Annotated in this window: 37 protein-coding genes (1 of these 37 only partly in view); 11 read left to right on the forward strand and 26 right to left on the reverse strand. The window is 71.8% G+C overall.

Annotated features, from left to right (window positions below):
- On the reverse strand, window positions 1-645 hold the start of the coding sequence (gene pyk, locus ACFV9W_RS27520) for a pyruvate kinase (protein WP_385765648.1). 792 nt of this gene lie to the left of the window's left edge; 645 of the gene's 1,437 nt are visible here — the first part of the coding sequence; it begins with the start codon at window positions 643-645; its stop codon lies off the left edge, out of view.
- A 131-nt stretch (window positions 646-776) separates the two neighbouring features.
- Window positions 777-1,475, reverse strand: a complete 699-nt coding sequence (locus ACFV9W_RS27525) for an SIMPL domain-containing protein (protein WP_385765651.1) — start codon at window positions 1,473-1,475, stop codon at window positions 777-779.
- A gap of 113 nt (window positions 1,476-1,588) precedes the next feature.
- Here ACFV9W_RS27525 and ACFV9W_RS27530 point away from each other — a divergent pair, with 113 nt between their 5' ends.
- Complete coding sequence (locus tag ACFV9W_RS27530; protein WP_385765654.1) at window positions 1,589-3,397, forward strand: bifunctional metallophosphatase/5'-nucleotidase; 1,809 nt, start codon at window positions 1,589-1,591, stop codon at window positions 3,395-3,397.
- A 19-nt stretch (window positions 3,398-3,416) separates the two neighbouring features.
- Here the strand turns inward: ACFV9W_RS27530 and ACFV9W_RS27535 are convergent, their stop codons facing one another.
- From ACFV9W_RS27535 to ACFV9W_RS27555, 5 genes are all read right to left on the reverse strand, one after another.
- On the reverse strand, window positions 3,417-4,859 hold the full coding sequence (locus ACFV9W_RS27535) for a lysine N(6)-hydroxylase/L-ornithine N(5)-oxygenase family protein (protein WP_385765657.1): 1,443 nt from the start codon (window positions 4,857-4,859) through the stop codon (window positions 3,417-3,419).
- Window positions 4,856-6,313, reverse strand: a complete 1,458-nt coding sequence (locus ACFV9W_RS27540; protein ID WP_385765660.1) for a pyridoxal phosphate-dependent decarboxylase family protein — start codon at window positions 6,311-6,313, stop codon at window positions 4,856-4,858. The genes ACFV9W_RS27535 and ACFV9W_RS27540 overlap by 4 nt, the downstream gene beginning before the upstream one ends.
- A 1,454-nt stretch (window positions 6,314-7,767) precedes the next feature.
- Window positions 7,768-10,257, reverse strand: a complete 2,490-nt coding sequence (gene pepN / locus ACFV9W_RS27545; RefSeq protein ID WP_385765663.1) for an aminopeptidase N — start codon at window positions 10,255-10,257, stop codon at window positions 7,768-7,770.
- Window positions 10,258-10,424: 167 nt separating this feature from the next.
- Window positions 10,425-10,757: a chorismate mutase gene (locus ACFV9W_RS27550; RefSeq protein WP_385765666.1), complete on the reverse strand. Its 333-nt coding sequence runs from the start codon at window positions 10,755-10,757 to the stop codon at window positions 10,425-10,427.
- Window positions 10,758-10,763: 6 nt separating this feature from the next.
- Window positions 10,764-11,630: a helix-turn-helix domain-containing protein gene (locus ACFV9W_RS27555; RefSeq protein ID WP_385765752.1), complete on the reverse strand. Its 867-nt coding sequence runs from the start codon at window positions 11,628-11,630 to the stop codon at window positions 10,764-10,766.
- A 159-nt stretch (window positions 11,631-11,789) separates the two neighbouring features.
- Here ACFV9W_RS27555 and ACFV9W_RS27560 point away from each other — a divergent pair, with 159 nt between their 5' ends.
- Complete coding sequence (locus tag ACFV9W_RS27560; protein WP_385765668.1) at window positions 11,790-13,535, forward strand: beta-galactosidase family protein; 1,746 nt, start codon at window positions 11,790-11,792, stop codon at window positions 13,533-13,535.
- Window positions 13,536-13,580: 45 nt separating this feature from the next.
- On the opposite strand, the gene ACFV9W_RS27565 is transcribed toward ACFV9W_RS27560, so the two are convergent.
- Window positions 13,581-16,664, reverse strand: coding sequence for an endo-alpha-N-acetylgalactosaminidase family protein (locus ACFV9W_RS27565; protein ID WP_385765755.1), 3,084 nt, complete (start codon window positions 16,662-16,664; stop codon window positions 13,581-13,583).
- A 243-nt stretch (window positions 16,665-16,907) separates the two neighbouring features.
- Here ACFV9W_RS27565 and ACFV9W_RS27570 point away from each other — a divergent pair, with 243 nt between their 5' ends.
- Window positions 16,908-17,819: a hypothetical protein gene (locus tag ACFV9W_RS27570; RefSeq protein ID WP_385765671.1), complete on the forward strand. Its 912-nt coding sequence runs from the start codon at window positions 16,908-16,910 to the stop codon at window positions 17,817-17,819.
- A gap of 54 nt (window positions 17,820-17,873) precedes the next feature.
- On the opposite strand, the gene ACFV9W_RS27575 is transcribed toward ACFV9W_RS27570, so the two are convergent.
- Window positions 17,874-18,818: an SDR family oxidoreductase gene (locus ACFV9W_RS27575; RefSeq protein ID WP_385765674.1), complete on the reverse strand. Its 945-nt coding sequence runs from the start codon at window positions 18,816-18,818 to the stop codon at window positions 17,874-17,876.
- A gap of 1 nt (window position 18,819) precedes the next feature.
- Window positions 18,820-19,560, reverse strand: coding sequence for an SDR family oxidoreductase (locus ACFV9W_RS27580; RefSeq protein WP_385765677.1), 741 nt, complete (start codon window positions 19,558-19,560; stop codon window positions 18,820-18,822).
- 131 nt (window positions 19,561-19,691) lie between these two features.
- On the opposite strand from ACFV9W_RS27580, the gene ACFV9W_RS27585 reads away from it, so the two are divergent.
- Genes ACFV9W_RS27585 through ACFV9W_RS27605 form a run of 5 tightly spaced genes read left to right on the forward strand, consistent with a single transcriptional unit; the run spans window position 19,692 to window position 24,154 of the window.
- Complete coding sequence (locus ACFV9W_RS27585; protein WP_385765680.1) at window positions 19,692-20,462, forward strand: enoyl-CoA hydratase family protein; 771 nt, start codon at window positions 19,692-19,694, stop codon at window positions 20,460-20,462.
- Window positions 20,459-21,313, forward strand: coding sequence for a CoA transferase subunit A (locus ACFV9W_RS27590; protein ID WP_385765683.1), 855 nt, complete (start codon window positions 20,459-20,461; stop codon window positions 21,311-21,313). Before ACFV9W_RS27585 ends, ACFV9W_RS27590 begins: the two co-directional genes overlap by 4 nt.
- The gene (locus ACFV9W_RS27595) at window positions 21,310-22,068 is read left to right on the forward strand and encodes a CoA-transferase subunit beta (RefSeq protein ID WP_385765686.1); all 759 of its coding nucleotides are present in this window, start codon (window positions 21,310-21,312) and stop codon (window positions 22,066-22,068) included. The genes ACFV9W_RS27590 and ACFV9W_RS27595 overlap by 4 nt, the downstream gene beginning before the upstream one ends.
- A gap of 41 nt (window positions 22,069-22,109) precedes the next feature.
- Complete coding sequence (locus ACFV9W_RS27600; protein WP_385765758.1) at window positions 22,110-23,159, forward strand: NAD(P)H-dependent flavin oxidoreductase; 1,050 nt, start codon at window positions 22,110-22,112, stop codon at window positions 23,157-23,159.
- A 41-nt stretch (window positions 23,160-23,200) separates the two neighbouring features.
- A complete protein-coding gene (locus ACFV9W_RS27605; protein WP_385765689.1) occupies window positions 23,201-24,154 on the forward strand; it encodes a tyrosine-protein phosphatase in 954 nt (317 codons plus the stop codon).
- A 211-nt stretch (window positions 24,155-24,365) separates the two neighbouring features.
- Here ACFV9W_RS27605 and ACFV9W_RS27610 read toward each other — a convergent pair whose 3' ends face one another.
- From ACFV9W_RS27610 to hsaA, 7 genes are all read right to left on the reverse strand, one after another.
- A complete protein-coding gene (locus ACFV9W_RS27610; protein ID WP_385765692.1) occupies window positions 24,366-25,925 on the reverse strand; it encodes a DEAD/DEAH box helicase in 1,560 nt (519 codons plus the stop codon).
- Window positions 25,926-26,057: 132 nt separating this feature from the next.
- The gene (locus tag ACFV9W_RS27615) at window positions 26,058-26,261 is read right to left on the reverse strand and encodes a cold-shock protein (protein WP_266720703.1); all 204 of its coding nucleotides are present in this window, start codon (window positions 26,259-26,261) and stop codon (window positions 26,058-26,060) included.
- Window positions 26,262-26,434: 173 nt separating this feature from the next.
- Window positions 26,435-27,046 carry a TetR/AcrR family transcriptional regulator gene (locus ACFV9W_RS27620; protein WP_385765695.1) on the reverse strand — a complete coding sequence of 204 codons (612 nt, stop codon included), beginning with the start codon at window positions 27,044-27,046 and terminating at the stop codon, window positions 26,435-26,437.
- Between the two features lie 19 nt (window positions 27,047-27,065).
- Window positions 27,066-27,620, reverse strand: coding sequence for a flavin reductase family protein (locus tag ACFV9W_RS27625; RefSeq protein ID WP_385765698.1), 555 nt, complete (start codon window positions 27,618-27,620; stop codon window positions 27,066-27,068).
- Window positions 27,608-28,522 carry a VOC family protein gene (locus ACFV9W_RS27630; protein ID WP_385765701.1) on the reverse strand — a complete coding sequence of 305 codons (915 nt, stop codon included), beginning with the start codon at window positions 28,520-28,522 and terminating at the stop codon, window positions 27,608-27,610. Before ACFV9W_RS27630 ends, ACFV9W_RS27625 begins: the two co-directional genes overlap by 13 nt.
- Window positions 28,523-28,545: 23 nt before the next feature.
- Entirely contained in the window at window positions 28,546-29,415 is an 870-nt protein-coding gene (gene hsaD / locus ACFV9W_RS27635; RefSeq protein ID WP_385765704.1) for a 4,5:9,10-diseco-3-hydroxy-5,9,17-trioxoandrosta-1(10),2-diene-4-oate hydrolase, read from the reverse strand.
- Window positions 29,412-30,605: a 3-hydroxy-9,10-secoandrosta-1,3,5(10)-triene-9,17-dione monooxygenase oxygenase subunit gene (hsaA, locus tag ACFV9W_RS27640; protein ID WP_385765707.1), complete on the reverse strand. Its 1,194-nt coding sequence runs from the start codon at window positions 30,603-30,605 to the stop codon at window positions 29,412-29,414. The genes hsaD and hsaA overlap by 4 nt, the downstream gene beginning before the upstream one ends.
- 396 nt (window positions 30,606-31,001) lie before the next feature.
- Here hsaA and ACFV9W_RS27645 point away from each other — a divergent pair, with 396 nt between their 5' ends.
- Window positions 31,002-31,892 (forward strand): IclR family transcriptional regulator, encoded by an 891-nt coding sequence (locus ACFV9W_RS27645; RefSeq protein ID WP_385765710.1) that lies wholly within the window; start codon window positions 31,002-31,004, stop codon window positions 31,890-31,892.
- A 15-nt stretch (window positions 31,893-31,907) separates the two neighbouring features.
- Here ACFV9W_RS27645 and ACFV9W_RS27650 read toward each other — a convergent pair whose 3' ends face one another.
- Genes ACFV9W_RS27650 through ACFV9W_RS27680 form a run of 7 tightly spaced genes read right to left on the reverse strand, consistent with a single transcriptional unit; the run spans window position 31,908 to window position 37,888 of the window.
- Window positions 31,908-32,717 carry an SDR family oxidoreductase gene (locus ACFV9W_RS27650; RefSeq protein WP_385765713.1) on the reverse strand — a complete coding sequence of 270 codons (810 nt, stop codon included), beginning with the start codon at window positions 32,715-32,717 and terminating at the stop codon, window positions 31,908-31,910.
- A gap of 45 nt (window positions 32,718-32,762) precedes the next feature.
- A complete protein-coding gene (locus ACFV9W_RS27655; protein WP_385765716.1) occupies window positions 32,763-33,770 on the reverse strand; it encodes a 2Fe-2S iron-sulfur cluster-binding protein in 1,008 nt (335 codons plus the stop codon).
- A complete protein-coding gene (locus tag ACFV9W_RS27660; protein WP_385765719.1) occupies window positions 33,757-33,960 on the reverse strand; it encodes a hypothetical protein in 204 nt (67 codons plus the stop codon). Before ACFV9W_RS27660 ends, ACFV9W_RS27655 begins: the two co-directional genes overlap by 14 nt.
- Window positions 33,957-35,123: a Rieske 2Fe-2S domain-containing protein gene (locus tag ACFV9W_RS27665; protein ID WP_385765722.1), complete on the reverse strand. Its 1,167-nt coding sequence runs from the start codon at window positions 35,121-35,123 to the stop codon at window positions 33,957-33,959. Before ACFV9W_RS27665 ends, ACFV9W_RS27660 begins: the two co-directional genes overlap by 4 nt.
- A gap of 7 nt (window positions 35,124-35,130) precedes the next feature.
- Entirely contained in the window at window positions 35,131-36,177 is a 1,047-nt protein-coding gene (gene dmpG, locus ACFV9W_RS27670) for a 4-hydroxy-2-oxovalerate aldolase (RefSeq protein WP_385765725.1), read from the reverse strand.
- Window positions 36,174-37,082: an acetaldehyde dehydrogenase (acetylating) gene (locus tag ACFV9W_RS27675; protein ID WP_385765728.1), complete on the reverse strand. Its 909-nt coding sequence runs from the start codon at window positions 37,080-37,082 to the stop codon at window positions 36,174-36,176. Before ACFV9W_RS27675 ends, dmpG begins: the two co-directional genes overlap by 4 nt.
- A gap of 17 nt (window positions 37,083-37,099) precedes the next feature.
- Window positions 37,100-37,888, reverse strand: coding sequence for a 2-keto-4-pentenoate hydratase (locus ACFV9W_RS27680; protein WP_385765731.1), 789 nt, complete (start codon window positions 37,886-37,888; stop codon window positions 37,100-37,102).
- 169 nt (window positions 37,889-38,057) lie between these two features.
- Between ACFV9W_RS27680 and ACFV9W_RS27685 the strand changes: the two genes are divergently transcribed.
- Entirely contained in the window at window positions 38,058-39,092 is a 1,035-nt protein-coding gene (locus ACFV9W_RS27685) for an acyl-CoA dehydrogenase family protein (RefSeq protein WP_385765734.1), read from the forward strand.
- Window positions 39,093-39,164: 72 nt separating this feature from the next.
- Window positions 39,165-40,766 (forward strand): flavin-containing monooxygenase, encoded by a 1,602-nt coding sequence (locus tag ACFV9W_RS27690; protein ID WP_385765737.1) that lies wholly within the window; start codon window positions 39,165-39,167, stop codon window positions 40,764-40,766.
- A 25-nt stretch (window positions 40,767-40,791) separates the two neighbouring features.
- On the opposite strand, the gene ACFV9W_RS27695 is transcribed toward ACFV9W_RS27690, so the two are convergent.
- Window positions 40,792-41,727 carry an alpha/beta hydrolase gene (locus ACFV9W_RS27695; protein ID WP_385765740.1) on the reverse strand — a complete coding sequence of 312 codons (936 nt, stop codon included), beginning with the start codon at window positions 41,725-41,727 and terminating at the stop codon, window positions 40,792-40,794.
- The gene (locus tag ACFV9W_RS27700; protein ID WP_385765743.1) at window positions 41,724-42,509 is read right to left on the reverse strand and encodes an SDR family NAD(P)-dependent oxidoreductase; all 786 of its coding nucleotides are present in this window, start codon (window positions 42,507-42,509) and stop codon (window positions 41,724-41,726) included. Before ACFV9W_RS27700 ends, ACFV9W_RS27695 begins: the two co-directional genes overlap by 4 nt.
- Between the last annotated feature and the right edge of the window lie 333 nt (window positions 42,510-42,842).

Genomic DNA, 42,842 nt, shown 5'->3' on the forward strand with positions numbered 1-42,842 from the left:
GACGGGGAGCCGGCGGCCTTCTTCTTGCATGATGCGGTGGACGTCTTCGATGTCGCGGCCGCTGCGGACGAAGGAGAGGGCGATGATGTCGGCGCCGGTGCGCAGGGCCCAGCGGAGGTCTTCCTGGTCCTTGTCGCTGAGGGCGGGGACGGAGACGGCGACGCCGGGGAGGTTGAGGCCCTTGTGGTCGGAGACCATGCCGCCTTCGATGACGCGGGTGCGGACGCGGGGTCCGTCGACTCCGGTGACTTCGAGGGTGACTTTGCCGTCGTCGACGAGGATGCGTTCGCCGGTGGTGACGTCTTCGGCGAGGCCGTCGTAGGTGGTGCCGCAGGTTTGGCGGTCGCCTTGGATGCCGTTTTCGACGGTGATGGTGAAGTCGTCGCCGCGTTCGAGTAGTACGGGTCCTTCGCTGAATCGGCCGAGTCGGATCTTCGGGCCTTGAAGGTCGGCGAGGATTCCGACGCTGCGGCCGGTTTCGTCGGAGGCCTTTCGTACGTGCTGGTAGCGCTCCTCGTGTTCGGCGTAGGTGCCGTGGCTGAGGTTGAAGCGGGCTACGTCCATTCCGGCTTCGACGAGTGCCTTGATCTGCTCGTACGAGTCGGTGGCGGGGCCCAGGGTGCAGACGATCTTTGCTCGGCGCATGCTTTCGACCCTAGACCTTACCGACGGGTAGAGAATTGGTCGGTCATGACTACTCAACAACCTTTACGTGAAGGGCTATTGACAAGGGTTGAATTTGGGCGACACTGCGCTCTGATGAGCGGCTAAGTGGCTCACAGCTCCGGTGGGTGCATCGTAAAGCGGGCGTTGACCTGGGCCCGTACGCGCTGGCGTTGGGGTTCGAGGTCGAGTGCGGGGGCGGGTTCTGCTTCGGCGCCGGCGAAGGTGGCCATGCGCATGGCGCCGGGTGCGGGCATGGCGCGGTCGGTCATGGGGTTGTCGGCGCCGATGTCGGCGATTTCGATGAGGGCGGCGAGGGTGGTGCCGAGGGCTTCGGCGTATTCGCGGGCGCGCCCGACGGCTTCGCGGACGGCTTGTTGGCGGGCTTGGGCGTGGACGGGTGAGGTGGGGCGCAGCGACCACCAGGGGCCGTCGACGCTGGTGAGGTCGAGGTCGGCGAGGCGGGTGGTGAGTTCGCCGAGTGCGGTGAAGTCGGTGAGGTCGGCGGTGATGTGGACGCGGCCGTGGTAGGTGCGGATGCGTTCGCCGCGGCCTCGTTTGGTGAGTTCGGGGGTAATGGAGAGGGCGCCGGTGGCGGTTTTGTCGATGGCGTCGCCGTAGCCCTTGATGAGGTCGAGTACGTGGGTGTTGCGGCGGGTGAGGTCTTCGAGGGCGGTGCGGCGGTCGGTGCCGCGGGCGGCGACGGTGATGCCGATGCGGGCGATTTCGGGTTCGGCTTCGATGTGGGCTTCGCCGCGGACGGCGATGCGGGGGGCTTCGGGGGTGGCGGTGTGGTGGTGGTCGTTGGTCATGGGCCCACCTTGTCATCATCGAAACGAAACCTTGTGAGGCTGTTGCGAGTTGGGGTTGGTGAGCAAGAATCTACGCGCGTCGCTATGGCGTACACGTAGACGAGGAGACGTCGATGTCGTTGGACCGTAGATCCTTTCTCGCCAGTTCGGCCGCGTCGGGTGCCGGGGTGGCTCTGACGGGTGCGGTGGCCGCGCCCGCTTCCGCGGCGGGGGCGAAGCCGAAGGGCCGGCCGAAGAAGCGGTACGCGTTCACCGTGATGGGGACGACGGATCTGCACGGTCATGTCTTCAACTGGGACTACTTCAAGAACGCGGACTACTCGGACGCGGCGGGCAACGCGCAGGGGCTTGCGCGGGTGTCGACGCTGGTGGATCAGGTGCGCGCGGAGAAGGGCCGGGCGAACACCCTGCTCATCGATGCGGGGGACACGATTCAGGGGACCCCGCTGACGTACTACTACGCGAAGGTCGATCCGATCACGGCGGCCGGTGGTCCGGTGCATCCGATGGCGCGGGCGATGAACGCGATCGGGTACGACGCGGTGGCGTTGGGCAATCACGAGTTCAATTACGGCATCGAGACGCTGCGGAAGTTCGAGTCGCAGTGCGAGTTTCCGCTGCTTGGCGCGAACGCGGTGGATGCGAAGACGGAGAAGCCGGCGTTTCCTCCGTACTTCATGAAGCGGCTGCGCACTCCGCACGGCAAGGACGTGAAGGTGGCGGTGCTTGGTCTGACGAATCCGGGGATCGCGATCTGGGACAAGGCGTACGTGCAGGGTGTGTTGAAGTTCCCTGGGCTTGAGGAGCAGGCGGCGAAGTGGGTGCCGAAGCTGCGGTCGATGGGCGCTGACGTGGTGATCGTGTCGGCGCATTCGGGGGCGTCGGGGCAGTCTTCGTACGGGGATCAGGTGCCGTATGTGGAGAACGCGGCGGCGAATGTCGCGAAGCAGGTGCCGGGGGTCGACGCGATTCTGGTCGGCCACGCGCACGTGGAGATCGCACAGCAGCTGGTGACGAACGAGAAGACGGGCAAGACGGTCGTCCTGTCCGAACCGCTCTGTTATGCCGAGCGGTTGACGTTGTTCGACTTCGATCTGGTGTGGGAGAAGGGCCGTTGGACGGTCGAGTCGGTGAAGGCGTCGCTGCGGAACACGAACACGGTGGCGGACGATCCGGAGATCTCGAAGCTGATGAGTGAGCAGCACGAGGTGGTGGTGGCGTATGTCAATCGGGTCGTGGGGACGGCGAAGCAGACGCTGACGACGGTGGACGCCCGCTACAAGGATGCGCCGATCATCGATTTGATCAACAAGGTGCAGTCGGATGTGGTGGCGAAGGCTTTGGAGGGCACGGAGTACGCGAAGCTTCCGGTGCTTTCGCAGGCGTCGCCGTTCTCGCGTACGTCGGAGATTCCTGCGGGTGATGTGACGATCCGGGATCTGTCGAGCTTGTATGTGTACGACAACACGCTGGTGGCGAAGGTGATGACGGGTGCGCAGGTGCGGGCGTACCTGGAGTATTCGGCGGAGTATTTCGTGCGGACGGCGGCGGGCGCTGCGGTGGATGTGGACAAGCTGACGAACGCGGGGAATCGGCCGGACTACAACTACGACTATGTGTCGGGGTTGTCGTACGACATCGACATCGCGCAGGCGGCGGGTTCGCGGATCAGGAATCTGACGTTCGACGGCAAGGCTGTGGATGACGCGGCGCAGTTCGTGTTCGCGGTGAACAACTATCGGGCGAACGGTGGTGGCGCGTTCCCGCATGTGGCGGCGGCGAAGGAGCTGTGGTCGGAGTCGACGGAGATCCGGACGCGGATCGCGGAGTGGGTGACGGCGAAGGGCGTCCTCGACCCGGCTGATTTCGCTTCGGTGGACTGGCGGTTGACGCGGGAGGGGACGCCGGTGTTCGCGTCGTGACTCGTTAGGCGGCCACGGTTCAGTCCTGGAGTTTGACCATGGTGCCGCGCTCTCCGGTCTGTTGTCCGGGCAGGGGGGCGCGGTTTTCGTGTCCGGTGAGGCCGAAGGTGGTGAAGGCGGTGCGCCGGGGTTGCGGGTAGGGGTCTTTTCCGGTCAGGGAGTTGAGGATGGTGGCGCTGCGCCAGGCGGCGAGTCCGAGGTCGGGGGCGCCGACTCCGTGGGTGTGGCGTTCGGCGTTCTGTACGTAGACGGATCCTTGGACGCGGTTGTCGAGGACGAGGCGGAACTGGTCGTCGATGCGGGGGCGTTCGGAGTGGTCGCGGCGCAGGTAGGGGTCGAGGCCGGTGAGCATGCCGCTGAGGGGGCGTTCCTTGTAGCCGGTGGCGAGGACGACGGCGTCGGTGGTGAGGCGGGAGCGGGTGCCCTGTTGGCGGTGTTCGAGGTGGAGTTCGACTTTGGTGGCGGCGACGCGGCCTGCGGTGCGGATGCTGACGCCGGGGGTGAGGGTGGCGTCGGGCCAGCCGCCGTTGAGGGTGCGCTGGTAGAGCTCTTCGTGGATGGCGGCGATGGTGTCGGCGTCGATGCCTTTGTGGAGTTGCCATTGGGCGGGGACGAGGCGGTCGCGTTCGGCTTCGGGGAGGTGGTGGAAGTAGTGGCTGTAGTCGGGGGTGAAGTGTTCGAGGCCGAGTTTGCTGTATTCCATGGGCGCGAACGCTTCGCTGCGGGCGAGCCAGTGGATCTTTTCGTGGCCTGCGGGGCGGGAGCGCAGGAGGTCGAGGAAGATTTCGGCGCCGGACTGGCCGCTGCCGATGACGGTGATGTGGTCGGCGGCGAGCAGGCGGTCGCGGTGGGTGAGGTAGTCGGCGGAGTGGACGACGGGCACGGTGGGTGCGTCGGCGAGTGGTTTGAGGGGTTCGGGGATGTACGGGGCGGTGCCGACGCCGATGGCGACATTCTTGGTGTAGGTGCGGCCGAGGGCTTCGGCTTCGCCTTCGGCGTCGAGTTGGGTGTAGTCGACTTCGAAGAGGGCGCGTTCGGTGTTCCAGCGGACGGCGTCGACCTGGTGGGAGAAGTGGAGTCCGGGGAGGTTTTCGCTGACCCAGCGGCAGTAGGCGTCGTATTCGGCGCGCTGGATGTGGAAGCGCTCGGCGAAGTAGAAGGGGAAGAGGCGTTCGCGGGTCTTGAGGTAGTTGAGGAATGTCCAGTGGCTGGTGGGGTCGGCGAGGGTCACCAGGTCGGCGAGGAAGGGGACTTGGAGGGTGGCGCCTTCGATGAGGAGGCCGGGGTGCCAGTGGAAGTCGGGGCGTTGTTCGTAGAAGGCGGTGTCGAGTTCGGTGAGGGGGTGGGCGAGGGCGGCGAGGGAGAGGTTGAAGGGGCCGATGCCGATGCCGACGAGGTCGCGGGGTTCCTCGGTGGGCGGGGTTGCGGGCTTGGGGGTGGGCCCGGCGGGTGCGGCTGTCATCGGGGCGTGTGTCCTTCCACCAGTTCCAGGAGGGCGGTGAGGTCTTCGGGGGTGGCGTGCGGGTTGAGCAGGGTGGCTTTGAGGTAGAGCTTTCCGTCCATGCGGGCGCGGCCGAGGACGGCGCGGCCTTCGGTGAGCAGGGTGCGGCGGATCGCGGCGAGTTGCTCGTCGGTGGCGCCGGTGGGCCTGAAGAGGACGGTGGTGAGGGTGGGGGTGTCGTAGAGCTCGAAGTTCGGGTGTGTGTCGATGAGTCGCGCGAGGTGGTGGGCGAGGGCGGTGACCTGGTCGACGAGGGCGGCGAGTCCGGTGCGGCCGAGGGCTTTGAAGGTGACGGCCGTTTTGAGGACGTCGGGGCGGCGGGTGGTGCGCAGGGAGCGGCCGAGGAGGTCGGGGAGTCCTGCTTCGGTGTCGTCGTCGGCGTTGAGGTAGTCGGCCTGGTGGGCGAGGGCGGTGGTTTCGGTGGTGTCGCGGACGGCGAGGATGCCGGCGGCGACGGGTTGCCAGCCGAGTTTGTGCAGGTCGAGGGCGACGGTGTGGGCGCGGGCGAGACCGTGGAGTTTGGGGGCTTCGCGGGGGCTGAAGAGGGCGCCTGCGCCGTAGGCGGCGTCGATGTGGAGGCGGGCGCCGTGCCGTTCGCAGATGTCGGCGATCTCGGGGAGCGGGTCGATGAGGCCGGCGTCGGTGGTGCCTGCGGTGGCGGCGACGAGCTTGGGGCCGGGGAGCTCGGTGAGTGCTTCGTCGAGGGCGGCGGGGTCGAGGGTGCCGGCGGGGGCGGGCACGGTGACCGGTTCGGGCAGGCCGAGGAGCCAGGCGGCGCGGGCGAGGCTGTGGTGGGCGTTGGCCCCGACGAGGAGGTGGACGGGTTCGCCGGGGGCGGCGGCCTCTGCGGTTTCCCGGGCGAGGAGGACGGCGAGCTGGTTGGCTTCGGTGCCGCCGGTGGTGACGAGGGCGTCGGGGGTGGGGGGTGCGTGGGTGCGTGGGGTTTGGGCGTGGGGGGCGTCGGTTGCGGGGGCGGTGTGGGCGGCGTGGGGGCCGTAGACCTCGTGGGCGAGGGTGGTGGTGACGAGGGCTTCGAGGGCGGAGGCGGCGGGGGCCTGGTCCCAGGAGTCCATGGAGGGGTTGAGGGCGCTCGCGGCGAGGTCGGCGGCGGTGGCGACGGCCAGCGGCGGGCAGTGCAGGTGGGCTGCGCACAGCGGGTCGGCGGGGTCCGCGGCGCCTTCGGCGAGGGCGGTGACGAGGGTGCGCAGCGCGTCTTCGGGCCCTGTGCCGTGGGTGGGCAGCAACTCGCCTACGTTGTGGTGGAGTTGTGCCGTGACGGCCTCGGGGCCGCCGGCCGGGAGGGGGCCGCCTCGGTGGGCGGCGCCTTTGTGCAGTGCGTCGAGGACTGTGGCGAGCAACGGCCGCAGGGCGTCGGGGCCTTGGGTACCTCCGGCGAGGGGCGGCGAGCTGCGCATACGGGTCCTTTGCGTGGTTGGCGTACGTGATGCATCAGCTTGCCTTTTGCCTGCTGATGCGTCCGCCGTACCGGGGAAGCTGACCCGAAAGTGGTAGGGGTGGGGGTGGGTGGGGGGAATCCTGTGCTAAGCCCCTCCGGGGGGTGCGGGTGGGGTGGGGCCGGTGGTCGGTGGGTGGGCCGCCGGACCGGGTGGGGGTGGTCTTCTGGCTTGGGGACGGATTGGCGATTTTGGGGCGGCGGGTCGGCGTTTGGCCCGTTCCTCGCTCATCTCCCACCCGCCCGCCCCCTCCGGGGCTTCGGGTCGGCCGGGGCTCGACTCCCCTGGGCCGCACCGGGGTTGGGTGCCAGGGACTGCGCCCCGGGCCCTCGCCCTCCTTCGGGCTCGTGCCTCTCGCCCACGAACCGGGCCTGACGGGGTGGGCCTCCGGCCTGGGTGGGTGGGGCACCGCCCGGGGGCCGCCGTGGGGGTGCGTGGCGGTTGGCCCGCTCCTCACTCGTCTCCCACCACCCTCCCCCTCCGGGGGCTTCGGCCCGATCGGAGCTCGACTCTCCTGGCCCGCACCAGGGTTGGCCCCCAGGGGCTGCGCCCCGGCCACCCATCTCCCGTCGGTCTCGTCCTCAGGCGCCGGACGGGCTTGATGGGGCGGCCCGCGCCGCCGCAGGTGCGTGCTTCCCACACTTCGATGGACCAGTGGCCCCCGGGCTCCGGGCTCCGGGCTCCGGGCTCCGGGCTCCGGGCTCCGGGCTCCGGGCTCCGGGCTCCGGGCTCCGGGCTCCGGCGGGGAACGGGAGCACTCGGCGTCCGGCACGCCCGTCTCGCTCGGCGGCCGCAAGCCTTAGGGGCTTCCACCTGGGGCATCGATCCCGGCAGCACCCCAGGTGACGTGGCGGCCAGGCCGACCGGAAGGAGCGGCACCCCGTCGGGCCGACGCCCCCGGAGGGGGCGGGCGGGTGGGAGATGGGCGAGGGTCGTGGGCCTGCGCGGTTGGGGTCGCGCGTGCGTCGGCCCGGGTGCCGGCCCCGGGAGCACCCCGGGTGGCATGGCGGGCACGCCGACCGGACGGACGACACCCCGTCGGGCCGACGCCCCCGGAGGGGGCGGGCGGGTGGGAGATAGGCGGGGCAAGTCGGCAGGTGCACCGGGGCGTCGCGCCAGCGGCGTGCTGGCTGTCGGTGCCGGCAAGGCTCCCGGCTCCCGGCTCCCGGCTCCCGGCTCCCGGCTCCCGGCTCCCGGCTCCCGGCTCCCGGTGACGATAGGCGCCGCCCCGGGGCCGGGCCCCGTAAGCAGGGCGCCGCCCCGCGCCCCTCCCCGTAACCAGGCCCCCCGGGCCCCGCCCCGGTCGGGCCGAAGCCCCCGGTGCCGCCCACCGGACCCAGGGAGCCGAGCCCCCGTCAGGCCGAAGCCCCCGGTGCCGCGCACCGGGCCCAGGGGGCCGAGCCCCGACGCCCGGTCTACGCCCCGCGGACCCGCAACGCGCGGCGGAGGTCGTCGAGTTGGTCGGTGAGTTTGCGGCGCAGGGCCGGGGGTGCTGCCGCCACGTGTTGGTCGCCCGTGTGGAGCGTGTCCGTGTCGATGGCGTAGACGGGGAAGGCGTGGCGGCCGGCGGCTTCGGCGATGGCGGGGCCGCGGCGGGCGGCGAGTTCGGTGGCGTCGGTGAAGTAGCGGGGGACGTAGCCCCGCAGGAGGCCGGCCTGTTCGGGTTGCCAGAAGCCTTGGGCGGTGGCGGTGAAGAGGTAGTTGGAGAGGTCGTCGTCGGGGTTCGTCGTGAACATCGCGGCCCAGGCTTCCGCCTTGGTCTGCGGGTCGGGCAGGGAGGCGCGGCAGCGGGCGGCGCCTTCCTGTCCGGTGGCGCTGGGGTCGTGGGCGAGTTCGGCCTCGATGACGGCTTCGTCGACGGTGCCGAGGACGCTGAGCCGGCCGAGGATGCGCCAGCGCAGTTCGGGGTCGAGTTCGGGTCCGCCGGGGACGGCCCCGGAGTCGTACCAGTCGCGGATGACGTCGGCGTGGCGTGCGGCGTCGATGAGGTGGCGGACGGCGGTGAGGCGCAGGCCGGGGTGGCTGCCGTCCTCGGTGCGGCGGATGAAGTCCTCGCACAGGGCGGTGATGAGGTCGAGGGCCTCGGGTCGGTCGGCGGGGTGGGTGTACCGGTCGGCGACCTGGGTGTGGGCGAAGGCGAGGACGCCCTGGACGAGGGCGAGGTCGCTCTCCTCGGGGAGGTGGGCGGCGACGGCCTCCAGGTAGGTGGCGGGTGCGAGTGCGCCGTCGCGGACCATGTCGCGCAGCGTGTTCCACACGATGGTGCGGGTGAGGGCGTCGGGGATGCCGGCGAGGCCGTGCAGGGCGGCTTCCTCGGATGCGGCGTCGAGGCGGATCTTGGCGTAGGTGAGGTCCTGGTCGTTGGGGACGATCAGGGCGGGGCGGCGGCCGTGGAACGTCAACTCCGGCTCGGTAAGGGGGACTTCTGTTTCGAGGCGTTCCCGTAGGACGAGGCCGTGGGTGTCGGCGGGGGCGTGGTCGTACAGGCCGATCGCGATGCGGTGGGGGCGGTTGCCCTGGCGGTCGACGGTGAGCGTCCAGGTGTCGGCGTGCTCGGTGACGGTCGTGGTGAGGGTGTCGACGCCGGTGGTGCGCAGCCAGGTGTCGGCCCAGGCGTGGACGTCGCGTTCGGTGCCGGAGGCGAGGGATTCGATGAAGTCGGCGAGGGTGGCGTTGCCGAACCTGTGGCGTTTGAAGTGGGTGTTGATGCCGGCGAGGAAGTCCTTTTCGCCGAGCCAGGTGACGAGTTGGCGGAGCGCGGAGGCGCCCTTGGCGTAGGAGATGCCGTCGAAGTTGAGGAGTGCGGAGGCCGTGTCGGGTACGGATTCGGGGGCGACGGGGTGGGTGGAGGGGCGCTGGTCGGCGTCGTATCCCCAGGTTTTGCGGGCGACGCCGAAGTCGATCCACGTGTCGGTGTACCGGGTGGCCTCGGTGAGGGTCTGGTAGCCCATGTATTCGGCGAACGATTCGTTGAGCCAGATGTCGTCCCACCACTTGAGGGTGACGAGGTCGCCGAACCACATGTGGGCCATCTCGTGGGCGATGACCATGGCGCGGGTCTGGCGCTCGGTGTCGGTGACGGCGGAGCGGTAGACGAATTCGTCGCGGAAGGTGACGAGGCCGGGGTTCTCCATGGCGCCGGCGTTGAATTCGGGGACGAACGCCTGGTCGTAGGAGTCGAAAGGGTAGGGCTCCTCGAACTTCTCGTGGTAGCGGTCGAAGCACGCGCGCGTGGCGTCGAGGATCTCGTCGGCGTCGGCGTCGAGGTACGGCGCGAGGGAGCGGCGGCAGTGCAGGCCGAAGGGGAGGCCGCGGTGTTCGGTGCGGATGGAGTGCCAGGGGCCCGCGGCTACGGCGACGAGGTAGGTGGACAGGAGGGGGGTGGTGGCGGCCCGCCAGGTGCCTTCGCCGAGGTGTTCGGTGACGCCGTTGGCGAGGACGGTCCAGCCTTCGGGGGCGGTGACGGTGAGGTCGAAGCGCGCCTTGAGGTCGGGCTGGTCGAAGGCGGCGAAGACGCGCTGGACGTCTTCCATGAACAGCTGGGTGTACGTGTACGTCTCGCCGTCGGTGGGGTCGGTGAAGCGGTGCATGCCCTCGCCGGTGTGCGAGTAGCGCATGGAGGCGTCGATGCGCAGCTCGTGGGTGCCTTCAGTGAGGCCGGTGAGGGGGAGCCGGTTGTCGGCGAGGGTGGCGGGGTCGAGGGGCTGCCCGTCGAGGGTGGCGGAGCGCAGGTCGGCGGGCTTGACCTCGACGAAGGTGTCGCCCGCGGTGTGTGCGGTGAACCGGATGACGGTGCGGGAGTCGAAGGTGTCGTCGCCGACGGTGAGGTCGAGGGCGACGGTGTATCGCTCGACGTCGATGAGCTGGGCTCGGGTCTGCGCTTCGCTGCGCGTCAGTACGGGCATGCGGTCATGCTGCCGTACGCCTCCGGCGGGGACCAGGGTGGATCATTGCGGGGCACCGGGGTTGCGGTCGCGGGGCGCTGCCCCGGGCCCCGCGCCTCAATCGCCGGCGGGGCTTATTTTGCCGAACCGGGCCTAATTTGCCGAACCGGCGCCCGGGCTTGATTGGGTCAGCGTTTCGTGTCCTCTGCGATCTGCTCGTGGTGGCGGATGACTTCGCTGATGATGAAGTTGAGGAACTTTTCGGCGAAGGCCGGGTCGAGTTTGGCGTTTTCCGCGAGTTGGCGGAGGCGTTCGATCTGGCGGGATTCGCGGGCCGGGTCCGCCGGGGGGAGGTCGTGTTCGGCCTTGAGGTGGCCGACCTGCTGGGTGCACTTGAAGCGCTCGGCGAGCATGTGGACGACGGCGGCGTCGATGTTGTCGATGCTGTCGCGCAGGCGGGCGAGCTCGGCGCGGACGGCCGGGTCGGCTGCCGGCTTGTCGTGGGGCTTGCTGGTGGTCATGACGGATCAGCCTACGTGGAGCATGGGTGGGTCGTCGGGGTCGGGGATCTTGTCGGACCAGCCGCCGGGGACGGCGCGGCCCTGTTGTTCGCGGAAGCGGACGGGGGCGGTGCCGACGCGGCGGGTGAAGAGGCGGGAGAAGTAGGCGGGGTCGTCGTAGCCGACGCGGCGGGCGACGGCGGCGACGGGGAGTTCGGTGGCGGCGAGGAGTTCCTTGGCGCGGCCGAGGCGGATGCCGAGGAGGTAGTCCTTGGGGCTGCAGCCGGCGCCGCGGCGGACGGCGGTGCGCAGTGCGGCGGGGGTCATGCCGTGGCGGGCGGCGTGGGCGGCGACGGACAGCGGCTGGAAGGCGTCGCGGGCGAGGGCGGTGAGGACGGGGTGGCCGTCGGGGGCGAGGTCGGCGCGGGCGCGACGCAGGGCGACGAGGAGTTCGTGGACGGCGGCGCCGGTCTCGACCTCCAGCAACGGATTTCCGCGGCGGGCGGCGCGGGCGATGCGGGCGACGGCGGCGCGGGCCTGGGCGGCGTCGGAGAGGGCGACGACGGGGCGGTCGGGTTCGATGTAGCCGAGTTCGGTGTACGTGGTGGTGGCGGGGCCCGTGAAGTCGACGAAGCACTCGTCCCAGCCGGTTTCGGGGTCGGCGCCGTAGTGGTGGGGGCGTCCTGGGGTGAGCCAGATGAGGGCGGGTGCGGTGACGGTGCGGCGGTGGCCTTCGGGGTCCTGGTACCAGCCGCTGCCGGCGGTGACGACGACGGCGACGTGGTGGTCGAGGGTGCGGGGTCCGACGGTGGGCAGCAGGCCGTGCTGGAGGCCGACGCCGAGGCAGACGAGGCCGAGGCGGTGGTGGGCCGGGCTGGGCGTGAAGTACCGCATCCAGGTGTGGTACGTGGGCAATTGTCCCCTCCCGTGGTGGTCCGTGCGGGCGTCCCCGTCCAACACCGGCCGATCTTTGTCCATGGACCGGGTCGGCCGCCAGAGGTGAGGGTGGCGGCCGGTGGGTGATGCGGCCCATCAGGCACGGAGGAGCACGTGATGACGGATTTCCGGGTGGGCGGGGACGCCTTCGAGGTGGACGGGCGGCCGGTGCGGCTGTTGTCGGGGGCCTTGCACTACTTCCGGGTGCACGAGGAGCAGTGGGCGCACCGGCTGCGGATGCTGCGGGCGATGGGCCTGAACTGTGTGGAGACGTACGTGCCGTGGAATCTGCACGAGCCGCGCCCGGGCGAGGTGCACGATGTGGGGGCGTTGGGGCGGTTCCTGGATGCCGCGCGGCGGGAGGGGCTGTGGGCGATCGTGCGGCCGGGCCCGTACATCTGCGCGGAGTGGGAGAACGGGGGGCTTCCGCACTGGGTGACGGGGCGCCTTGGGGCACGCGCGCGTACCGGTGACGCGGAGTTCATGGCGGCGGTGGAGCGCTGGTTCGGGGTGTTGTTGCCGCAGGTCGTGGAGCGGCAGGTGGACCGGGGTGGTCCGGTGGTGATGGTGCAGGTGGAGAACGAGTACGGCAGTTATGGCTCGGACCGGCGCTATCTGCGGGCGCTGGCCGATCTGCTGGTGGGGCTCGGGGTGACGGTGCCGCTGTTCACGTCGGACGGTCCTGAGGACCACATGCTGACCGGGGGTTCGGTGCCGGGGGTGCTGGCGACGGTGAACTTCGGGTCCCGCGCGCGTGAGGCGTTCGAGACGCTTCGTAGGCACCAGGTGTCGGGGCCGTTGATGTGCATGGAGTTCTGGTGCGGCTGGTTCGACCACTGGGGCGCCGACCATGTCGTACGGGATCCGCGGGAGGCGGCGGACGCGCTGCGGGAGATCCTGGAGTGCGGGGCGTCGGTGAATCTGTACATGGCGCACGGCGGGACGAGTTTCGGGGGCTGGTCGGGCGCGAACCGGGGTGGTGGCGCGCTGCACGACGGGCCCCTTGAGCCGGACGTCACGTCGTACGACTACGACGCGCCGATCGACGAGTTCGGCCGGCCGACGGAGAAGTTCTGGCTGTTCCGTGAGGTGCTCGCCGCGTACGCGGAGGGGCCGCTGCCGGAGGTGCCGCCCCTGCCCGCGGCGCTCGCGGGCCCGGTCGCGGCGGAGCTGACGGCATTCACGCCGCTGGACGGCGTGCTCGACGCGCTGGGCGGCCCGGAGGCGGAGTACGCGGTGCCGCCGTCGTTCGAGGACCTGGACGTGGACCGTGGCCTGGTGCGGTACGCGGCGACGGTGCCGGGGCCCCGGCAGCCGTATCCGCTGCTGGCGCGCGGGCTGCGGGATCTGGCGACCGTGTACGTCGACGGGGTGCGGGCCGGGGTGCTCACGGAGGAGCAGCCGGTGCTCGCCGAGCCGGTGGCCGGGCACGCGCGCGTGGAGCTGTGGGTGGAGTCGCTGGGGCGGGTCAACTACGGACCGCGCACGGGTGAGCCGAAGGGGATCACGGGCGGGCTGCTGCACGAGCGGCAGTTCCTGCACGGCGTACGGGCTCGGGGGCTGCGCCTCGATGCCGTCACGGCCGCCGCGGTGGCCGCACTGCCGTCGCGGGCGCCGGACGGGGAGGGCCAGGGCCTGCACCGGGGGTCCTTCGAGGTGGCGGGCGCCGGGGACGCGGCACTCGAACTGCCGGGCTGGGGGCGGGGGTTCGTGTGGGTGAACGGGTTCTGCCTGGGCCGCTACTGGTCGGCGGGCCCGCAGGAAGCCCTGTACGTGCCGGGCCCCGTGCTGCGCGAGGGCGCGAACGAGGTGTGGGTGCTGGAGCTGGACGGGGCCGGGGAGCGGCGGCTTCTGCTCCGGTGAAGCCCCCAAGGGCCCGGGGCGCTCCCCCGGGCCCACGGAAACCGCTCAGTCGGCCTCCGTCACCTCGAACGCGTCCAGCGCGAACTCCGCCGTGCCGTCCTCCCCCGTCTTGCGCAGGCCCACCCAGGCCTCGCCCTTGTCCGGCGCCGTGAACTCGTAGGCGTGCGTGGCGGGTTCGGTGGCGACGGGGAGGTCGGTGCGGGAGAGTTCCTTGGTGTCCGGGGTGTCGACCGCGGTGATCCAGGCGTACTGGCCGGCCTTCTCGTTTTCGTAGCGGAAGGAGACCCGGTACCGCTTGCCCGGCTCGAAGCGGGCCGTGTGCGGGACGGTGCGGTACACGAGGCCGGTGTTCTCGCCGCGCGACTTGAGGGACTGGGTGCCGTCGACGACGTCGTCGATCGCCTTCCCGTTCCAGCCGCGCTGGGTGTACGGCGCGTGCCGCTGGGCGATGTGCGTACGCGGGTCGGTGGCGCCACCCGCGTCGCCCTTCACGAACGGGCCCCAGCCCTGGGGGACATGCTCGAAGTCCTCGTGAACCACGGTTCCGGCGGGCAGCTTCGGTGCGGGCGACTTCACGATGCGTACATTGTCGAAGCGGACCCGGGCAGAGCCGGCCGCGGCGCGCAGGGCGAGGGTGACCGGGCCGCCGCCTTCGGGGACCGTGAAGTACGTGGTCATGCGCTGGAAGCGGGTGCCGTGCTTGCGGTCCGCGGCGACGTGATTGCCCGCGGTCGACGTGTCGGTGCGGTTCGTGGCGCTCACGCCGTCGGCCGTGCGGACCTCCAGGGTCGCCGTGCGCCGCTCCCCCGCCTTGGCGCCGACCTCGACCTGCACGGACGCCGCGTAGCCGCCGGGGGCGAGCCGGGTCAGCCGCTGGGAGACGGTCGCGGCGGCGCCGGGTCCGACGACGAGTTCGAAGTCGCCGAGGTCGCTGCGCTCGACCGTGGCGGGCCCGGTGACCGTCCAGCCCTTCAGGGAGCCGGAGTTGAAGCCGGGGTCGTGCAGCGGTGTGCCCTGGCCCCAGTCGGGTGCGCGGTCGAGGTCGGTGCGGCTGCGGTAGAGGACGTACGGCTGGTCGGCGTCGGCCTTGAGTGTCACCTTGCCGCCGGACACGGGGACGTAGGAGACGAAGGCGCGGCCCTGGTCGGTGAGCCGGTACAGGGCCACCCGGCCGCTGCTCTCCCACGCGCGCGGGAGCCGCCAACTGGTGCTGCCGCCCTTGGGGTTGTAGTGGTACAGCTTCGCCGGGTCGGTGGCGCGGCGCGGTTCCCACGGCAGCAGGTAGCTGCCGTCGTCGTAGACGAGGCGGTCGTCGGTGGTGATGCGGCGGGCGCCGGAGGCGTCGGTGACGGTGGTGCGGGCGGCGCCGAAGAAGGTGATCTCGTGCTCGCCCCACGTCTTGATGGGCTGCGCCTGGAGGTACTTGGCGGGCAGCGAGTGCGTCCAGATCAGTCGGTAGAAGTCGGCCCAGTCGGTCTTGCCGGTCCAGCCCTCGAAGTTGCCCATGCGGGCGATGCCGAGGAGGGTCGGCCACTTGTCGGCGAAGACGTCCTTCTGGTGGTTGCGGATGAAGCGGATGAGTTTCGAGTTGATGCCGCGGGAGGTGTCGGGGCCGTAGTCGGTCTCGGTGGCCCAGTGGGACCACAGCGCCGACCTCTCGAAGCCGTGACCCCATTCGGACGTGATGTTCCAGCCCTGCTCGCGGAAGGTGCGCTGGAGGCGGTCCGAGGTCCAGCCGGACTCGCGGAACACGTCGATGTAGAGGGTGTTGAGGCCGTCGTCGGTGTCCCGGCGCAGGTCGGCGAAGCGCTTGACGATGTCGCCGGACACGAGGTCGCGGCGCTGGTCGATGCGGTAGCTCTGGTCGAGCCAGTCCCACTGCTCGTCACTCTTGTCGACGAGCGTCTCGGAGAACGCGTTCGCGACGGGGTACGACTCGGTGGCGTTGACGTGGACGCCGAAGTCGCTGTTCCACTTCTTGCCCTCGCGGACCAGGGTGTTGAGGTCGTCGAGGCCGCCCGCGCGCGCGTTGTAGTTCCCCGCGTAGTCGGGGTGCGCGGAGTCGTGGCCCTCGGACTGGTAGCCCTTGAGGAGCGCGTACTGGCGCAGTCCGTCGGTGGCCAGATGGACGCGTTTGACGTTGTCGAGGGTCGCGAGGAACGGGTTGGTGGCCTGCGACGCGAAGTTGAACGGGATGTGCGGGACCACCCGCAGGTGCTGCTCGTCGGCGCCGCGCGGGGTGACGGCGATGTCGCGGAAGGCGATGGCGGCGTCCTGCCAGTCGACCTTGCCGTCGCCGCCCCGGTCGCCGGTGACGATCACGGTCGCGTACGGGAGGGGTTCGGTGGCGTCGACCGGGGAGGTGGCGGCGCGGTGGGTCCACTGGCCGGGGGCGAGGAGGGCCGCGGTGTGGCCGTCGCGGCGCACGGTCTCGCGCCACAGGCGGCCGTTCTCCCAGGTGGTTCCGGCGGCGCTGGTGGGCTTGTCGTAGCTGGTGTTGGCCTCGATGGCGCCACCCAGCTTGTCGTGGGCGACGACGGCGTACGCGCAGCCGGTGGGCGCCTGGGCGGGGGTGTCGGCGGCCGGGGTGACGAGGGTGTCGCCGCTCTTGGCCTTGTCGAGCTGCACGGTGGCGGCGAGGAGCGCGGCGCCCGGCTGGTCGCTGCGGACGGACAGCAGGGCGAGGCCGGGGAACTGGAGGGTGCCGACGCGCAGTTGCGCGGTGTCGCTGATCTTCGTGACGCGCCAGTCGACCTGTTTGCCGTCGACGGCGATACGGATGCCGATGGTGGTGCCGCCGGTCAGCGTGAGCCGGTAGTAGGCGTGGTCGGCGGCGGGCGCGCACGTCACCTTCGGGGTGTGCTCGACGCCGTCGATCAGGAGCGTGGTGACCGGGTCCGGCTGGGCGTGCAGGACGGCGCCGGTGGCGCGCTCGGTGTAGGAGACGACGACGGGGAAGGCGGTGTTCACGCGGACGTCGAGGTCCTTGGAGCGGAGCACCGCGGTCGCGGGCGCGGTGGCGGGCGCGGTGGTCGCGGCGCGGGCCGTGCCGGTGAGGCCGAGGACGGCGCCCGCCCCGCCGACCGCGCCGGCGGCGACGAGGGCCCTGCGGGTGGGTCCTGGCGACACCTCCTCGTACCCCGAAGACTCCGAGTTCTCCGAGTTCTCCGACGGCTGGCCTTGGGGCTGCTCGGGCACGGCGCACTCCTTCTCACGGCGGCTTGGCGTGTCGATCACGATGCGCCGGGCGGGGCCGAGGGGCCCATGGACAAAGGGGCGGCAGGTCTTGGATTAATGGCCGTACTCTGGACTCGCCGGGTCCGGGCGCGGGCTCCCGGGGGAATTGGACCGGCGGCCCCAGGGGGTGCGCGCGTGGCGGACGGCGGACCGGTGGTGCACGGCTATCCGCATCTGGAGACGGTGCGCTCGGCGATCACCGCGCTCTACAGACGGCTCTCCTACGACACGGTGCGGACGTTCTCGTCGAGTGTCGCCCCGGCCGATGTGGCGTTCAGCGACATCGACGACCTGTATCCGGGGGTGCAGCGGCTGGCGCGTGAGCTGGTGCGGCACTATCGGCTCCCCGACGCGCGGATGATCGTGAGTTTCCGGGAGATGCGGCATGCGGCGAGCGTCGAACTGGCGGCGGGCCCCGAGTACTTCATCGAGCTGAACGACCGGTTCCGTACGCATCGCCGGGACATCGGGGCCGCGCTCGCGCACGAGATCATGCACGTCTACCTGCACCGCCTCGACCTGTCGCTGCCGGGGACGCGGGACAACGAGATCCTGACCGACACGGCGGCCACATACCTGGGGGCGGGCTGGCTGCTCCTCGACGCCTACCGGGAGGACGCGGCGTCCTCGCAGAAGCTGGGCTATCTGACGCCCGAGGAGTTCGGGTACGTGCTTGCGAAGCGGGCCCTCGTCTTCGGTGAGGGGCCGGAGACGTGGTTCACGAGCCCGCAGGCGTTCTCGGCGTACGAGAAGGGGCTCGAGCAGGCGCGGCGTGACGAGCGGCAGCCGCCGTTGACCGCGGCGGGCTGGGCGGGGCGGCGGCGCTACGCGAAGGACCGCCGGTACGCGCAGGACCACGGGCCGCGCGGCCTCGACCCCGGGGGCCCGTACTCCTTCTCGGTGGGGGAAGGGCCGCAGGGGCGGGCCGGTGGGCTGCGGGTGGCGTTCGCGTGCCCGACGTGTCAGCAGCGGATCCGGGTGCCGGTGCGGGGCCGGGTTCGGGCGCGGTGCGGGCTGTGCCGGACGGTGTGGGAGTGCGACACGTAGGCCGCCCGGCGGGAGAGTGCGGCCGGACTCCCCCGCCGAACCGCCGCGCACGCGTCACGACGCCCCGTACACGCCTCCCGGTATCGCCGCGCGTGCCAGCAGTTCGCGGGCCGCGTCGCCCGCGCCCGCGGGTGTCCACCGCTCCTCCTTGTCGACGGTCGGGCCCGGCCGCCAGCCCTCCATCACGGTGATCCGGCCGGCCTCCACCTCGAAGACCCGCCCGGTCACCCCGTCCGCCGCGGCCCCGGAGCCGAGCCAGACGACCAGCGGCGACACGTTCTCCGGAGCCATCGCGTCGAAGGTGCCGGAGCCGGGCGCCGCCATGGTCTCGGCGAACGTCGCCTCGGTCATCCGGGTACGGGCCGCGGGCGCTATCGCGTTGACCTGCACGCCGTAGCGCCCCATCTCGGCGGCGGCGACCAGGGTCAGGCCCAGGATCCCGGCCTTCGCCGCGCTGTAGTTGCCCTGCCCGACGGACCCCAACAGGCCCGCCCCGGACGATGTGTTGACGACACGGGCCGTCGGGGTGCGGCCCGCCTTCGACTCGGCGCGCCAGTACGCGGCGGCGTGCTTGAGCGGCAGGAAGTGGCCCTTGAGGTGGACGCGCATCACGGCGTCCCAGTCGTCCTCGTCGAGGTTGACGAGCATCCGGTCGCGCAGGAATCCGGCGTTGTTCACCAGCGTGTCCAGACGCCCGAAGGTGTCGACGGCCGCCGCGACGAGCGAGGCGGCGCCCTCGGAGGTCGCTATGTCGCCGCCGTGCGTCACCGCCTCGCCACCCAGCGCCGCTATTTCCTGGACCACTTGGGCCGCCGGGCTGTCGGGGGCGGGGGCGCCGTCCAGACCCACCCCCAGATCGTTCACGACGACCTTCGCGCCCTCGGCCGCGTACGCGAGGGCGTGCGCGCGCCCGAGTCCGCGTCCCGCTCCCGTGACGGCGACCACCCGTCCCGCGCACAGGCCTCCGCTGTCGCCGTCGACCGGCCTCACGTCCGTCATCTCACGCCTCCTTGTTGGCAGTTGCCGCGTCCAGGAACGCGGGGAGCTCGCCGCCGCCGTGCATCAGCAGGCTCGCTCCGGTGATGTACGAGGCGGCGTCCGAGGCCAGGAACACCGCGGCGTCCCCGACCTCGCCCGGTTCGGCCAGGCGCCCCATGGGCACGGTCGCGCCCACGGCGGCGATGCCGTCCTCGTCCCCGTAGTGCAGTGCGCTCAGTTCGGTGCGGACCATGCCGAGCACCAGCGTGTTCACCCGGATCCGCGGCGCCCACTCCACGGCCATGGACCGCGCGAGGTGCTCCAGGCCCGCCTTCGCCGCCCCGTACACCGCGCTGCCCGGCGAGGGGCGGCTGCCGCTGACGCTGCCGATCATCACGATCGAGCCGCGGGCGGCGGCGAGCTTCTCGCGGGCGGCGAGGGACGCGGTCAGGGCCGCCGTCAGGTTCAGCTCGATCACGCGTGCGTGCCGCGCCGCGTCCGCCTCCGCGAGCGGGCGGTACGGCGTCCCTCCCGCGTTGTTCACCAGCACGTCCACCCGGTCGAGGCCCGCGAACAGCTCCGCGACGGCCGCCGCGTCCCGCAGGTCGACGGGTATGAACTCGCAGCCCTCCACCGGCTGTTCGGGAGGCCTGCGGGCACAGGTGATCACCCGCGCCCCGGCCTTCGCGAAGGCGCCCGCGATTCCGGCGCCCACTCCCCTCGTGCCGCCCGTGACGACGACGACCCGACCGCTCAGATCCATCCCGGACCCCTTCCCGACCCTTTCGGGTCCACTTGCGCCGACCGCTGCCCGACCCATTCCGCTGCCCCTCGCCGCCTGCTACCGTCATCGGCGTACCAAACAAACGTTAGGTGGAAAGGTAGCTGAACGCCATGGGTGTCTCCACCTCCTCACCCGAAAAGGGCATCGCCGTCGTCACGGTCGACTTCCCGCCCGTCAACGCACTGCCGGTGCGGGGCTGGTACGACCTGGCGGACGCCGTGCGTGCCGCGGGCCGCGATCCCGACGTGCGCTGCGTCGTCCTGACGGCGGCCGAGACCTCCCGCGGGTTCAACGCGGGGGTGGACATCAAGGAGATGCAGCGCGAGACGGCAGCGGCCGGCGGCGGCCACAGCGCCCTGATCGGCGCCAACCGCGGCTGCTACGAGGCGTTCTCCGCGGTGTACCAGTGCGAGGTCCCGGTGATCGCGGCGGTCGCCGGGTTCTGCCTGGGCGGCGGCATCGGACTCGTGGGGAACGCGGACGCGATCGTGGCGAGCGACGACGCGACGTTCGGCCTGCCCGAGCTGGACCGGGGCGCGCTCGGCGCGGCCACGCACCTGGCCCGCCTCGTCCCGCAGCATCTGATGCGCGCGCTGTTCTACACGTCGCGCACGGCGACGGCCGCCGAGCTGCACGCACACGGCTCGGTCTGGCAGGTCGTCCCGCGGGACGAACTGCGCGGGGCGGCCCTGGAGCTGGCCCGCGACATCGCCCGCAAGGACGGCTATCTGCTCCGCCTCGCCAAGTCCGCGCTCAACGGGATCGACCCCGTCGACGTGCACCGCAGCTACCGCTTCGAGCAGGGCTTCACCTTCGAGGCGAACCTGAGCGGGGTCGCCGACCGGGTCCGCGACACCTTCGGACAGGAGACCGACCGATGACCGCACCGGACAAGATCATGACGCCCGACGACGTGGTCGGACGGCTGCGCAGCGGCATGACGATCGGCATCGGCGGCTGGGGCTCGCGCCGCAAGCCCATGGCGCTCGTGCGGGCGTTGCTGCGCAGCGATGTCACGGACCTGACCGTCGTCTCGTACGGCGGCCCGGACGTCGGGCTGCTCGCGGCGGCCGGGAGGATCCGCAAGCTGGTCGCGGCGTTCGCGACGCTCGACTCCATCCCGCTCGAGCCGAACTTCAGGGCGGCGCGCCAGCAGGGCGCGTTCGAGCTGATGGAGATCGACGAGGCGATGTTCATGTGGGGGCTGCACGCGGCGGCGAACCGGCTGCCGTTCCTGCCCGTGCGGGCCGGCCTCGGCTCGGACGTCATGCGGGTCAACCCGGCGCTGCGGACGGTGACGTCGCCGTACGAGGACGGGGAGACGTTCGTCGCGATGCCCGCGCTGCGGCTCGACGCGGCGCTGGTGCACGTGAACCGGGCGGACCGCGCGGGCAACGGCCAGTACCTGGGCCCCGACCCGTACTTCGACGACCTGTTCTGCGAGGCGGCGGACAGCGCGTACGTGTCGTGCGAGCAGCTGGTCGACGGCTTCGGGGCGGACACGGTTCCGCAGACGCTGCTGGTCAAGCGGCATTCCGTGACAGGGGTCGTGGAGACACCGGGCGGGGCGCACTTCACGTCCTGCGTGCCCGATTACGACCGCGACGAGGCGTTCCAGAAGCTGTACGCGAGCACGCCCTGGCCCGAGTTCGCCGAGCGGTTCCTGCCGCCCGGCGGTGACGAGAAGCAGTACCAGTCCGCCGTCCAGGCCTGGCACGAGGAGCAGAAGTGAGCGTCACGACGACAGAGGTGTCCCGCGCCGAGTACTGCGTGATCGCGTGCGCCGACGCCTGGCGGGGCAACGGGGAGGTGCTGGCGAGCCCGATGGGCGGCATGGTCCCGGTGTTCGCGTCCCGCCTCGCCAAGCGCACCTTCTCCCCCGAGCTGATGCTGACGGACGGCGAGGCGATGCTGGTGGGCCTCGACGGGCAGCGGGAGGGCTGGCTTCCCTACCGGCAGCACCTGGCGCTGACCACGGGCGGCAAGCGGCACATCATGATGGGCGCGAGCCAGCTCGACCGGTTCGGCAACATGAACATCTCGTGCATCGGCGACTGGTCCCGGCCCGACCGCCAGCTCATCGGGGTGCGCGGCGCCCCCGTCAACACGCTGAACAACGCGGTGAGTTACTGGGTGGCCAAGCACAGCCCGCGGGTCTTCGTCGAGAAGGTCGACATGATCAGCGGGGTGGGCTACGACAGCGCGGCCGCGGCGGGCCCGTCGGCGACGCGGTACCACCGCATCCCGCGCGTGGTGACGAACCTGGCCGTCCTGGACTTCGACACGGACGACCACGCGATGCGGCTGGTGTCCGTGCATCCGGGGGTCACGGTGGCGGAGGTCCAGGAGGCGACGGGGTTCGCGCTGGTGCTCCCCGAAGGCGGCGAGGTGGCGACGACGCGGGAGCCCACAGCCGAGGAGCTGCGGCTGATCCGGGAGGTCATCGACCCCGACTCGAAGCGGAACCGGGAGGTCAAGCCGGTATGACGCCGCCTTCCGAACCGGCCCCCGACTCCGGCACGTTCACCATCCCCACGGCGCTGACCAGGCTGACCGGGGTGCGCCACCCTCTCGTGCAGACCGGCATGGGGTGGGTCGCGGGGCCGCGCCTGGTGTCGGCGGCGGCCGACGCGGGGGCGCTCGGCATCCTCGCGTCCGCCACCATGACGCTCGACCAGCTCCGCTCCGCCGTACGCGAGGTGAAGTCGCGCACGGACCAGCCCTTCGGGGTGAACCTGCGGGCCGACGCGGGGGACGCGCGCGAGCGGGTCAAGGTGATCGTCGAGGAGGGCGTGAAGGTCGCCTCGTTCGCGCTGGCCCCCTCGCGCGAGCTGATCGCCGAGCTGAAGGACGCGGGCGCCGTCGTCATCCCGTCGATCGGGGCGCGCCGGCACGCCGAGAAGGTCGCGGCGTGGGGCGCGGACGCGGTGATCGTGCAGGGCGGCGAGGGCGGCGGACACACCGGCGAGGTGGCCACATCGGTGCTGCTGCCGCAGGTGGTGGACGCCGTCGACATCCCGGTGATCGGGGCGGGCGGCTTCCGCGACGGGCGGGGCCTGGTCGCCGCGCTGGCCTACGGGGCGGCCGGGATCGCCATGGGCACGCGCTTCCTGCTGACGTCGGACTCGACGGTGCCGGACGCGGTGAAGGCGAAGTACCTCGCGGCGAGCGTCAAGGACGTCACGGTGACGACGGCGGTGGACGGTCTTCCGCACCGCATGCTGCGCTCGGAGCTCGTCGCATCACTGGAGAACGCGGGGCGTACGCGCGCGTTGCTGCACGCCGTGCGGCGTGCGGCGGGCTTTCGGCGGCTCTCGGGGCTGAGCTGGCCGCAGATGGTGCGCGACGGCCTCGCCATGAAGCACGGCAAGGACCTCAGCTGGAGCCAGGTGCTGCTGGCCGCGAACACCCCGATGCTCCTGAAGGCCTCCATGGTCGACGGCCGCACCGACCTGGGCGTCATGGCCTCCGGCCAGGTGGCGGGCCTCATCGAGGACCTGCCCAGCTGCGCGGAGCTGGTCGACCGCGTGATGACCGAGGCCCGCAAAACACTGGAGTCCCTCCCCACCCCACCCTGACCGGGCAGAGCAACTGCCCGCATCCACAAGGGAGTTCATGTATGCCGCACACGTACAGAACAGGGCACGTTCACAGAACAGGGAACACCTTCGCGGCGGCGCTCTCGCGACGTCGTGCGCTCGGCGCCGCGCTCGGCTCGGTCGCGGCGCTCGCCGCGGCCCCCGCCGCCGCGGCGGCTGCGCCGGGCAGGCCGGCCACCGGCGACATCCGGCAGATCCCCCTCCAGGGGGCGGTGAACGTCCGGGACATCGGCGGCTACCGCGCGCGGGGCCACGGCCGGGTCCGGTACGGGCTCGTGTACCGGGCCGACGCGCTGAGCGAACTCACCGAGGCGGACGTGGCGCGGATCGCCGGTCTGCGTCTCGCCGAAGTGGTCGACTTCCGGGTGCCGTTCGAGGTGCGGACCGACGGCGCCGACCGGCTGCCCGCGGGGCTCACCGCGACCGCGCGGGCCGTCTCCGACGGGGGCCAGTACGAGCAGCTGATGGCCGCGATCGGCTCCAAGGATCCGGCGGTGCAGCAGGAGGCGCTGGGCGACGGCAAGGGGGCCGCCGCGATGCGCGCGACGTACCGGATGTTCGTCACCGACGCGGCGAACCGGGCCAGGTTCGGGGCGACGCTCCGGGACGCGGCGTTCGGCGGGCGCGGTGCGCTGCTCTACCACTGCACGTCGGGCAAGGACCGTACGGGCTGGATGACGTACGTCCTGCTGAGCCTGCTCGGGGTGGACCGGCGGGCCGCGGTGGGCGACTACCTGGCGTCGAACACGATTCGCGCCGCGCATGACGCCGAGGTGCGTGAGGGGTTGCGGCGGGCGGGGCTGATGCGGCACCCGGAGCTGCTGATACCTGTCCAGGAGGTGCGGATGGAGTATCTGGACGCTGCGCGTGAGCAGGTCCGGAGGGTGTTCGGCGGGCTGGACCGGTATGTGGCCGAGGGGCTCGGGGTGGACCGGGGGGTGGTGGAGGTGTTGCGGAGGCGGCTGGTGGGGTGAGGGGGGCGTCGCCCTGCCGTCCTGTTGCGGCCCCACGGGGCTGAGGTCGCGGGGCTCTGCCCCGGGCCCCGCGCCTCAATCGCCGGCGGGGCTGGATTTGGCCCACCCGGCGCACCGTTGCGGCCCCACGGCGCCGAGGTCACGGGGCTCCGCCCCGGACCCCGCGCCTCAATCACCGGCGGGGCTGATGTGGTGCCCGGTCTGCCGTGCGCTATGCCGCCTGGCGAGGGCCCCGGCCGCCGCGGCCGCGGCGAGGGGCGGGGGTGGAGCCGGGCTGGCCGGTGTTGCCGGAGCCGGAGCGGCGGCGGTTGCCGCCGTTGCCCTGGGCCGTGCGCTGGCCTTCGGTGGTCGCGGCACGGCCGCCGCCACCGTTGCCCGAGCCGCCGCGGGAGCGGCGCGAGCGGCGCGGCTTCGACGCCGCGGCGGGCGCCGGCTGCTCCGGTACGGCGATGGCCACGGCGACACCGGACGGCTCGCGCGCGCCGGTGATCGTCGTCAGCTCCTCGTCCGTGGAGCGGACCTGCGTCGTCTGCGGCTTGATCTTCGCGTCGCGCATCAGGCGCTGCACGTCGCGCTTCTGCTCGGGCAGGACCAGCGTGACGACGCTGCCGGACTCACCGGCGCGGGCGGTGCGGCCGCCGCGGTGCAGGTAGTCCTTGTGCTCGGTGGGCGGGTCGACGTTCACGACGAGGTCGAGGTCGTCGACGTGGATGCCGCGCGCCGCGACGTTCGTGGCGACGAGCGCGGTGACCCGGCCGTCCTTGAACTGCTCGAGGGTGCGGTTGCGCTGCGGCTGGCTGCGGCCGCCGTGCAGCGGCGCCGCGTAGACGCCGGTGGCGAGGAGCCGCTTGGCGAGCCGGTCGGCGGAGCGCTTGGTGTCGACGAAGAGGATGACGCGGCCGTCGCGGGCGGCGATGCGCGCGGTGACGGCCTTCTTGTCGGTCTCGTCCTGGACGTGCAGGACGTGGTGTTCCATCGTCGTGACCGCGCCGGCCGACGGGTCGACGGAGTGGACCACCGGGTCGTTGAGGAACTGCTTGACCAAACGGTCGACGTTCTTGTCGAGCGTCGCGGAGAACAGCATCGTCTGGCCGCCCGGTTCGACCTGCTTCAGGAGCGCGGTGACCTGCGGCATGAAGCCCATGTCGGCCATCTGGTCGGCCTCGTCGAGCACCGTCGTGCGCACCGAGCCGAGCACGCAGTCGCCGCGCTCGATGAGGTCCTTGAGGCGCCCGGGGGTGGCGACGACGACCTCGGCGCCGCGGCGCAGCGCGCCGGCCTGGCGGGAGATCGACATGCCGCCGACGACGGTCGCGAGGCGCAGCTTCAGCGCGGTCGCGTACGGGGTGAGGGCGTCGGTGACCTGCTGGGCGAGCTCACGCGTGGGGACGAGGACGAGCGCGAGAGGGGACTTCGGCTCGGCCTTGGCGCCGGTCGTGTGGGTGAGCAGCGGCAGGCCGAAGGCGAGGGTCTTGCCGGAGCCGGTGCGGCCGCGGCCGAGGAGGTCCCGTCCGGCGAGCGAGTTGGGGAGCGTCGCGGCCTGGATGGGGAACGGGTCGGTGACGCCCTGCTCACCCAGCGTCTTCAGGAGGGCCTCGGGCATGTCGAGTTCCGCGAAGCTGTCCACGGCCGGCAGTGCGGGAGTGGTGTTCTCCGGCATGGTGAATTCGCTCGGCGGCGCGGACTGCGGCCGGCGACGCTGCTCGGGGGCGCGGCGCTGCCCGGCTGCGGGACGCGGGCTGCGGCGGGACGGGCGGGCGGAACTGGCCATGCGGCGATGCCTTCCGGGACGGGACAGCAGGAACCGGGGCCCGCACCGTAGCGGTGCGGGCCCCGGCCCGGTGATGCTCGATCCGACGCTCACCGGGTCAGCCCGGCGAGGTCGAGTGATCTACGAGCGAGATCAGGCGGGGAGGATGTTCTCCGCCTGCGGGCCCTTCTGGCCCTGCGTCACGTCGAACGTGACCTTCTGGCCCTCCTGGAGCTCACGGAAGCCCGAGGTGGCGATGTTGGAGTAGTGGGCGAAGACGTCGGCGCCGCCGCCGTCCTGCTCGATGAAGCCGAAGCCCTTTTCCGAGTTGAACCACTTAACGATACCGGTGGCCATGTCGTTCTCCTTAAGAACAGGTAGCAGCCCCCATTCCCAGAACGCCCAGATGAACGCCGGAACCGGGAATAATCCCGGGAAAAACAATAATGCGCCTGAGGAACATTCCCGTCAGGCGCACATAAAGTCTATGGGTACCAAAACTGCAACGTCATGAATCTTAGCATGCGACGTCACCGCACCGCGATCCCGTCCAGGACCATCGACAGATACTGGCGCGCGATCTCCTCGGGGCTGTGCCGCCCGCCCGGCCGGTACCAGGAGGCCGCGACCCAGACGGTGTCCCGCACGAAGCGGTAGGTGAGGCGGATGTCGAGGTCGGCGCGGAAGACCTGGTCGGCGACGCCGCGCTCCAGGGTGGTCAGCCAGGTCTTCGCGAACCTGCGCTGCGATTCGGCGAGGAACGCGAAGCGTTCCTGCGCGACGAGCTGCTGGGACTCGCGCTGGTAGATGGCGACGGCGGCGCGGTGCCGGTCGATCTCCCGGAAGGACTCGGTGACCAGTGCCTCCAGGGTTTCCCTGGGGCCGAGCTCGCCGTCGAGCACGCTGTCGTAGCCGGACCACAGCTCGTCGAGGAAGGTCCGCAGGATCTCCTCCAGCATCGATTCCTTGGAGTCGAAGTGGTAGTAGAGGCTGCCGGCGAGCATGCCCGCGTGGTCGGCGATCTTGCGGACGGTCGTGGCGTTGTAGCCCTGCTCGGCGAAGACCTCGGCGGCCGTGTGCAGGAGTTCGCCGCGCCGCTCGGGCGCGCCGTTCGTCGACTGGGGCTTCTTCTTCGTAGGCACGGGCCCATTGTCCCGGCCGTCACAGCCACTGGGCGAAGAGGTCCACCGTTTCCCGGTCCGTGCCGAAGCGGCCGGTGCCGAAGGCGGAGCGGAAGAAGAGGAGCGGGCGGCCGTCGGCCCGGGGGGTGGTGAGCGAGGTGACGCGGCCGATGACGATCTCGTGGTCGCCGCCGTCGACGGTGCGTTCGAGCTGGCATTCCAGGTGGGCGAGGGCGCCGTCGACGAGGACGCTGCCGCCGTCGCGCCCGGTGTGCCAGTCGAGGCCGGCGAACTTGTCGGGGGCGCGGGAGCCGAGGGTGCGGCACAGGGCGCGCTGGTCCTCGGCCAGGACCGAGACCCCGAAGCGGCCGGCGGGGGCGATCCGGGCCCAGCTCGTCGACGTACGGGCGACGCAGACGAGGACGAGGGGCGGGTCGAGGGAGAGGGAGGTGAAGGACTGGCAGGCGAGGCCCGCCGGGGCGCCGGCCTCGTCGAGGCCGGCGACGACGGTGACGCCGGAGGCGAACCGGGACAGGGTGTCCCGGTACTCCCCCGCGTCGACGGGTGGCGCCACGGTGGTGCTCAGCCGTTCCACTCGTGGCCCCACAGGGAGTCGGCGGTGATCTCCTTGGTCACCCAGGTCTCCGGGTCGACGACCAGGCCGTCCCAGCCGTACTCGACCTGGAAGCCGCCGGGCGCCTGGGCGTAGAAGGACACCATGTGGTCGTTGGAGTGCCGGCCGAGGGACGAGGCGATCGGGTAGCCGGCCTTCTTCATGCGGTCGAGGCCGTAGCCGACGTCGTCCAGCTGCTCCAGCTCGATCATGAAGTGGACGATGCCGGGCGGCAGGGCGCCGGGGTAGAGGCCGAGGCTGTGGTGGCGGCGGTTCGGGGACAGGAAGTACATGCGGTACGTGTCCTGGCCGGGCTTGCCGGTGGGGACGGCGACCGGCGGGAGCTGCATGGAGTCGCGGAGCTGGAAGCCGAGGAGGTTCTCGTAGAAGTCGACGGCCTCCTCGATCTCGACGGCCGGGAGGACTACGTGGCCGAGGCCGAGGTCGCCGGTGGACGGGGCGCTCGTACCGGTGACGAAGCGGTTGCCGTAGGGCGTGGCGAGCGGGGTGTGGTCCTGGGCCTGGCCCCAGTAGATCTCCAGGGGGTTGCCCGCGGGGTCGCTGACGTGGATCAGGCCCTGGACGCGGCGGTCGGCGAGGGTGGCGGCGTCGGCCTGCTTCACGGCGTGCCCGGCGGCCTCCAACTCCTCCACCGCGAGCGCCAGTTCGCGGGCGTTCGCGACCTCGAACCCGGCGGCTGCCAGCCGGTCCTGGGTTCCGGTGACGAACTGGAAGCGGTGGATGCGGTCGTCGATGCGGACGTTGAGCTGTGTGTCCGTGCTGCCCTGGGCCTCGGTCATGCCGAGGATGTCGAGGACGTAGGTGCGCCAGGCGGCGAGGTCGGCCGTCTCGATGCGCAGATAGCCGAGTGCGCGGATGTCCATCCGTAACTCCCGTATGAGATCGGTCAGTTGGTGAAGAAGTCGATCGCGAGGCGGTTGAACTCGTCGGCCTTCTCGGTCTGCGCCCAGTGGCCGCACTTGGGGAAGACGTGCAGGCGGGCGTTGGGCATCGCCTTGAGGGCGACGAACGCGCCGTCGATGGGGTTGACGCGGTCCTCGCGGCCCCAGGTGAGCAGCGTCTCGTGGTGGATCCTCCCGGCGTCGCGCCAGATCTGGGTGCGCTCGGCCCACTCCGGGTTGGCGAAGGAGGCGCCCATGCGAGCGGTGCCGAGGCGGACGTCGGGGTCGATGGCGCGCTGGTAGCGCTCCTCGACGAAGGCGTCGGTGACGATCGACCTGTCGTACGCGAGTGTGGTGAGGAAGGCCCGCATCTGTTCGCGGGTCGGCTCGGCGGCGGCGTTGAACTCGAAGAGCTGCCGGATGCCCTCGGTGGGGTCGGCGTGGAAGAGGTTCAGGAAGATGCCGCCGGGGCCCATCAGGAGGAGCTTGCGGGCGCGGTCGGGGAAGTCGAGGGCGAGGCGGGCCGCGGTGCCGCCGCCGAGCGAGTTGCCCACGAAGTCGGCCTGCCGGATGCCGAGTTCGTCCATGAACGCGACGGTGAAGCGGGCGGAGGCCGTCCAGTAGTCGGCGTCGAGCTCGGGCTTGTCGCTGGCGCCGAAGCAGACCTGGTCGAGAAGGATCGTGCGGAAGCCCGCGGCGGCGAAGACCGGCAGGTTGGGGCCGAAGTTGGACCAGCCGCTCGCGCCGGGGCCGCCGCCGTGCAGGAAGATCACGGCGGGGCCGTCCGCGGGGCCTGCCTCGTGGTAGGCGAGCTGGATGCCGCCCGCCTTCACGGAGCGGCGGGTGCTCTCGGAGGTGTACGCGGCGGTGGTCACAGCATCACGTCCTGGATCTCCAGGCCGAGGGCGTCCTGGCCGTAGATGAGCAGGGCCCGCTCCGGGTCGTTGGCGGCGTGGCCGCGCCCGGTGTGGACGTCGCGCCAGGCGCGCTGGACGCCGGCGGGGCCCGCGCCCGTGCGCATCGCGTTGCCGCCCGCGTTCTCCATCAGCAGGTCGACGGCGGCCGCGGCGCGCTCGGTGGCGAGGACCTGGTCGCGGCGGGCGCGGGCGCGCAGCTCCATCGTCAACGGGTCGCCCGCGCAGGCGAGTTCGTACATCTCGGCGATGTTGCCGCGCAGCTGCCGCCAGGCGGCGTCGATGTCGCTCGCGGCGCGGGCGAGGCGGATCTGCGCGAACGGGTCCTCGGCGACCTTCTGCCCGTAGCTGACGCGGATGCGTTCGCGGGTCGCGGCGACGAAGCCGTTCCAGGCGCCCTGCGCGATGCCGACGATCGGGGTGGAGATGGTGGTGGTGAAGACGCTGGCGTACGGGAGCCGGTACAGCGGGTCGGGGTTGACCTCGGCGCCGGGCGGGGTGAGGGCGGTGACCGGGCCGAAGGAGAGGGCGCGGTGCTCGGGGACGAAGACGTCGTCGACGACGATGTCGTTGGAGCCGGTGCCGCGCAGGCCGACGGTGTCCCACACGTCCTTGATCTCGTAGTCGGCGCTCGGCAGCAGGAACGAGCGCATGTCGACGAGGTTGCCCTCGGCGTCGGGCACGAGCGCGCCGAGGATCACCCACGTGGCGTGGTCGCAGCCCGACGAGAAGTGCCAGCGGCCGGAGAGCCGGAAGCCGCCGTCGACGGGGGTGACCTTGCCGGTGGGGGCGTACGAGGAGGAGATGCGGGTGTCGGCGCGCTCACCGTTCTCGCCCCAGACCTCGTCCTGCGCCTGCTTCTCGTAGAGGCCCACGTGCCAGGGGTGGACGCCGACGACGGAGGCGACCCAGCCGGTGGAGCCGCAGGCCTGGGCGATCTCCTTGACGGCGTCGTAGAAGACGGTGGGGTCGGCGGCGTACCCGCCGTAGCGCTTGGGCTGGAGGAGGCGGAAGAAGCCGGTCGCCGTGAGTTCCTTGACGGTGGCCTCGGGGACCTTGCGCAGCTCTTCGGCCTCCGCGGCGCGCTCCGCGATGGCGGGCAGGAGGGCGCGGACCGAGGCGAGGACGTTTGTGGTGGTGGGGTCGGTCATGCCGGCGACGCTAAGCGGCTCCGCCGGGGGCGGGACAGGTGAGGTTCCCGGTGAGCGGGAAGGGGGCGTCTTCCTACGTCGCGGGGGGGGGGCGGCCCGGGCCCTGGGAAGGGAGCGTCCTCCTAGGTCGCGGGGCTCTGCCCCGGACCCCGCGCCTCAATCGCCGGCGGGGCTTGATTTGCTCGACCGTCCCCGGGACTTGATTTGCTCGACCGGCGCCGGGGCTTGGTTTGCTCAATCGTCCGAGCGGCTTGATCTGCTCAATCGTCCGCGCGGCTTGATCTGCTCAATCGCCGGCAGGGGCTAGATAAGCCAGGTCGCGGCGTGGCAAGGTCCAGGCAGCGCTGATCGGGGCCGCGATGAGGCGGCCCATGCCCATGGTTGCGGGGGTGTGCTGTGCTTGGAACGGCCCTGGAGGCAGGTGGTCCGCTGTCTCTTCTGGAGAAGGCGGAGAAGGTGCTTGCCGCGTTCGACGGCGGTCGTGGGCGGCTGTCGCTGACCGAGATCATCCACCGTTCCGGGCTGTCGCGGTCGTCCGCGCACCGCATCCTCGACCAGCTGGTGAAGCTGCGCTGGCTGGACCGGGAGGGCCGGGACTACCGGCTCGGTCTGCGGATGCTGGAGCACGGCGGGCTCGCCGCGCACCACAACCGGCTGATCCGCACCGCGATTCCGCATCTGGACGCGCTGCACGAGGCCACCGGCAAGCTCGTCCAGCTGTATGTGCTCGACGGCGTGACGGACGTGGTGTGTCTGGAGCGGGCCGGGTCGCTGCCGCACTCGGCGGGGGACGCCACGGACCGGGCGTACCCGGTGCGGATCGGGGCGCGGCTGCCCGCGCACGCCACGGCGGCGGGCAAGGCGATGCTGGCGTTCGGCGACAAGGACGACATCGAGCGGGTGGTCGCGGCGGGGCTGCGGCCCCGGACGCACCGCACTGTGACGCGGCCCGACGTGTTCTGCTCGGAGCTGTCGCGGGTGCGCACGGCGCAGATCGCGTACGACCGCGGGGAGACCTTCGACGGTCTGGTGTGCTCGGCGGTGCCGCTGCGCGGTGCGGGGCGGGCCGTGGCGGCCGTCTCGCTCGGGTCGCTCGGTGGGTTGCGGCCGCTGGAGCTCGCGGCGCCGCTGTTGCAGGGCGCGGCGCGGGCGATCTGGCGTGATCTGAACGGGCCCGGGCGGGCGGCCCGGCACGCGCCCGCCCCTGACGTGACGCCGCAGGATGCGGCGGTGAACCGCACCATCCCCAATCTGCTGGGGTGGGTGCGGTCCGACTCCTGGATGTGAGGTGACGCGGGGGCCCTACGCGCCCGGGTGCCACGCCTTCGGCCAGTCCGTGCCGCGCAGGCGGGCGTCGAGGCCGCCGTCCGCGAAGAACACCGAGCCGACGCAGTACGCGGACTTCGGGAAGAGCAGGAACTCGACGAGTTCGGCGATCTCCTCCGACCGGCCGGCGCGGCCCGCCGGGATCGAGGCGAGGAACTGCCGGATACCCTCGGCGGTCGCCGGGTCCTCGGCGGCGGCGCGGGTCATCGGGGTGTCGATGTAGCCGGGCGCGACCGCGTTGAGGCGGATGCCGTCGGCCTGGAAGTCGGCGGCGCGGGTGCGGGCGTACCAGGCGAGCGCGGCCTTGGTGGCCGGGTAGGCGCCGAGGCCGCCGTCCTGGGCGCCCGCCTCGTCGGCGACGCGGCGGGCCTCGGCCTCGTCGCCCGCGAGGCAGGCGGCGGCGACGTGTTCCGGCCAGTCGGGCTGCGTGGTCGTCGAGTTGGAGGAGGCGAGGACGACGGACGAGGTCCCGGCGGCGGCGAGCGCCGGGCGCAGGCCCTCCAACAGGCGGATCGCGCCGTAGTAGTTGACGGAGACGAGCAGGCTCGACGGGCGGCCGGCGGCGCCCGCGAGTCCGGCGAACGGCAGCAGTCCGTCGAGTCTGCCGCCGCCGATCCGGGTGATCTCGGCGACGGCGTGGGCGCGGCCCTCGGGGTCACCGAGGTCGGCGGTGACGTCGGCGTTCTTCAGGTCGACGCCGATGACCGTGTGGCCCTGCGCGCGCAGCCGCTCGGTGAGCGTGGCACCCATGCCGGAACCGGCTCCGGTGACGGCGATCGTGGACATGTGCTCCTCCAGGTGTCCGAAGTCGTCAGTGCTTGCCGGTACTCGTCAGTACTCGACCCGTACATGGTCCGTCGTCGGCAGTGCCTGGCACGCGAGGGTGTAGCCCTCCGCGAGGTCCTCGGCGTCGAGCACCTCGTTGTGCCGCAGCGTCACCGTGCCCTCCACGACCCGGCATGTACAGGCCGCGCAGGCGCCCTCGCGGCACGAGTACGGGGCCGGGACGCCCGCCGCGAGAAGCGCGTCGAGGAGCGGGGTCCGCTCGTCGCCCGCCGCCTCGTGGGTCTGTCCGTACAGCTCGGCGGTGACCGTCACCGTGGACCCCACGGGGGCGGGTGCCTCGAACACGTCGCCGGACAGGGAGAAGTACCGCTCCCGGTGCACGGCGGCCGCGCCCGCCTCGCGCAGCACGTCCTCGGCCCCGTCCATCAGGGGCTGCGGCCCGCACAGATAGGCGGTGCGGCCGGGCGCGAGCGGGGTGAGGAGCGCGCCGAGCGCGGCCCGGGTGGGCAGCCCCTGGAGGGTCTCCAGCCAGTGGACGACCGCGAACCGGCCGGGGTGTTCCTCCGTGAGGCCCCACAGCGCGTCCCGGAAGATCACCGAGTCCTGGTCGCGGTTGGCGTAGACGAGGGTGACGGTGCCGGTGCCCGCGGCGAGCACGGAGCGGGCGATGGACAGGCACGGGGTGATGCCGCTGCCGCCCGCGAGCAGCAGCACGTCCTCGTCGAGCGACGCGGGTGTGAAGGTCCCGGCGGGCGGCAGGCACTCCAGTACGTCGCCGGGTCCGATCTCCTCGCACACCCACCCGGAGCCCGCCCCGCCGGGCACCTTCTTCACGGTGACGCGCGGCGGCTCCCCGGTGTACGGGGAGGAGGCGAGGGAGTAGCAGCGGGCGCCGCCGCCGGGGATCCGCAGGGTGAGGAACTGGCCGGGCAGGTATGGGAGTTCGGGGGCGTCGAGGACGAGGGAGACCGCCTCCGCGGTCTCCCGCACGACCTCGGCGACCCGCAGGGTGAGCACGCCCGTGACCGGTTCGGCGAGGTCAGCGCTGGTCACGCCGGGTCACCTCCAGACGGCCCTCGTCGACGGCCCGGTCGATGGACGCGCGCAGCTGCGGGCAGCCCTGCGCGTCGAGGCGCGGGCAGCCGGCGGACGCGGCGCGCGTCCACTGGATCTGCAGGTGGTACGGGCTGTACTTCTCGCAGAGCACCTGGCCGCCGCAGGCGCCGCAGCCGACGGGCGTCATGCCCCGCCTCCGGTGATGTACGAGGTGACGCCGCCCGCCTTGAGGTTCCGCTCGGCCTCGGCACGCCAGTTGTCGTTGGCGTGCCGGGTGTCCAGCTCGAACTCGAAGCGGTCCGTCATCTCCTCCTTGACGTCGGCGGCGTCGACGTAGAACTGCTCGTACCAGCGCCGCAGTTGGTAGACCGGGCCGTCCTCCTCGGTGAGGAGCGGGTTGTCGATGCGGGTCTTGTTCTTCCAGATCTCGACGTCCTGCTCGAAGCCGACGGCGAGGCCCTCGCTCGTGACGCGGGCGGCCTCGGTGGCCTCCTCGTCGCTCATGCCGGGCAGCTTCTTGACCATGGCGCCGTACATGAGGACGAACCTGTCGGGGCCGACCGGGTAGTGGCAGTTGATGAGGACGGTCTCCATCTCGACGCCGGGCGCGACCTCCGCGTACAGCCAGTCGATCATGTACGAGGGGCCGAAGTAGGAGGCCTCGGAGCGCAGTCCGCCGGAGGCGGAGAGGGTGCCGAGGTCGACGTCGGGGCGCGGCTCGGACCGCATGTACTGGGTGGCGACGTGACCCTCGAAGACATTCTTGAAGAACACCGGGAACGAGTAGTGCACGTAGTAGAAGTGCGCCATGTCGACGACGTTGTCGACGATCTCGCGGCAGTTGGTGTCGATGGTGACGGCGTTCCACTGCCAGTCCGACCAGAGCTCAGTCTCCTCCAACGGGCCGTGGATTCCGGCGAGTTCGGGGATGTCCTGGTCGGCCGGGGGTGGGTTGCCCTCGGGGTCGTGCCAGACGAAGAGCTGCTTGTTGCGCTCCAGGGCGTGCCAGGTGCGGGTCTTGGCGCGGGGCGGGACGCGGCGGGCGTAGGGGATCTCGCGGCAGCGGCCGTTGCCGCCCCAGCGCCAGTCGTGGAAGGGGCAGGCGAGGGTGTCGCCCTTGACGGTGCCGTGGGCGAGGTTGCCGCCCATGTGCGGGCAGAACGCGTTGAGGACGTGCAGTCGGTGGTCCTCGGCGCCTTCGAAGACGACGAGGGTGGTGCCGAACGCCTCGACCTCGTGCGGCTTTCCGTCGCGGAAGTCGACGGCCAGGCCGATGCAGTGCCAGCCGCGGGCGAATCGGGTGGGGGCGGCGCCGGTGTCGATGACACGTACGTCATGGGTGGTCGTCATGGCGGCATCAGGCTTTCTGTGAAGGATCCGAGAGAGCGACGGCGATGTCGATGAGCTGGTCCTCCTGGCCGCCGACGAGCCCGCGGCGGCCGGCCTCCAGGAGGATGTCGGTGGCGCTGACCCCGTAGTGGGCGGCCTGGCGCTCGGCGTGCTTGAGGAACGAGGAGTACAGGCCCGCGTAGCCGATGAGCAGCGAGTTGCGGTCGAGGAGGCACTCGTCGGCCATGATCGGGCGGATCTTGTCCTCGGCCGCGTCGATGATCTGCAGGACGTCGATGCCGGTGCGCCAGCCGGAGCGTTCGGCGACCGCCGCCCAGGCCTCGGTCGGGGTGTTGCCGGCGCCCGCGCCGAAGCGGCGGGTGGAGGCGTCGATCTGGCGGGCGCCCGCGCGGACGGCGGCGATGGAGTTGCCGACGCCGAGGCCCAGGTTCTCGTGGCCGTGGAAGCCGACCTGCGCGTCGTCGCCGAGTTCGGCGACGAGCGCGGAGACCCGGTCGGTGACGCCGTCCATGAGGAGCGCGCCCGCGGAGTCGACGACGTACACGCACTGGCAGCCCGCGTCGGCCATGATCCGGGCCTGCTTCGCGAGGGTCTCCGGGGTGGTGGAGTGGGCCATCATCAGGAAGCCGACGGTCTCCAGGCCCATCTCGCGGGCGAGCTGGAAGTGCTGTTCGGAGACGTCGGCCTCGGTGCAGTGGGTGGCGACCCGGCAGACGGCGGCGCCGTTGCCCTGTGCCTCGCGGATGTCGTCCTTGGTGCCGAGTCCCGGGAGCATCAGAAAGGCGATCTTCGCGCGGGTGGCCGTGTCGACAGCCGTCTTGATGAGCTCCTGCTCGGGGGTGTGCGAGAAGCCGTAGTTGAAGGAGGAGCCGCCGAGTCCGTCGCCGTGGGTGACCTCGATGACAGGCACACCGGCCGCGTCGAGGGCGCCGACCACCGTGCGCACCTGGCCGGTGGTGAACTGGTGGCGGTGGGCGTGCGAGCCGTCACGGCAGAACGAGTCGGTGACGCGGATGTCGAGGGTGTCCGAGAACGGGCGGGCCAGGCTGGTCACTTGGTGGTCCCCTTCAGCTGCTGCTTCGCGAACTCCTCGCCGACCTTGGTCGCGGCGGCGGTCATGATGTCGAGGTTTCCTGCGTACGGCGGCAGGAAGTCGCCCGCGCCCTCGACCTCCAGGAACAGGGCGACGCGGGCCATGCCGCCGTTCTCGGGGCGGGCCACGTCGAACTGCGGCTGCGCGCGCAGCCGGTAGCCGGGCACGTACTCGGCGACCTGGGCGGCGACCTCGTGGACGCTGCGGGTGATCGCCTCGTGGTCGGCGCCCTCGGGGATGGCGCAGAAGACGGTGTCGCGCATGATGACGGGCGGCTCCGCCGGGTTGAGGATGATGATCGCCTTGCCGCGCTCGGCGCCGCCGATGTCCTCGATGCCGCGCGAGGTGGTGCGGGTGAACTCGTCGATGTTCTGCCGGGTGCCGGGCCCCGCGGAGACGGAGGCGACGGACGCCACGATCTCCGCGTACTTCACCGGGACGACCCGGGACACCGCGTACACCATGGGGATGGTGGCCTGGCCGCCGCAGGTGACCATGTTGACGTTGTCGGCGGCGAGGTGGGCGGTGAGGTTGGCGGGCGGGACGACGCCGGGGCCGACGGCGGCCGGGGTGAGGTCGATCGCCCTGATGCCCGCCTCCTTGTAGCGGGGCGCGTTGGCCGCGTGCACGTACGCACTGGTCGCCTCGAAGACGAGGTCGGGGAGTTCGTCCTGCGCGAGGAGCCGGTCGACGCCCTCGTGGGTGACGTCGAGCCCGGCGGCGCGTGCCTTGGCGAGGCCCTCGCTTGCCGGGTCGACGCCGACCATCCAGCGGGGCTCGATGTGCTCGGAGCGCAGGAGTTTGTAGAGGAGGTCGGTTCCGATGTTGCCGGAGCCGACGATGGCGGCGGTCGCCTTTGTCGTCATACGGGACCTCACTTGACTCACTTGGTGAACGTCAGGGACACCGGGCCGAGCCCGGTGAAGTCGGCGGTGTACGTGCGGCCCGGTGCCACGTCGACGGCCCGCGTGCACGAGCCGGGCAGGATGAGGTGCCCGGCCTCCAGGCGCACCCCGAACCGGGCGACCGTGCGGGCGAGCCAGGCGACGGACTCGGCGGGGTCGCCGAGCACGGCGTCGCCGCGCCCGGAGGCGAGCGCAGCCCCGGTGTCGTCGCTGAGGTGCGCCTCCACGTCCCTGAGGTCGAGGTCGCCGATGGGCCGGCCCGCGCCGGTCACGTATCCGGCCGACGAGGCGTTGTCGGCGATGGTGTCGGCGATGGCGATGCGCCAGTCCGCGATCCTGGAGTCGATCAACTCCAGTGCGGGGACGACGCGTTCGGTGGCGGCGCGGACGTCGGCGGCGGTGCACTCCTCGCCGGGCAGCGCGGCGCCCAGCACGAAGCCGATCTCGACCTCGACGCGCGGGGCGCAGTACCGGCCGACGGGCACGGGGGCGTCCTCGGTCAGCTCCATCGTGGACAGGAGGTGGCCGTAGTCGGGTTCGTCGACGCCCATCATCCGCTGCATCACGGGCGACGACAGGCCGACCTTGTGGCCGCGGACGGTTTCGCCCGCGGCGAGTCGGTCCCGGATGCCGATGAGCTGGATCTCGTAGGCGTCGACGGCGGTGATGCCGTCGAAGGTCTCGGTCAACGGACGGATCGGCGAGCGCGCGGACTCCGCCGCGGCCAGCGCTTCGGCGGCCTTGCGCCGCTCGGCTTCCGTGAGCATCGGGCCCGCTCCTCGCTGCTGGGTTGCTCGGGTGCGGCGACCGTAGGCGGCGCTCTGTGGCGGCGGCGACGGCGTGTTCCCGGTGAGCGGGAAGCCGTGGCTGACCGGGTGGCGGCGGCTCTGCGAGCCTCCCCGGCGTGACCGAGTTCCCACAGGAGGGGCACGCCGGATGACCGGGTACAGCAGGGAGCAGGAGGAGCTGCGGTCGGCGGTGCGTCAGGTGCTCGCCGCCCATGAGGGCGCGGCGGCCTGGGCGCCGCTGGCCGGGCAGGTCGGGGTGGCGGGGCTCGCGACCCCGGAGGAGTACGGGGGTTTCGGCGCTGGCGCCGGTGAACTCGTGGTCGTCGGCGAGGAGTTGGGGCGAGTATTGAGTCCCGTGCCGTTCCTGGACAGCGCGGTGCTCGTGCCGCGGGCGCTGGCGGCGAGCGGGGACGGCGGGGCGTGCGCACGGCTGCTTCCGGGGCTCGCGGAGGGGGCGCGGACGGCGTCCCTCGCGTGGGCCGAGGACCGCGGCGCGGGCTGGGACCCGGGCCGTACGCGCACGCACGCGACCCTCGACCGGGGCGTGTGGCGGCTGTCCGGCGCGAAGGAGCACCTGCTCGCGTGCGGTGACGACTTCCTGGTGGTCGCGCGGACGGAGCGGCACGGCCCGAGCCTGTTCCACGTCCTGGCGACGGCGGACGACGTACGTGTCTCGTCCGTGCCCGTGATGGACGGGACCCGGCCGCAGTGGCGCCTGGACCTGCTCCGCACGCCGGCCGAGCCGGTGGGCCAACTCGGCGACGCCGAGCGCGTGTTGGTCGGCGCACTGGAGGCGGGCGCCCTCGTGCTCGCGGCCGACGCAGTGGGCGGCGCGACGGCGGTCTTCGAGCTGACGCTGCGGTACGCGAAGGAGCGGGAGCAGTTCGGCCGGGCCATCGGCTCGTTCCAGGCGGTCAAGCACCGCCTCGCCGACCTGTTCACAAAGCTGGAGTCGGCCCGCTCACTGCTGCTCGCCGCCGCGCACGGCGACGTCCCGGCGGGGGCCGCGAAGGCCGTGTGCTGCGAGACGTACGAGCACGTCGCGGGCGAGGCGATCCAGCTGCACGGCGGCATCGCCATCACCTGGGAGCACCCCGCCCACCGCTTCTTCAAGCGCGCCCACTCCACGGCCCGCCTGCTCGGCTCCCCCGCCTGGCACCGCGGGCGCCTGGCCCTCACCTGACCACCCACTGGCCCTCGCCGACCCCAGTGACCCTCGCCCTCGCCCGACCACCCACAACCTTTAAGGACCGCCATGCCCGAACAGGTGGACGTCGTCATCGTCGGCGCCGGATTCTCCGGTCTCTACGCCGCGTACCGGATGCGTGAACTCGGCCTGAGCATCGCCGGGTTCGAGCGCGGCGCGGACGTCGGAGGGGTCTGGTACTGGAACCGGTACCCGGGCGCCCGCTGCGACGTGGAGTCCGTCGACTACTCGTACTCCTTCGACAAGGACCTGGAGCAGGAGTGGGACTGGTCGGAGAAGTACGCGACGCAGCCCGAGATCCTGCGCTACGTGGAGCACGTCGCCCAACGCCACGACCTGCGGCGGCACTTCACCTTCGGCACGTCCGTGGTCTCCGCCGAGCTGGACGAGGAGCGGCTGCGCTGGACGGTGCGCACGGACGGCGGCCAGGAGGTCGAGGCACGGTACGTACTCTTCGGCGTCGGCTGCCTGTCCTCCACCCACCTCCCCGAGATCGAGGGCATCGCCGACTTCGCCGGGGCCTCGTACCACACGGGTGAATGGCCGCACGAGGGCGTGGACTTCACCGGGCTTCGGGTCGGCGTCATCGGCACGGGCTCGTCCGGCATCCAGTCGATTCCGGAGATCGCCCGGCAAGCCGCCGAGTTGACGGTGTTTCAGCGAAGCGCCAACTACTCGATCCCGGCGGGCAACAAGCCGCTGAGCGACGCGGACCGGGCCGCGCAGAAGGCGGGCTACGCCGAGCGGCGCCGCCTCGCCCGCCGCTCCGGGGGCGGCTCGCCGCACATGGCGCATCCGCTGAAGACGCTGGATGCCTCGCCCGAGGAGCGCCGGGCGGCGTTCGAGGAGCGCTGGGAGCTGGGCGGCGTCCTGTACTCGAAGACGTTCCCCGACCAGCTCACCGACCGTGCGGCGAACGACGAGGCGCGCCGGTTCTGGGAGGAGAAGGTGCGGGCGGAGATCGCCGACCCGGCCGTCGCCGAGCAGCTCGTCCCCGTCGACCATCCCATCGGCACCAAGCGGATCGTCACGGACGACGGCTACTTCGCGACGTACAACCGCGACAACGTGCACCTGGTGAACCTGCGCGCCAATCCGGTCGAGCGGATCGAGGCGGCCGGCATCCGCCTCGCGGACGGCACGCTCACCGAGCTCGACGTGATCGTGTACGCGACCGGCTTCGACGCGATGACCGGCTCCCTGGACCGGATCTCGGTGACCGGCCGGGGCGGGCGCACGCTGAAGGAGGCGTGGGCGGCGGGCCCGCGCACGTACCTCGGGCTCGGCGTGGACGGCTTCCCGAACCTGTTCAACCTCGCGGGCCCCGGCTCGCCGTCCGTCCTCGCCAACATGATCCTCTGCGGCGAGCAGCACACCGACTGGATCGCCGGGCTGCTCGGCCATCTGCGCGAGGGCGGCTACGCGGGCGTGGAGGCGCGTGCCGACGCGGTGGACGCGTGGGTGGACGAGTGCCGGAAGCGGGCCGACGGCACGCTGATGACGGCGGCGGACTCCTGGTACCTCGGCGCCAACATCCCTGGAAAGCCACGGGTGTTCATGCCGTTCGTCGGTGGCTTCGGGGTGTACGGCGACATCATCGAGAAGGTCGCGGCGGCCGGGTACCAGGGGTTCGAGCTGCTCAGCGAGTGAGGTTCCTCGCCAGGTCGAGGTCGGCTCAGCGAGTGAGGTTCGCAAGGTCGGCGAAGGCGGCGGCGCAGGCGGCCTTCGCCTCGGGCAGGGCGGCCTCGCCGCCCATCGTCATGAAGCCGTGGAACGCCTCGTCGTAGCAGTGGTACCGCGTGGGCACCCCGGCCGCGGTCAGGAGTTCGGCGTACCGCCGGCCCTCGTCGCGCAGCGGATCGAACCCGGCGGTGACGACGAACGCGGGCGGAAGGCCGTCGAACCGGACCGCGGAGAAAGGAGTAGCACGGGGGTCGCGGGCGTCCTCGGGGCGGGTCAGGTACTGCTGCCAGTACCAGCGCAGATGGTCGGCGGTGACGAAGTACCCGTGCGCGTTCTCCGCGTACGAGGCCGAGTCCCGGGCCGGGTCCAGCATCGGGTAGTACAGGTGCTGGGCGGCGAGGGCTGGCCCGCCGCGCTCCCGGGCGAGCAGCGCGGTGACCGCGGCGAGATTGCCGCCCGCGCTGTCTCCCGCGACGACGAGGGGCCGGCCCGGGTGGGTTCGCGCGGCCCACAGGAGCGCGGTGTAGGCGTCCTCGGGGGCGGCGGGGAAGGGGTGCTCGGGCGCGAGCCGATAGCCGACGGACACGACCAACACCCCTGTCGCGTAGGCGAGTTCACGACAGAACCCGTCGTGCGAGTCGAGCGAGCAGAGCACCATGCCGCCGCCGTGGAAGAAGACGACGACGGGCGCGTTACCGGTGTCGCTGGCGGGGTCGTAGACGCGCACGGGCACACCGTCGGCGTCCTGGTCGGTCACCCGGTGCAGGGCGGGGAGCCGGGGCGGCGGTGGGGCGGGACGTTCCGCGAAGAACGTGCGCACGTCACGTATGTCGGTGAACTCGGTGCCCAGGGCGGGATAGTTGGCGGTGCAGACGTCGATGAGCGCCTGCACGTCGGAACGGGGACGGCGGCCGGAAGGTGTTGTCACTGCCCACCATCCTCTCCCCGCCCCCGCTGAGCGAACACCGGCATCCGTCCGGCCGACGCGCCGCCGTCCGCGGCGACCTCGGCGCCGGTGAGGTACGAGGCGTCGTCGGAGGCGAGGAACGCGACGAGCCGGGCGACCTCCTCGGGCCTGCCGATGCGGCCGAGCGCGGCGGCCGGGTGCTCGGTGGTGCCGAGGTGGGCGGTCATCGCCGTGTCGATGGCGCCGGGGAAGACGGCGTTGACGCGGATGCCGTCGCCGCCGAGTTCGAGCGCGGCGGTCCGGCTCAGGCCGCGCAGCCCCCACTTCGCCGCCCCGTACGAGCCGTGCCCCCAGATGCCCTGCACCCCGGCCTGCGAGGAGATGTTGACGATCGACCCGCCCCGCTCCCCCGCCCGCATGGCGGGGACGACGGCCTGGAGCCCCAGGAACGGGCCGACCAGGTCGACCTTGAGGATCCGTTCCAGCTGCGCCGGGTCCTCGTCGACGATGGGGGACGTCGTGTAGATCGCGGCGTTGTTGACGAGGACGTCGAGCCGGCCGTACGTCTCGGTGGCGACGCGGACGGCGCCCGCCCACGACGCGGCGTCGGTGACATCGAGGCGCACGAAGCGCGCGGCACCGTCCCCCAGTTCACCGGCGACCTTCTCCCCCTCCGCCACGAGCACGTCCCCCAGCACGACCCGCGCCCCACGGCCGACCATTTCCCGCGCGATGGCCTCCCCCATGCCCCGCGCCGCACCGGTCACCAGGGCGACCTTCCCGGCCAGTTGCCCTTCACTCACGTCTACTTGTCCCTCACTCATCCGCGTTTCCCTCCAGCTCCACGTCGTCTCCGAACAGCCCAGGGCGACTCGTGCCACCCACCCGAACCCTTCCCCTGCACGGCTCCCCACGGGACCGCGGAATCCCGCTCAGCGGGAGAGTTTCGGCCGGTTCACGGCTTGTGCATTCGCTTTGCACACACGGACCCTGACGACTTGTCAGCGGAGTCGGGGAGCTGGGAGCGGGAGCCGGCTCCATGGGGGGGTGCCCCTATGACTTTGGTCAAGGGGCAATCGGGGTTGGTGGTTGGTAGTAGGTGCCGTCGCGGAGCATCGCGAAGAGGACATCGGCTC

Origin of the sequence: Streptomyces sp. NPDC059897 (genome assembly GCF_042730865.1) — a bacterium.
Lineage (GTDB): Bacteria > Actinomycetota > Actinomycetes > Streptomycetales > Streptomycetaceae > Streptomyces.

What these genes read in the sequence shown, in the direction of transcription:
- ACFV9W_RS27525 (WP_385765651.1), bottom strand. Translation starts at nt 1,475, where the DNA reads ATGACCAACGACCACCACCACACCGCCACCCCCGAAGCCCCCCGCATC.
- ACFV9W_RS27530 (WP_385765654.1), top strand. Translation starts at nt 1,589, where the DNA reads ATGTCGTTGGACCGTAGATCCTTTCTCGCCAGTTCGGCCGCGTCGGGT.
- ACFV9W_RS27535 (WP_385765657.1), bottom strand. Translation starts at nt 4,859, where the DNA reads ATGACAGCCGCACCCGCCGGGCCCACCCCCAAGCCCGCAACCCCGCCC.
- ACFV9W_RS27540 (WP_385765660.1), bottom strand. Translation starts at nt 6,313, where the DNA reads ATGCGCAGCTCGCCGCCCCTCGCCGGAGGTACCCAAGGCCCCGACGCC.
- pepN (WP_385765663.1), bottom strand. Translation starts at nt 10,257, where the DNA reads ATGCCCGTACTGACGCGCAGCGAAGCGCAGACCCGAGCCCAGCTCATC.
- ACFV9W_RS27550 (WP_385765666.1), bottom strand. Translation starts at nt 10,757, where the DNA reads ATGACCACCAGCAAGCCCCACGACAAGCCGGCAGCCGACCCGGCCGTC.
- ACFV9W_RS27555 (WP_385765752.1), bottom strand. Translation starts at nt 11,630, where the DNA reads ATGCGGTACTTCACGCCCAGCCCGGCCCACCACCGCCTCGGCCTCGTC.
- ACFV9W_RS27560 (WP_385765668.1), top strand. Translation starts at nt 11,790, where the DNA reads ATGACGGATTTCCGGGTGGGCGGGGACGCCTTCGAGGTGGACGGGCGG.
- ACFV9W_RS27575 (WP_385765674.1), bottom strand. Translation starts at nt 18,818, where the DNA reads ATGACGGACGTGAGGCCGGTCGACGGCGACAGCGGAGGCCTGTGCGCG.
- ACFV9W_RS27580 (WP_385765677.1), bottom strand. Translation starts at nt 19,560, where the DNA reads ATGGATCTGAGCGGTCGGGTCGTCGTCGTCACGGGCGGCACGAGGGGA.
- ACFV9W_RS27585 (WP_385765680.1), top strand. Translation starts at nt 19,692, where the DNA reads ATGGGTGTCTCCACCTCCTCACCCGAAAAGGGCATCGCCGTCGTCACG.
- ACFV9W_RS27590 (WP_385765683.1), top strand. Translation starts at nt 20,459, where the DNA reads ATGACCGCACCGGACAAGATCATGACGCCCGACGACGTGGTCGGACGG.
- ACFV9W_RS27605 (WP_385765689.1), top strand. Translation starts at nt 23,201, where the DNA reads ATGCCGCACACGTACAGAACAGGGCACGTTCACAGAACAGGGAACACC.
- ACFV9W_RS27610 (WP_385765692.1), bottom strand. Translation starts at nt 25,925, where the DNA reads ATGGCCAGTTCCGCCCGCCCGTCCCGCCGCAGCCCGCGTCCCGCAGCC.
- ACFV9W_RS27615 (WP_266720703.1), bottom strand. Translation starts at nt 26,261, where the DNA reads ATGGCCACCGGTATCGTTAAGTGGTTCAACTCGGAAAAGGGCTTCGGC.
- ACFV9W_RS27630 (WP_385765701.1), bottom strand. Translation starts at nt 28,522, where the DNA reads ATGGACATCCGCGCACTCGGCTATCTGCGCATCGAGACGGCCGACCTC.
- hsaA (WP_385765707.1), bottom strand. Translation starts at nt 30,605, where the DNA reads ATGACCGACCCCACCACCACAAACGTCCTCGCCTCGGTCCGCGCCCTC.
- ACFV9W_RS27650 (WP_385765713.1), bottom strand. Translation starts at nt 32,717, where the DNA reads ATGTCCACGATCGCCGTCACCGGAGCCGGTTCCGGCATGGGTGCCACG.
- ACFV9W_RS27660 (WP_385765719.1), bottom strand. Translation starts at nt 33,960, where the DNA reads ATGACGCCCGTCGGCTGCGGCGCCTGCGGCGGCCAGGTGCTCTGCGAG.
- ACFV9W_RS27665 (WP_385765722.1), bottom strand. Translation starts at nt 35,123, where the DNA reads ATGACGACCACCCATGACGTACGTGTCATCGACACCGGCGCCGCCCCC.
- ACFV9W_RS27675 (WP_385765728.1), bottom strand. Translation starts at nt 37,082, where the DNA reads ATGACGACAAAGGCGACCGCCGCCATCGTCGGCTCCGGCAACATCGGA.
- ACFV9W_RS27680 (WP_385765731.1), bottom strand. Translation starts at nt 37,888, where the DNA reads ATGCTCACGGAAGCCGAGCGGCGCAAGGCCGCCGAAGCGCTGGCCGCG.
- ACFV9W_RS27685 (WP_385765734.1), top strand. Translation starts at nt 38,058, where the DNA reads ATGACCGGGTACAGCAGGGAGCAGGAGGAGCTGCGGTCGGCGGTGCGT.
- ACFV9W_RS27690 (WP_385765737.1), top strand. Translation starts at nt 39,165, where the DNA reads ATGCCCGAACAGGTGGACGTCGTCATCGTCGGCGCCGGATTCTCCGGT.